Origin of the sequence: Enterococcus sp. DIV1096b (assembly GCF_050498765.1) — a bacterium.
In the GTDB taxonomy this organism is placed as follows: domain Bacteria; phylum Bacillota; class Bacilli; order Lactobacillales; family Enterococcaceae; genus Enterococcus_D; species Enterococcus_D entomosocium.
This window is the reverse complement of the sequence record NZ_JBMHEK010000001.1, coordinates 823,014-879,002: the sequence shown is the minus strand read 5'-3', so window position 1 is coordinate 879,002 and position 55,989 is coordinate 823,014. Positions and strand designations below refer to the sequence as shown.

The 55,989-nt window shown below is 37.0% G+C and carries 65 protein-coding genes, 1 tRNA gene and 4 pseudogenes (1 of these 70 cut by a window edge); 11 read left to right on the top strand and 59 right to left on the bottom strand.

Annotated elements, in window-relative coordinates; genetic code table 11:
• Nucleotides 1-47: 47 nt before the first annotated feature.
• The 17 genes from dcm to IGJ17_RS04065 form a co-directional block, all read right to left on the bottom strand.
• On the bottom strand, nt 48-1,265 hold the full coding sequence (gene dcm / locus IGJ17_RS04145; protein WP_429961116.1) for a DNA (cytosine-5-)-methyltransferase: 1,218 nt from the start codon (nt 1,263-1,265) through the stop codon (nt 48-50).
• A gap of 47 nt (nt 1,266-1,312) precedes the next feature.
• A complete protein-coding gene (locus tag IGJ17_RS04140; protein WP_429961115.1) occupies nt 1,313-1,456 on the bottom strand; it encodes a hypothetical protein in 144 nt (47 codons plus the stop codon).
• A gap of 34 nt (nt 1,457-1,490) precedes the next feature.
• Nucleotides 1,491-1,823, bottom strand: coding sequence for a hypothetical protein (locus tag IGJ17_RS04135; protein ID WP_429961114.1), 333 nt, complete (start codon nt 1,821-1,823; stop codon nt 1,491-1,493).
• Nucleotides 1,824-1,855: 32 nt separating this feature from the next.
• A complete protein-coding gene (locus IGJ17_RS04130; RefSeq protein ID WP_429961113.1) occupies nt 1,856-2,170 on the bottom strand; it encodes a hypothetical protein in 315 nt (104 codons plus the stop codon).
• Between the two features lie 105 nt (nt 2,171-2,275).
• Nucleotides 2,276-2,401 (bottom strand): hypothetical protein, encoded by a 126-nt coding sequence (locus IGJ17_RS04125; protein WP_429961112.1) that lies wholly within the window; start codon nt 2,399-2,401, stop codon nt 2,276-2,278.
• The gene (locus tag IGJ17_RS04120; RefSeq protein ID WP_429961111.1) at nt 2,398-2,910 is read right to left on the bottom strand and encodes a DUF1642 domain-containing protein; all 513 of its coding nucleotides are present in this window, start codon (nt 2,908-2,910) and stop codon (nt 2,398-2,400) included. The genes IGJ17_RS04125 and IGJ17_RS04120 overlap by 4 nt, the downstream gene beginning before the upstream one ends.
• A 150-nt stretch (nt 2,911-3,060) precedes the next feature.
• A complete protein-coding gene (gene ssb / locus IGJ17_RS04115; protein WP_429961110.1) occupies nt 3,061-3,531 on the bottom strand; it encodes a single-stranded DNA-binding protein in 471 nt (156 codons plus the stop codon).
• The gene (locus IGJ17_RS04110) at nt 3,528-3,710 is read right to left on the bottom strand and encodes a hypothetical protein (RefSeq protein WP_103299961.1); all 183 of its coding nucleotides are present in this window, start codon (nt 3,708-3,710) and stop codon (nt 3,528-3,530) included. Before IGJ17_RS04110 ends, ssb begins: the two co-directional genes overlap by 4 nt.
• The gene (locus IGJ17_RS04105) at nt 3,707-4,093 is read right to left on the bottom strand and encodes a RusA family crossover junction endodeoxyribonuclease (protein WP_429961109.1); all 387 of its coding nucleotides are present in this window, start codon (nt 4,091-4,093) and stop codon (nt 3,707-3,709) included. The genes IGJ17_RS04110 and IGJ17_RS04105 overlap by 4 nt, the downstream gene beginning before the upstream one ends.
• Complete coding sequence (locus tag IGJ17_RS04100; RefSeq protein WP_270286842.1) at nt 4,083-4,265, bottom strand: hypothetical protein; 183 nt, start codon at nt 4,263-4,265, stop codon at nt 4,083-4,085. Before IGJ17_RS04100 ends, IGJ17_RS04105 begins: the two co-directional genes overlap by 11 nt.
• A gap of 1 nt (nt 4,266) precedes the next feature.
• On the bottom strand, nt 4,267-4,578 hold the full coding sequence (locus IGJ17_RS04095; RefSeq protein ID WP_429961108.1) for a hypothetical protein: 312 nt from the start codon (nt 4,576-4,578) through the stop codon (nt 4,267-4,269).
• On the bottom strand, nt 4,553-5,359 hold the full coding sequence (locus tag IGJ17_RS04090; protein WP_429961107.1) for a hypothetical protein: 807 nt from the start codon (nt 5,357-5,359) through the stop codon (nt 4,553-4,555). Before IGJ17_RS04090 ends, IGJ17_RS04095 begins: the two co-directional genes overlap by 26 nt.
• 4 nt (nt 5,360-5,363) lie before the next feature.
• Nucleotides 5,364-6,041: a putative HNHc nuclease gene (locus IGJ17_RS04085; RefSeq protein ID WP_429961106.1), complete on the bottom strand. Its 678-nt coding sequence runs from the start codon at nt 6,039-6,041 to the stop codon at nt 5,364-5,366.
• On the bottom strand, nt 6,042-6,977 hold the full coding sequence (locus tag IGJ17_RS04080; protein ID WP_429961105.1) for a DUF1351 domain-containing protein: 936 nt from the start codon (nt 6,975-6,977) through the stop codon (nt 6,042-6,044).
• Nucleotides 6,974-7,702 (bottom strand): ERF family protein, encoded by a 729-nt coding sequence (locus IGJ17_RS04075; RefSeq protein ID WP_429961104.1) that lies wholly within the window; start codon nt 7,700-7,702, stop codon nt 6,974-6,976. The genes IGJ17_RS04080 and IGJ17_RS04075 overlap by 4 nt, the downstream gene beginning before the upstream one ends.
• Entirely contained in the window at nt 7,703-7,939 is a 237-nt protein-coding gene (locus tag IGJ17_RS04070) for a hypothetical protein (RefSeq protein ID WP_194199767.1), read from the bottom strand.
• Between the two features lie 145 nt (nt 7,940-8,084).
• Complete coding sequence (locus tag IGJ17_RS04065; protein WP_194199766.1) at nt 8,085-8,267, bottom strand: hypothetical protein; 183 nt, start codon at nt 8,265-8,267, stop codon at nt 8,085-8,087.
• Between the two features lie 163 nt (nt 8,268-8,430).
• Between IGJ17_RS04065 and IGJ17_RS04060 the strand changes: the two genes are divergently transcribed.
• Complete coding sequence (locus IGJ17_RS04060) at nt 8,431-8,979, top strand: hypothetical protein (protein ID WP_429961103.1); 549 nt, start codon at nt 8,431-8,433, stop codon at nt 8,977-8,979.
• Between the two features lie 136 nt (nt 8,980-9,115).
• On the opposite strand, the gene IGJ17_RS04055 is transcribed toward IGJ17_RS04060, so the two are convergent.
• The 3 genes from IGJ17_RS04055 to IGJ17_RS04045 are packed head-to-tail and all read right to left on the bottom strand — an operon-like array spanning nt 9,116 to nt 10,395.
• The gene (locus IGJ17_RS04055; protein ID WP_413127019.1) at nt 9,116-9,880 is read right to left on the bottom strand and encodes a phage antirepressor KilAC domain-containing protein; all 765 of its coding nucleotides are present in this window, start codon (nt 9,878-9,880) and stop codon (nt 9,116-9,118) included.
• A gap of 15 nt (nt 9,881-9,895) precedes the next feature.
• Nucleotides 9,896-10,183: a hypothetical protein gene (locus tag IGJ17_RS04050; RefSeq protein ID WP_271814913.1), complete on the bottom strand. Its 288-nt coding sequence runs from the start codon at nt 10,181-10,183 to the stop codon at nt 9,896-9,898.
• A gap of 14 nt (nt 10,184-10,197) precedes the next feature.
• Nucleotides 10,198-10,395 carry a helix-turn-helix domain-containing protein gene (locus IGJ17_RS04045; protein WP_081131779.1) on the bottom strand — a complete coding sequence of 66 codons (198 nt, stop codon included), beginning with the start codon at nt 10,393-10,395 and terminating at the stop codon, nt 10,198-10,200.
• A 228-nt stretch (nt 10,396-10,623) separates the two neighbouring features.
• Between IGJ17_RS04045 and IGJ17_RS04040 the strand changes: the two genes are divergently transcribed.
• From IGJ17_RS04040 to IGJ17_RS04025, 4 genes are all read left to right on the top strand, one after another.
• On the top strand, nt 10,624-10,968 hold the full coding sequence (locus IGJ17_RS04040) for a helix-turn-helix domain-containing protein (protein WP_195971956.1): 345 nt from the start codon (nt 10,624-10,626) through the stop codon (nt 10,966-10,968).
• 12 nt (nt 10,969-10,980) lie between these two features.
• Complete coding sequence (locus tag IGJ17_RS04035; RefSeq protein WP_123834873.1) at nt 10,981-11,337, top strand: ImmA/IrrE family metallo-endopeptidase; 357 nt, start codon at nt 10,981-10,983, stop codon at nt 11,335-11,337.
• A gap of 90 nt (nt 11,338-11,427) precedes the next feature.
• Entirely contained in the window at nt 11,428-12,369 is a 942-nt protein-coding gene (locus tag IGJ17_RS04030) for a DUF5067 domain-containing protein (protein WP_429961102.1), read from the top strand.
• A gap of 103 nt (nt 12,370-12,472) precedes the next feature.
• Nucleotides 12,473-13,612, top strand: a complete 1,140-nt coding sequence (locus IGJ17_RS04025) for a tyrosine-type recombinase/integrase (protein ID WP_429961101.1) — start codon at nt 12,473-12,475, stop codon at nt 13,610-13,612.
• Between the two features lie 84 nt (nt 13,613-13,696).
• On the opposite strand, the gene groL is transcribed toward IGJ17_RS04025, so the two are convergent.
• Nucleotides 13,697-15,325, bottom strand: a complete 1,629-nt coding sequence (groL, locus tag IGJ17_RS04020; protein WP_005237384.1) for a chaperonin GroEL — start codon at nt 15,323-15,325, stop codon at nt 13,697-13,699.
• Nucleotides 15,326-15,357: 32 nt separating this feature from the next.
• Nucleotides 15,358-15,642: a co-chaperone GroES gene (gene groES / locus IGJ17_RS04015; protein ID WP_005225291.1), complete on the bottom strand. Its 285-nt coding sequence runs from the start codon at nt 15,640-15,642 to the stop codon at nt 15,358-15,360.
• 217 nt (nt 15,643-15,859) lie between these two features.
• Here groES and IGJ17_RS04010 point away from each other — a divergent pair, with 217 nt between their 5' ends.
• Nucleotides 15,860-16,504: a CPBP family intramembrane glutamic endopeptidase gene (locus tag IGJ17_RS04010; RefSeq protein WP_008377239.1), complete on the top strand. Its 645-nt coding sequence runs from the start codon at nt 15,860-15,862 to the stop codon at nt 16,502-16,504.
• A 43-nt stretch (nt 16,505-16,547) separates the two neighbouring features.
• Here IGJ17_RS04010 and IGJ17_RS04005 read toward each other — a convergent pair whose 3' ends face one another.
• The 12 genes from IGJ17_RS04005 to IGJ17_RS03950 form a co-directional block, all read right to left on the bottom strand.
• Nucleotides 16,548-17,978 (bottom strand): 6-phospho-beta-glucosidase, encoded by a 1,431-nt coding sequence (locus IGJ17_RS04005; RefSeq protein WP_008377237.1) that lies wholly within the window; start codon nt 17,976-17,978, stop codon nt 16,548-16,550.
• A 25-nt stretch (nt 17,979-18,003) separates the two neighbouring features.
• Nucleotides 18,004-19,296, bottom strand: coding sequence for a PTS sugar transporter subunit IIC (locus IGJ17_RS04000; protein ID WP_005237388.1), 1,293 nt, complete (start codon nt 19,294-19,296; stop codon nt 18,004-18,006).
• 155 nt (nt 19,297-19,451) lie between these two features.
• Nucleotides 19,452-20,189, bottom strand: coding sequence for a MurR/RpiR family transcriptional regulator (locus tag IGJ17_RS03995; protein WP_008377233.1), 738 nt, complete (start codon nt 20,187-20,189; stop codon nt 19,452-19,454).
• A 42-nt stretch (nt 20,190-20,231) separates the two neighbouring features.
• Nucleotides 20,232-21,038 carry an MBL fold metallo-hydrolase gene (locus tag IGJ17_RS03990; RefSeq protein WP_005231151.1) on the bottom strand — a complete coding sequence of 269 codons (807 nt, stop codon included), beginning with the start codon at nt 21,036-21,038 and terminating at the stop codon, nt 20,232-20,234.
• Between the two features lie 55 nt (nt 21,039-21,093).
• A complete protein-coding gene (locus tag IGJ17_RS03985; protein ID WP_005237391.1) occupies nt 21,094-21,948 on the bottom strand; it encodes a two-component system regulatory protein YycI in 855 nt (284 codons plus the stop codon).
• A complete protein-coding gene (locus IGJ17_RS03980; protein ID WP_005237392.1) occupies nt 21,949-23,259 on the bottom strand; it encodes a YycH family regulatory protein in 1,311 nt (436 codons plus the stop codon).
• On the bottom strand, nt 23,256-25,097 hold the full coding sequence (walK, locus tag IGJ17_RS03975; protein ID WP_008377228.1) for a cell wall metabolism sensor histidine kinase WalK: 1,842 nt from the start codon (nt 25,095-25,097) through the stop codon (nt 23,256-23,258). Before walK ends, IGJ17_RS03980 begins: the two co-directional genes overlap by 4 nt.
• 3 nt (nt 25,098-25,100) lie before the next feature.
• Nucleotides 25,101-25,805, bottom strand: a complete 705-nt coding sequence (gene yycF / locus IGJ17_RS03970; protein ID WP_010747607.1) for a response regulator YycF — start codon at nt 25,803-25,805, stop codon at nt 25,101-25,103.
• A gap of 132 nt (nt 25,806-25,937) precedes the next feature.
• A complete protein-coding gene (locus tag IGJ17_RS03965; RefSeq protein ID WP_005225280.1) occupies nt 25,938-26,798 on the bottom strand; it encodes a DegV family protein in 861 nt (286 codons plus the stop codon).
• On the bottom strand, nt 26,791-27,357 hold the full coding sequence (locus IGJ17_RS03960) for a DUF1836 domain-containing protein (protein ID WP_034872437.1): 567 nt from the start codon (nt 27,355-27,357) through the stop codon (nt 26,791-26,793). The genes IGJ17_RS03965 and IGJ17_RS03960 overlap by 8 nt, the downstream gene beginning before the upstream one ends.
• A 494-nt stretch (nt 27,358-27,851) precedes the next feature.
• Nucleotides 27,852-29,039, bottom strand: a complete 1,188-nt coding sequence (locus IGJ17_RS03955; RefSeq protein ID WP_223347065.1) for a tyrosine-type recombinase/integrase — start codon at nt 29,037-29,039, stop codon at nt 27,852-27,854.
• Nucleotides 29,040-29,099: 60 nt separating this feature from the next.
• Nucleotides 29,100-29,336 (bottom strand): helix-turn-helix domain-containing protein, encoded by a 237-nt coding sequence (locus IGJ17_RS03950; RefSeq protein WP_010747603.1) that lies wholly within the window; start codon nt 29,334-29,336, stop codon nt 29,100-29,102.
• Nucleotides 29,337-29,414: 78 nt separating this feature from the next.
• On the opposite strand from IGJ17_RS03950, the gene IGJ17_RS03945 reads away from it, so the two are divergent.
• A tRNA-Lys gene (locus IGJ17_RS03945) sits at nt 29,415-29,487 on the top strand.
• Nucleotides 29,488-30,012: 525 nt separating this feature from the next.
• On the opposite strand, the gene IGJ17_RS03940 is transcribed toward IGJ17_RS03945, so the two are convergent.
• The 16 genes and pseudogenes from IGJ17_RS03940 to IGJ17_RS03865 form a co-directional block, all read right to left on the bottom strand.
• The gene (locus IGJ17_RS03940) at nt 30,013-30,408 is read right to left on the bottom strand and encodes a hypothetical protein (RefSeq protein ID WP_422705370.1); all 396 of its coding nucleotides are present in this window, start codon (nt 30,406-30,408) and stop codon (nt 30,013-30,015) included.
• A gap of 13 nt (nt 30,409-30,421) precedes the next feature.
• Nucleotides 30,422-31,162: a helix-turn-helix domain-containing protein gene (locus IGJ17_RS03935; protein WP_422705371.1), complete on the bottom strand. Its 741-nt coding sequence runs from the start codon at nt 31,160-31,162 to the stop codon at nt 30,422-30,424.
• 1,050 nt (nt 31,163-32,212) lie between these two features.
• The gene (locus IGJ17_RS03930) at nt 32,213-32,560 is read right to left on the bottom strand and encodes a DUF7006 family protein (RefSeq protein ID WP_016620699.1); all 348 of its coding nucleotides are present in this window, start codon (nt 32,558-32,560) and stop codon (nt 32,213-32,215) included.
• Nucleotides 32,561-32,898: 338 nt separating this feature from the next.
• The gene (locus tag IGJ17_RS03925) at nt 32,899-33,909 is read right to left on the bottom strand and encodes a DUF916 and DUF3324 domain-containing protein (protein WP_429961100.1); all 1,011 of its coding nucleotides are present in this window, start codon (nt 33,907-33,909) and stop codon (nt 32,899-32,901) included.
• A 298-nt stretch (nt 33,910-34,207) separates the two neighbouring features.
• Nucleotides 34,208-36,748 (bottom strand): WxL domain-containing protein, encoded by a 2,541-nt coding sequence (locus tag IGJ17_RS03920; protein WP_429961099.1) that lies wholly within the window; start codon nt 36,746-36,748, stop codon nt 34,208-34,210.
• Between the two features lie 104 nt (nt 36,749-36,852).
• Nucleotides 36,853-37,593 carry a WxL domain-containing protein gene (locus IGJ17_RS03915; RefSeq protein ID WP_429961098.1) on the bottom strand — a complete coding sequence of 247 codons (741 nt, stop codon included), beginning with the start codon at nt 37,591-37,593 and terminating at the stop codon, nt 36,853-36,855.
• Nucleotides 37,559-37,897, bottom strand: coding sequence for a hypothetical protein (locus tag IGJ17_RS03910; RefSeq protein WP_429961097.1), 339 nt, complete (start codon nt 37,895-37,897; stop codon nt 37,559-37,561). The genes IGJ17_RS03915 and IGJ17_RS03910 overlap by 35 nt, the downstream gene beginning before the upstream one ends.
• 462 nt (nt 37,898-38,359) lie before the next feature.
• Complete coding sequence (locus IGJ17_RS03905; RefSeq protein ID WP_429961096.1) at nt 38,360-38,587, bottom strand: hypothetical protein; 228 nt, start codon at nt 38,585-38,587, stop codon at nt 38,360-38,362.
• Between the two features lie 501 nt (nt 38,588-39,088).
• A pseudogene (locus tag IGJ17_RS03900) lies at nt 39,089-39,305 on the bottom strand (hypothetical protein).
• Between the two features lie 70 nt (nt 39,306-39,375).
• Complete coding sequence (locus tag IGJ17_RS03895) at nt 39,376-39,576, bottom strand: cold-shock protein (RefSeq protein ID WP_042890051.1); 201 nt, start codon at nt 39,574-39,576, stop codon at nt 39,376-39,378.
• A gap of 238 nt (nt 39,577-39,814) precedes the next feature.
• Nucleotides 39,815-40,111: pseudogene (locus IGJ17_RS03890) on the bottom strand (aldo/keto reductase); the annotation flags it as partial.
• Nucleotides 40,112-41,107: 996 nt separating this feature from the next.
• Nucleotides 41,108-41,413 (bottom strand): hypothetical protein, encoded by a 306-nt coding sequence (locus IGJ17_RS03885; RefSeq protein ID WP_016620690.1) that lies wholly within the window; start codon nt 41,411-41,413, stop codon nt 41,108-41,110.
• An 85-nt stretch (nt 41,414-41,498) separates the two neighbouring features.
• A complete protein-coding gene (locus IGJ17_RS03880) occupies nt 41,499-41,714 on the bottom strand; it encodes a hypothetical protein (RefSeq protein ID WP_429961095.1) in 216 nt (71 codons plus the stop codon).
• Nucleotides 41,715-41,782: 68 nt separating this feature from the next.
• Nucleotides 41,783-41,983, bottom strand: a complete 201-nt coding sequence (locus tag IGJ17_RS03875) for a cold-shock protein (protein WP_005237682.1) — start codon at nt 41,981-41,983, stop codon at nt 41,783-41,785.
• A gap of 343 nt (nt 41,984-42,326) precedes the next feature.
• Nucleotides 42,327-42,740, bottom strand: a complete 414-nt coding sequence (locus tag IGJ17_RS03870) for a type II toxin-antitoxin system death-on-curing family toxin (RefSeq protein ID WP_086339272.1) — start codon at nt 42,738-42,740, stop codon at nt 42,327-42,329.
• The gene (locus IGJ17_RS03865) at nt 42,737-42,973 is read right to left on the bottom strand and encodes an AbrB/MazE/SpoVT family DNA-binding domain-containing protein (protein ID WP_429961094.1); all 237 of its coding nucleotides are present in this window, start codon (nt 42,971-42,973) and stop codon (nt 42,737-42,739) included. The genes IGJ17_RS03870 and IGJ17_RS03865 overlap by 4 nt, the downstream gene beginning before the upstream one ends.
• A gap of 172 nt (nt 42,974-43,145) precedes the next feature.
• Here IGJ17_RS03865 and IGJ17_RS03860 point away from each other — a divergent pair, with 172 nt between their 5' ends.
• Nucleotides 43,146-43,313 carry a hypothetical protein gene (locus tag IGJ17_RS03860; protein ID WP_176324029.1) on the top strand — a complete coding sequence of 56 codons (168 nt, stop codon included), beginning with the start codon at nt 43,146-43,148 and terminating at the stop codon, nt 43,311-43,313.
• Between the two features lie 613 nt (nt 43,314-43,926).
• On the opposite strand, the gene IGJ17_RS03855 is transcribed toward IGJ17_RS03860, so the two are convergent.
• The 5 genes and pseudogenes from IGJ17_RS03855 to IGJ17_RS03835 all read right to left on the bottom strand — a co-directional run bounded on the left by IGJ17_RS03855 (nt 43,927) and on the right by IGJ17_RS03835 (nt 47,188).
• Nucleotides 43,927-44,931 carry an NADP-dependent oxidoreductase gene (locus IGJ17_RS03855; RefSeq protein ID WP_429961093.1) on the bottom strand — a complete coding sequence of 335 codons (1,005 nt, stop codon included), beginning with the start codon at nt 44,929-44,931 and terminating at the stop codon, nt 43,927-43,929.
• Nucleotides 44,932-44,995: 64 nt separating this feature from the next.
• Nucleotides 44,996-45,118, bottom strand: a complete 123-nt coding sequence (locus IGJ17_RS03850; RefSeq protein WP_254907905.1) for a hypothetical protein — start codon at nt 45,116-45,118, stop codon at nt 44,996-44,998.
• 140 nt (nt 45,119-45,258) lie between these two features.
• Nucleotides 45,259-45,737, bottom strand: a pseudogene (locus IGJ17_RS03845) (hypothetical protein).
• Nucleotides 45,738-45,827: 90 nt separating this feature from the next.
• Nucleotides 45,828-46,562 (bottom strand): annotated as a pseudogene (locus IGJ17_RS03840) (SDR family NAD(P)-dependent oxidoreductase).
• A gap of 14 nt (nt 46,563-46,576) precedes the next feature.
• Complete coding sequence (locus tag IGJ17_RS03835; protein ID WP_254907904.1) at nt 46,577-47,188, bottom strand: TetR/AcrR family transcriptional regulator; 612 nt, start codon at nt 47,186-47,188, stop codon at nt 46,577-46,579.
• A 570-nt stretch (nt 47,189-47,758) separates the two neighbouring features.
• Here IGJ17_RS03835 and IGJ17_RS03830 point away from each other — a divergent pair.
• From IGJ17_RS03830 to IGJ17_RS03820, 3 genes are all read left to right on the top strand, one after another.
• On the top strand, nt 47,759-48,004 hold the full coding sequence (locus IGJ17_RS03830; protein ID WP_042890047.1) for a hypothetical protein: 246 nt from the start codon (nt 47,759-47,761) through the stop codon (nt 48,002-48,004).
• Nucleotides 48,005-48,233: 229 nt separating this feature from the next.
• Entirely contained in the window at nt 48,234-48,380 is a 147-nt protein-coding gene (locus IGJ17_RS03825) for a hypothetical protein (protein ID WP_086339269.1), read from the top strand.
• A gap of 424 nt (nt 48,381-48,804) precedes the next feature.
• A complete protein-coding gene (locus IGJ17_RS03820; protein WP_086339268.1) occupies nt 48,805-49,059 on the top strand; it encodes a toxin-antitoxin system, toxin component in 255 nt (84 codons plus the stop codon).
• Nucleotides 49,060-50,443: 1,384 nt separating this feature from the next.
• Here the strand turns inward: IGJ17_RS03820 and IGJ17_RS03815 are convergent.
• The 4 genes from IGJ17_RS03815 to IGJ17_RS03800 form a co-directional block, all read right to left on the bottom strand.
• A complete protein-coding gene (locus IGJ17_RS03815; protein ID WP_429961092.1) occupies nt 50,444-51,808 on the bottom strand; it encodes a peptidoglycan DD-metalloendopeptidase family protein in 1,365 nt (454 codons plus the stop codon).
• Between the two features lie 910 nt (nt 51,809-52,718).
• The gene (locus IGJ17_RS03810) at nt 52,719-54,272 is read right to left on the bottom strand and encodes a helix-turn-helix domain-containing protein (protein WP_429961091.1); all 1,554 of its coding nucleotides are present in this window, start codon (nt 54,270-54,272) and stop codon (nt 52,719-52,721) included.
• Between the two features lie 122 nt (nt 54,273-54,394).
• Nucleotides 54,395-55,054: a hypothetical protein gene (locus IGJ17_RS03805; protein ID WP_429961090.1), complete on the bottom strand. Its 660-nt coding sequence runs from the start codon at nt 55,052-55,054 to the stop codon at nt 54,395-54,397.
• A 41-nt stretch (nt 55,055-55,095) separates the two neighbouring features.
• Nucleotides 55,096-55,989, bottom strand: partial view of a glutamate decarboxylase gene (locus IGJ17_RS03800; RefSeq protein WP_429961089.1) — the 3' portion only. The gene runs 477 nt beyond the window's last position; only the last 894 of its 1,371 coding nucleotides appear in the window; its start codon lies off the right edge, out of view — the gene reads right to left on this strand; the stop codon is at nt 55,096-55,098.

Genomic DNA, 55,989 nt, shown 5'->3' with positions numbered 1-55,989 from the left:
AAAATTAAATTCTAATTTTTTACTACTCTTCCCTTAGAGTAGTTTTTTTATTTCGTCGGATAGATGACTAATCTTCTAGCAATATCATGTATCACTGGCACAGTAACCGAGTTGCCTGCTTGCTTATATAGTTGGCTATCGGAGTTAACTTCTTTTGCACGATCGAATGCCCAATCTGGGAATCCTTGCAGCCGCCAACATTCTCTAGGTGTTAGTTTTCGAATCTGAAATTCTTCTGTAACTACAGCTTGCTCTTTTCCTGTTAGTAAAGTATTGGCAATCCCCTTACCAACTCGCCCCCGTCTTGTTTCAGAATTTGGATGGCTGATATTGATTGAATCTCCTGGCAGGGCTTGTGCGTAACCTTGTGCAGTTGCTTCTTTTATTAAAATTGCGGCATCATGGTTCTGCGACTTAAGTGTTCTGCTTAGTCCAGGCAGCACACCACGACTAAACTTTTCGGAATCATTCGTATAAAGACCTCCGACAATCATGACGCCATGACGATCCTGGGCAGTGAGAGTAAACATTTCTTCACCATCACTTTTGAAGCGTCTACCTTTTTGTCGTTTTTCCAATCTGTTTGGTGTCAAAACAGGTATGGCTATTTTTTCTTCATGCTGTTTACGTTCAGCAACATACGTTCCTGTTCCTTGCGCTTCGATTCTCGTTGTGAGTGTATTGGCGTAAGCCTGTTGTCCTTGTAACTCAACAATCGTTCTGTCGATTCTTTCGAAAGGAAATACTTGCTCGGTACGTTCTCCTCTAAGATGTCCGATAATGAATACTCGCTCTCTGTTTTGTGGAACGTAGTCTTTAGAGTTATGCACTTCCCATTCCGCATCATACCCAAGTTCATCCAAGGCTCTGAGGATCGTCTCGAACGTAGCCCCTCCTTCGTGATTAAGCAGTCCTTTGACGTTCTCAAGGAATAAAAACCGTGGTCTGAGAATAGATGCGAACCTTGCAATCTCAAAGAAGAGAGTTCCTCTAGTATCCTCGAAACCTTGCCGCTTTCCAGCGATTGAGAAAGCCTGACACGGAAATCCTCCACAGATAATGTCGATATCTCCGATTCCTCGAATAAACTCATCTGAAATTGATGTGATGTCATGCATCTCCACCTCTCCTTCTGTATTATGAATAGCTTTATAACTTGCTCGAGCAAACTTATCTATTTCACAAAAGCCGACACATTCATGACCGGCTTGTTCCATTCCAAGACGGAAACCACCGATACCTGCGAACAGATCTAAAAATTTCATTTTCCGTCTCCTTTCTAGTTGGTTATTTTGGTGGATAGCTGACTTAATCAAGTAGTACCTATATCGACAATGTTGTATTCTTCGTTATATTCTAACCAAGGTTCTTCGCATACTTCCCCAACAACTGTTGTGGTAACTTTTGCATCAGATGGATAGTTTTTTAGTTCCTCAATTAGTTCAGCAACTGTCATTTCTTTCACTCCTATTCCGCTATTTCTGTCGTTACTAGAACTTCTTTCCGCCGTGTTTATATGGTCTGCTTTTGTTAAATTCATGCTTTTGCTCGATGATATCTTGCAAATCAATGCCGTACCTTTCGCACATGTCCATGATACGAATAACCACATCGGCAAGTTCAGAAGGCACGCCTTCAAGTTTGCTGTTTTCGCCTAGATAAGTTTCGTTAAGCTCGTGACCGTTCCGAGATTCTTCTAGCGCTTCTGACAATTCGGAATGGCAAAGAGCTATTAGCGTACCGAACTCTCTTTCTTCATCCCACCATCCATGCTTTACTGCATTCTCATGTACTTCGTTTTGTAATTGTTTAATTGTTTTCAAATTAATTCCTCCTAGTTGTGTATTTCTTCCGATTACTGACTCAATATCTCAACCGTTGCACCTGCGAAATTGCCTTTCTTCAAAGGTATCTGCAATCTGCATGCTCGATCCAATGTCCATTTGTTCAGCCCTGAAATCTCTGCGGCTTCACGCTGTGTGCTGAATTCTTTAACTTCTCCATCTGGAAAAGTAAACCTGACTGGCGTTGAGTTGTATCTATTCTGCTTTGGTCGATCGTAACTCTTTCCCCACAAAGCCTTTCTCAAAACTCTGATTTCGTCTTCATCAGCACCTGGCGTATTAACTAACCTTTCCAACCGATACAAATCTTCTTTGTTAACCATCATTCCACCCTCTTCATATCTCGCAATCTAACAACTGTCCGATCGCTGCCAAACGTCACAATAGCTGAGTTCTCAAGAACTTTGACACACACTGCTTTGAAAGGTGTTTTAAAAACGTTCGGTCACGCACCAATACTCGATGCCTGCTTTTACTCTACGTTGCTTTCTGACTACACGTGGCGGCGGGCTATACTTACCGTCTTTTACGCCTGTTACTGTGTCTGCTAGTTTCATTTGACTTCCTCCACTTCTCCTCCGAATTTATTTGCATGCGTTTGAGCTATATCGTAACTAGTAAATTCATATGCATTTTTATGGTTCCAAGTTGTCCTAATAGTGGAATCAGATGTGTCTCCTAGTGGCTCAATTAGATAAAGATTTCCAACTTTCACAATAAAATTTGGTTCTTTCTCTACTTCATATCCAAACATCCACGCTTTAGCAGTCAGCTCGTCATTTTCGTTGTCTACAACCCAATTTTGAAAATCTTCCGAGCTAACAACTTCACCATTTGAGATTTCATAACATCCATCCAGGCAATCAGCAAGTGTAGCTTTTTCTTTACATTGTTTGAGCCATATAGCTACAAAATTAGGCACCGTCACTTTTTGTTTTTCGTCTAACTGCTCAATCAACTCTCTAACCTTATCAATTTTTACGTATCGATCTTTTTCACCAGTGTTATGGTCGGTACACCACGCACCCCAAGCTTTTACACTATTAATCAATTCTTGTTTGTTCATCTTTACTTCTCCGTTCCATTTCCTCGGCTAGCCATTCTTGTTGCTTAAGCAATCTCTCGACATGGCTGTCGATCACTTTCTTTCTCCATACTAGGTCCTTATCCGACATGTTTCTGATTTGAATTTGAGTTGGTGTCATCTGCTCACCTCTCAAAATGGTAAATCATCATCGCTGATATCAATCGACGAGTTGCCAAATGGGTCTGCCGTTGCGCTGTTTGTATTTTGTTGGTTGCGAGTGTAATTATTCGTTTGACTATTTGAAACGCCGCTACCTTGTGTATTTTGGCTAGAATCGACTTTCTTGCTTTCTAGCAACTGGAAATTGTCTGCAATCACTTCGGTGACATAGACTTTTTGTCCTTGTTGGTTATCATAGGAACGTGTTTGAATCCGCCCTGTTACTCCGATCAATACGCCTTTTTTCGCATAGTTTGCTAATGTTTCAGCTGGCTTTCTCCAAATCACGCAGTTTATGAAATCCGCTTCCCGAGTCCCATCAGCACTTGTGAAGTTTCGGTTAACTGCTAGGGTAAAGGTTGCAACTCCTGTGCCACTAGTCGTGTATCTCAAATCTGGATCTTTCGTTAGTCTTCCGACTAGTACAATGTTGTTTATCATTTTTCTTCCTCCAACCATTTTTCTAAATCTTTTATGAGTTCTTTTACTTTTGGTTTGCTAAGTGGTGCAGCGATATATCCATAACCTACGGTAAACGTGAGTGTTTTATAGTGTTCACCTTGATCATCGTCATTGATTCTCAATGGATTCCTACCACGTATTTCATACGTCTTTCTCATTCTGCTTCCTCCAATTCAATTTCAATTCTCGGGCAATCCTTATCTACTTCAAATCGATGTTCAAAGTTGGCAACCTCGCCCCATCCATCATTTGCGATCACTCTTGCTTCAATCATTCCGTCCAAGATAAACTTGATCCCGAATGCCACGTTGTCTTTATCCTTGCGCTTGTTTTTGCAGTACCAAGTGATTTTCAAGTTGATCGGCGTTGTCACTCTCAGGCCTGCCGCTTTCGCCATCAAGAATGCATAGCAACATTTTTCCGTGTTCTCCTTTTTTAACTTGGCTCCTGCATATCGGTTTGTCCGTTGGCTATTGATGAATTTGTTTAAGTCTGTTAGTTCTCCTGGTATCGTAATCAACATGTTTTTGTTAAATTGCATCTCGTTTATCCAACAGGTCTAACGTTATGACCGCTATATCCCTTTCTGTTAGCTTTAGCTCATGCGCAACCTCTGTCGGTTTCATTCCTGAATCTAATAAAGCCGCTGCCTTTGCTAACGTTCTTTTTGGAAAATCAAAGCGCCATCCATCTAAGCAAATAACTTTTTCCATATTACTTACCTCCATTTTTCAAGTTAATGTATAGTTGTTGAGCTTCCGACCAAAGTTCATCTGTAGTGGCTTGGAGAAAGTTTTTGCCGAAATGGTTATTCTTAACAAGCCTTTCACTTATTAGGTAATGGCGGTATACAAGCATAAACGTTCTAAATTTTGCTTCTGCACCTTTCGCTTCGGTATCTCCTGTTTCTTTGACGTAACCAGTCATCGACTCAAGAGGAAATCTCATAAGTTCCTGTTGATCAGGGGGGAGCAGACTGTAAATAAGTTTTACTGGCTTACTAAAATCCTTCTTCGTCTCCGACATCTTCTAAAAACCCCCTTAGATCCTCTTCTGTGACATTCGGTTTATTCCTTGTGTAATTAGTTGGTTTCTTTGCCCAATCTGGCAAAGTTTCGCGTCTAGCCTTTTGAGGAGAAGGAGTTTTCGGCGCTAAATCATATTGATCCTTATAGCGCTCATCTCTAATCCATCTAAAAAACTCTTGGGGATGATACCAATCATTCAAATTTATATAAGCCAAGTAATTTGAAAAACCAGTCTCAAATTGGTCAAGTAAACTCTGATTTGTTATCTTCTTCTTGAACTGTTCTTTGGCTTTTTTCTTTTGGGTCTTTTTCGGATACCTTGCCCAAAATTGTTCGAAACTGTCTATATACAATTCAGTACTTGGTATCTGTAAGTCATTAGTAAAAGAATAAGTACTTAGTAGCTTCCGATTTTCTACTTCTTGGTTTTCTACTTCTTGAAAATCGGTAAGTGGTGAACTTGTTGTTAAATCAACGTTTTCTCTAATCTCAGTTCGCCATTCGATGATTTTTCCAGATTCATTCCTAACAGGAAACCTGCGCACATATCCTTTTTCAGTTAATTCAGTCCATCCACTTCTAAAACTGGCTTTCTTATCGGTAGCATGTTCAATCAATTCTTCTAAATAAATTACCCAATCATCTGGAAGGCTAAGGACATAACACATGATTCCTTTTGCTTTCCAACTAATGTCATTACGTCTGAGTATTTCGTTATGAATAATTGAGTAGTTATTTGTCTTTGATTGTCGAAATATTTGAGTTCTTGTTTCTGCCAACTCCTTATCCTCCAATCCTAAATTTTTTTATTTCTTCCTGTTTCAATTTGATCCCGATAACGTGATACTTATTCTTAAACTCTGAAATCCCCATTTGGTGCTTCTCGGTATGATGGATTCTGCAAAGTGCTGCAAAAGTAAATTTTGTGTGATCTACTTCTTTCCGCTTTCGTCTTCCCAAAGCTTTGTCAAAGTGATCGATGTCAGCGTTCTTTTTACCGCAAATGCAGCAAGTCCTGTTTGTCACACACTTATAGAAAAAGTACTGCTCATTTTGTGGCGGAATCTCATAGCCTTCACGAAACGGAATGTCATTTGCGAAGATAAAGTCTAGTATCAATTCATCTAATGTTGAGACTTCATCGACTGTGTTCTCCGAATGATTCGACAAGCTGATGTTCTTCCCTGTGAAGTACCGAAATTGCCAATAGAACACGTCTTTAAGGCTCTCTAATGGTTCGCCAGTGTAAATGTATATATCTTGCATTAAAGCGAATGTAAAGCGTCTCTGTTCGACTGTGAACCCTCGTGGGTCTTTGATGAATATTTCCGCTTGTCGCTCACCGTCATATCCATCAAATATTGTTTTGAGTCGTTCGATGTTTAGTTCATCTTTAAGTTCTAGCATCAGGTGATTACCTTCTACTTTTGTTATTTTCGCTAGATACGAAAGGTTATTCATTTACATCACTTCCACTTTTATTCCTTCACCAGTGATAAATTTGTTTAATGCAGTTAGTTGTTCATGCGTTCCTGTTAGTCGCAATTCAACTATTTCAAACTCTTCAATTTCTTGATGTTGTATATTTGGTGAATCTTCTAAAATCTCGCCCGTTTCTTGGTCAATGACGTTATTGTCAATTTGTCGCTCCTTGAGTTCTTTCATGGCTTGCTCATATTCAGCTTGGGCTTGCTGTTCTTTGATTTCACGCTCTTCTCGTTCCCGTTTAGCGACCACAGTCGCATCAATTTGCTTCATCAAGTCGGATGCGAATAATCCATTCTCGATCTGCGCTACCCACGATTCTGGCTCAAGTCCTACTGCTTTAGCATAGTTGCCAATGATAGCTTTATCATTTTCAATTCGTTTGTTAGCATCAGCAATTTGTTTCATTTGGAAAGTAACTTCTTCTAACGTTTTTTTGTTCAACTCGCCCTTAGTAGTGAAGTTCCCCTTATTTAGCCATGATGGATTAATAGTTAATTCCGATGAATCGATTCCGTAGTTAGGAGAAATTTCTTCAATAGTCGAAACCAACTTATCAAGCCGTTTAGCTTTTTCCAACTCTTCAAAAGTAGAAATGCTCTCATTGATTCCCTCGCTGACTAACTTAATTTGATTCGTGTAACCATTGATTTTCGTTTCAAACTCTTTCAATGGTTTACTGTATTCCTTCTTAACAGCCTTGCGTTGATCGTCTAGCAACCTAGCAACTTTGTTTAGATCGGCTTTTGCTTGCTTCGCTTCTGGAATATTGTCGTCAGTGAAAACCAAAGTTCCATAACGAGCGATAGTCGCATCCACCAACTCTTTCAGCTTGGCTTCATTGTTGATCGTGATTTGGCTTGGCGTGAAATCTACGTTAAATTCAAGTTGAGTAGTTAAATCGGTCGTCATTGCGCATTCCCCCAATTGATATCATTTTGCTTTTGTTCAACGGACTTGCTTTCTTGTGCGTTCTTTTCATAGCTCTGCTTCCACTTAATGAGTTGAGCCATAGCGCTACTGAATAGATTTACTGGCAATTGATCAAGAGCAGTAACCTTTGCTGCTTCAGCCAATTTATTTTGGATTATTGATAGCTCAGCACCAGCCAATTCAGCGACTTTTCTAGCTTCGTCATTCAAAGCAGCCAGCTGTTTTCCGTCAATCAGCTTAGGCGGCTGGATAGATTCTTGTTTTCTTTGGAATGAATCTGGATCGTCTTTGTCTGTCGCAATGTTGAAAAACTTCAGTAAGAAATACTTTTCGCCGTAGGTTAAGGCTTTACCTACTCCTTTTTCCCCAGCAATATCAACACCTTGTGCATACCAAGCGCTATCGACAAAGTCATTTTTGTCATCAATATTCTGCCAGCGCATATTCATTTCTAATTCAGTAAAATAAGTAGCTCGTTCTTTCTGGTTTTCTTTACTTCCGATTAGCTCAACTCGTTCATTGAGTTTGTGATTAGTAATGGAAGGAATTAATAAAAGCCCAGCATCGTTGATAGCACTGTGCAACGCCCCTAACACATCACTAGACCCCACATATTGGAACTGATTACCAGATTTCTCTTTCTTCAAATAAGAAATCGATTTTCTGACTTCTGCTAAACGCTGATAAACATTTTTCTCACTCAACTACAACGCCTCCTTCAATTTCTCGATTACTTGCTCTAACCCTTGAATCAGTTCTTCTCGACCAAATTCAGCTGATTCTTCGATAGTTTCAAATTGTTTACGGACAACCTCGTTGTCACTGTCCTGATAAACACCTACTCGATCGTTCTTCTTATCAATATCGAAAACGATTGATCCATAAGGTTTGAATGCGTCAATTAGATGAATACACCCGATTGTGTCGATTGCTATTCTCATGGTATAATCTCCTTAGATGAATTTTTGTTAAGACTCTATGCTTGCCGGCCGGAGTCTTTTTTTGCGTCCATTTTCGCTTGGGCTTCGTAGTAGATTTCTTTCCAATCAAGTGTGCGATAGTATAGGTCAAGCACTTCTACTCTAGTCATTTCTTCACCGTCTTTGATCGTAATTCAAATACTGCTTCGTCATAAATCATTAGCAGCAACATTGCGACACAAGGGAATCCGATGACTAGCCACGTTGGTGGTTCTGATGAAAGCAATGCTCCCAATGCGAAGATCACAAGAATAAATGTTGTGCGTCTGATCCAGTAGATTTTCTTCATGCTGACTCCTCCTTGAAGTATCGATCGATTAAAGCAATCGCTTCTTCTCTTGTCGAGACGGTGTGTTGCATTGTCGATCCGTTTGTTTCTACTGAGATAGTGATTTCTGTTACCATGTGGTTCCTCCTTTGGTATAATTGTTAAAAAAATGGTGGTGCTTACTTTGTCAATAGAATTGATACTTGCATTAATAGGTTCTATCACTGGAATGTCCAGCCTTTTGATACAGCTGTTTGAATACTTGAGAAACAAACCAAACATGTCTGTACATTTAGATGAGGATTCACCTTCGTTTTATATAAAAACTGCAGTACAACCTTCTGAAATTTCTGATTTCTATAAAAACTCAACTAAATATGTTGGTAAAGTAAACTTTGTAATCGAAAATAGTAAACCATCTGCTTTTACTATTTATAAAATCAAATTAAGATCAACGAACGCTTCATTAGATGTTTCTGACGATATATTTAAAGTTCAGACTTTTGTTGTAAAAAAAACAGAAGGGTTAATAACAACCAATAAGATGTATCGGTCAAATGAATTGTTCAGAGAACCATGTCGAATCGATTCATATGATTTAAATTCATTTTGTTTGGAATTCGCTATTTATGAGCCAATGAACGTAAACGGTAATTTAAAAGTTATAATTGACATTTTCACTGCTGGAAAAAAACTTTCCTTCCCTGTTTATCTAAACGAAATTCATAGGTAATACCCTTTTCACACTCGACTATCAAAGTTATATTTATTGGTGATTCTTTTATGTTTTTAGCTTTATCAACTAATTCTTTTAGAAAATCTTCGTAACTAACATTCATCCTAGCCCCTCCTTCCGTGTGGGGTTATTTTTAATCCAAAAGATCCATTTGAGGATAGTAACCCTCTGCAGTTAATAAGTTGTAAATGAAGACACGACCTTTTTGCGTCCATTTAGTATTCATCACAACTTTTACGCCGCCATCAGCTTTTGGAATCTCGCTTGTGTGCGATTTTGTGTATCCTTGGTTCATGTGTTTGCGGTACAGAATCCATTGACCACTGACTTTATGCTGAACACCTAACTCATTAAGCAATTTATTCAGTGCGATTGCCGACATTCCGTAATCTGCTGCGATTTGAGAAGTTGCTACTGTATCAGTTGATGACAGGATCATATCTAGGTAACTGATTTTCGGTTCATATTCAGCGATTTGCTGTTCAAGCAGTTGGTTCTTTTCTTCTAGGTCAGCTGCTAGTCGCAATGCCTGAGCGAAACTTTGAGGAACGTTTGTGTAGCTACCTGTTTTTCTGATTGTTGGAAGGACTTCGCTTGTTACCCAACGTTTGAATTTTTTTGCTGATGGCAAATTGCTACCAAAAATCAAATCATAAACTCCACTTTCGTTTATTAAAGTTGGATACTGGTTCCTTCCCAATTTATCTTTAAAAGATGGGGTGGTGTTTTGGCGCCCTATGATTTTGTCTTCGTTTTCAACGTGTTGTTTTAAAGCGTTGTTCGAATCTTTGAACCCTAACGTTGTTGCAACATCTTTGCCTACAAAATATGGCTCGTCATTTACTAAGATTGTCCGAACTTCATTTTGTTCGAAATTAAAAATTTGTGGTGTGCTCATCTTGCTTCCTCCTCTTTATGCAACCTCTGAAGGTTTCAATTTTTTTGATCTATAACGGTTAGCTTCTTTCCATTTCAAATACCAAAGGAATGTTCCAAGATGAATCCAAGTTACGCTATGGGTTGGTTTTAAAACTCCTTCTTTGAATTCAGGAATACTCTCCATCTCTTTTTGATACGTATTTAAAGTAGTACGAGATAACCCATTGAAACGAATCATTAAATCCTCACGCCTATCCCATTCAGAAATCGAAGTCTTATCCTTAGCCATTTTGATTAATTCCGGAATAGTTGGTTTTTTCATTTTTTTCATCCTTCCTATTCTTGATTTTCTTTTTCTAATAGCATCTCAATCGAAACGTTCAAGTAATTAGATACTTTCAACAACTTTTCAGCCGAAGGCATCGATTTATTCCACTTAGAAATATATGAGGAGCTAAATCCTAAATCCTTCTCCATTTTGTTAATAGAAACATCCTTTTGTAATGCAAGTTTTTTTATTTTTTCATACAACAATCCAAACCCTCCCTTCTATTAGAATATTTTCTAAAAACCTATTGACATAACTCGGAAAATATTCCATAATAAAGGCACAACGAAATAAGCGTATGCCACCAAACATTATCGCTATTTCATCCACTGTTACGTGGGTTATTTTGTGTACCTTTGTCTCACACACATAATATATCACGGAATATTTTCCACGTCAACAGAAAAATACGAAAAATTTTCCGAGGTGTAAAAATGGACGTTTTGGGTAAAATAAAAGAGCTGGCTAAACAGAGGAATATTAGCCTTGCTGAGTTGGAAAGGCGCACCGGGTTATCAAGCGGTTCAATTACTAAATGGGGAAAAAGCGCTCCATCTGTAGACAAATTAGCGAAAATCGCTGAATATTTCCATGTGTCAACTGATTATCTTTTAGGAAGAACAGATAACCCACACATGGGTATGTCCGAAAAACAAAAAGAATTGACCATAGAAGAAGCATTAAAATCTGTTATGAGTTATAACGGGAAAGAAGTTTCGGAAAATGACCGTCAAGTTTTAGAGAGGATTGCAAAAGCATACTTGGACGGAAAAATATAAGAGGGTGTTTGTTTGGATGCTCAGATTTTAGAAATTGTTGAAAAGTTGAACATAACAATAGTTTATGATGAATTTTTGGAAGATCATGGGAAATATCTACCAATTGTAAATATAATTGTATTGAATAGTAAGTTAAATGATTTTGATACGAAGAAGGCTTTACTTCATGAATTAGGGCATGCTTGTGAAGATCAAGATAATTATGAGCTTTATAAACTCTCATTTGTCTTAAAGTCGAAAATGGAATATGCTGCAGATAGATTTATGATAAGCTACTTCACCAGCGAATACGATGACATTTATAATTATAGTCAATTAATAGAAGAATTTAGTATTGGGATGGGCTACGATGTTAAATATGCTAGATAAAAATACCCCTATCAAAGGACCAGCTTCGATAAGGGTTACTCATTTCTGAGATAGTACAAATATATTATATCAGAGAAATGAGGAAAGAAGATGAAAAAAGTCGTACCGTGCTTATTGTTTGTTGGTTTAATAATGACCGGATGTTCTAATAATGAAGAAAGTACAACTCCCCCAACTGATACAACTTCTCAAACGACTTCTGTTTCTGAAGAACAGAAAGCTGACTTCGAATATGGGAAAATCATTACTGACGAGTTTGAACTTACTTATAAAAATTCTGAAATAGTTAAAAGTCCATCTGAAGATGGCTATGGGTTATATATAACGTATTCATTAAAGAATACTTCAGATAACAATATCACACCTATTGATATTATTAATGATTACGTTTTATTTAAACAAGAGAATGAAACTTCTGAGGTTGATCTCGATAATACCTACTATAGCTTAGATGCATTTGGATCAACAGATGATGTCGAATCATATAATGAGCAAGTTGATAAAGAAAACTCTCGTTCTAATGAACTGTTACCCGATAAAACCGTGGACATAATAGAGACTTACTCTCTGGATAACTTAGATTTCCCAGTTAAAATGATAGCTATGTATGAAGATAAAGAAATAGGTATTTATGAAATTGATTTGACTGAATTAGAAAAGCCTGAAGAAACAAAATCTTTAGCCAATACAAATAATCCCAATGAAGATAGTTCCTATAACGAAAGCTTTTCCGATATGCCAGCAAGCTGGCAAGAAGGTGAAGCTGAGTGGGAAAAAGCAAAGGCTGAAGGCTGGACAGCAGAGGATTGGGAAGAAGCAGTCAGAGCTAGTGAAAACGAAACTTATGTAGTAGGTTCCGGTCAATATGAAGATTCATTTAATGGTAGTCAAGCTGAGCAAACAACATTGCCTGAAGGAACTTCTGAAAATGCAAGACGTATATATAATGAAATAAAAAGTATTCAAGATAGAGAATTAACATCTGGTGAAATTCAAACATTAGAAGCTATCGAACAAGGCTATTACGAGTAAAGAAAAAAACACGCCCCTCCGACCAAAGACAGGCGTGCAAAACAAAATAAACGATAGGCTTATTTAGTCATGCCTATTGTAACAAAGAATTGAGGTACACACAATGTGGAGCGAATCTTTAGGCAACGGAAGATATAAGTTTATAGAAAGATACAAAGATCCCTATACCGAAAAATGGAAAAAGACAAGTACTATTCTAACAAGTGATTCTTCCAGAGCCTGGAAGAATGCACAGAAAATATTAGACAAAAAAATAGAGGAAGCTTTGAGTAATTATGATAAATCTGACATCACTTTCAAGGAGCTTTACGAAGAGTGGTTTGTTTATTATCAACAACATGTAAAAAGAACAAGCTGGACCAAAGTTCCAAAGATGATGAAACATATTCAAAAAGTTATATCTGACGATGTTCTTGTTCGAAATATAGACGAGAATATGATTCGTAATATTACAGAAAAAATGTATACTTTCGGTGACCTATCCTTGAATTATACGAAACAGACCAAGACGACCCTTTCAATCATGTTGAATTATGCAGTTGAGAAAAAGTATATTAAACAAAATCTAGCGCTGAATGTCAAAATTCAAAGAAAAAAAGCTGAAGAAGAAAAAAGAAAAAAAAACATGGATGAAAAATACCTTGATCAAAGCGAAATGACAGAGTTGCTTGTATATATGAGAAAATCTACTAAAAGATTATTGCACGCTAACATTGCAGAATTGTTATATTTAACAGGCCTAAGATACGGAGAGTTACAGGCATTACAAGTAAAGGACTTTGACGGGAGTACTTTGGATATTAACGGCACATTGGACTATTCTTTCTTAAAAATGGCAGATGCTATAAAAACTTCACCTAAAAATATCTATTCTAAAAGAATAGTTTCTTTGCCTAATAGAGCAGTAAAAATTGTTAATGAAATCATAGAACACAACTCTTTAGTATTCGGCTCCCAAAGTAACGAGGATTATATATTTAAATCATCTAGAGGTACTCCGTTGTCTCTCCATAGCTTTAATATGGTATTGCATAGAGTTCAAGACGAACTAAAATGGGATAAAAACTTATCCTCACACATATTCAGACATAGTCATATTTCTTTACTAGCTGAATTGAATCTTCCTTTAAAAACCATAATGGAGAGAGTCGGACATTCCGATGCCAACACGACTTTATCAATTTATAATCACGTGACCAAAAAATCCAAAGAGCAGGTTATCGATCGATTAAACAATTTGTAATTTGCCCCTTTTTTGCCCCTTTTGTATAAAATTGACATTAAACAAACAAAAGAACCCCTATAAATAGAGGTTCTTTTATTATAATTACATCATGCCGCCCATACCCATTGATGGGTCCATTGCAGGAGCTGCTGGCGCTGCTGGTTCTGGTTTGTCGGCAACGACTGCTTCAGTTGTTAACAATAATGCGGCAACAGAAGCTGCGTTTTGTAATGCAGAACGCGTCACTTTCGTTGGGTCAACGATCCCAGCTTCTAGCATGTTTACCCATTCGCCAGTTGCTGCATTGAAACCAACGCCTAAGTCAGCGTTTTTCAATTTGTCGATGATGACTGAACCTTCGTAGCCTGCGTTTTCAGCAATTTGACGAACTGGTTCTTCTAATGCACGTAACACGATTTTGACACCTGTAGCTGCATCGCCATCTGTTTCGATTTCTGCAACTTTGTTGATGACATTGACTAAGGCAGTTCCCCCACCTGAGACCATGCCTTCTTCAACAGCGGCACGTGTTGCATTCAATGCATCTTCAATACGTAATTTCAATTCTTTCAATTCAGTCTCAGTTGGTGCCCCAACTTTGATCACTGCAACTCCACCAGCAAGTTTTGCTAAGCGTTCTTGTAGTTTTTCACGGTCAAAGTCAGAAGTTGTATCAGCGATTTGGTTTTTGATCAATTGAACGCGTGCGTCAATTGCTTCTTTTTCACCAGCACCTTCAACGATCGTTGTGTTGTCTTTATCCACAACCACTTTGCTTGCTTGACCTAAGTTATCGATGGTTGCATCTTTCAACTCAAGACCTAAGTCTTCAGTGATCACTGTACCACCAGTTAAGATCGCAATGTCTTCTAGCATTGCTTTACGACGGTCACCAAATCCTGGTGCTTTCACTGCAACAACGTTGAATGTTCCACGGATTTTGTTCAAGACAAGTGTTGGTAATGCTTCGCCATCAACGTCATCAGCGATGATCAATAATGGTTTTGATTGTTGTAAGATTTGTTCTAACAATGGCAAGATATCTTGGATGTTAGAGATTTTTTTGTCAGTGATCAAGATGTATGGATTTTCTAACGCTGCTTCCATTTTATCGTTGTCAGTTACCATGTATTGTGATAAGTACCCACGATCAAATTGCATTCCTTCCACAACATCTAATTCTGTTTCGATCCCTTTTGATTCTTCAATAGTGATAACACCGTCATTGCCGACTTTTTCCATTGCATCAGCGATGTATTGACCAACTTTTTCACTACCAGAAGAAACAGCACCAACTTGTGCGATTGCTTCTTTTGAATCAACGATTGATGAAATGTTGTGTAGCTCTTCTACAGCCACTTTTGTTGCCATTTCGATCCCACGACGAATACCTAATGGGTTCGCACCAGCGGTGACATTTTTCAATCCTTCACGAACGATTGCTTGTGTCAATAACGTAGCAGTCGTTGTTCCGTCACCAGCGATATCGTTTGTTTTTGAAGCGACTTCAGAAACAAGTTTTGCGCCCATGTTTTCAAAATGATCTTCTAATTCGATTTCTTTAGCGATCGTTACACCGTCATTTGTAATCAATGGTGAACCGTAAGATTTTTCTAAAACCACGTTACGACCTTTAGGACCTAAGGTTACTTTTACTGTATCTGCTAATTTATCTACCCCACGAAGCATTGCTGCGCGTGCGTCTTCTGCAAATTTGATTTCTTTTGCCATGATTTCATCACCTCAAGTATTTTTTATTTTTCTTATTCTACTACTGCAATGATATCTTTTGCAGCAACGATCAAATATTCTGTTCCTTCATATTTCACTTCTGTGCCAGCGTATTTTTCAAACATTACTTGTTCGCCAACGTTGACAGCAACAGGAGCTTTTTCACCGTTTTCGAGCGTGCGTCCTTCGCCGACTGCAATAACGGTACCCGTTTGTGGTTTTTCTTTTGCTGCTGATGCAAGCACGATTCCGCCTACAGTTTTTTCTTCTTCTTTTGCGACTTCGATAATCACACGATCACCTAATGGTCTTAACACGATAAATCCCTCCAATGAATGTTATAGAATTTAGTATTAGCACTCTCTTGTATCGAGTGCTAACTTACAGTTTCAATATTACTCATTTTCCCAAATTTTTGCAAGCCTTTTGCTAAATTTTTTTTGCATTTCTATTTGATTGATAAAAATAGTAGGATTTTTTGTTTCTAGAAGCAACCTAGTCTATAATGAAGCAAAGGAGTGTGAGGAAACAACTATGTCTTTATCAAAATATTCTTTGTCCACGATTCTTACTTACGGCATCGTCTTTTTTCTACCGATCGCCTTCATCCCTAGCGGACATCAAGTGGCCGCAACAACGATTGGTTATTTAGTTGGTGCTGCGATCATGTTTTTCTTGTATTTCAAACAAACGGAACCGTTATCGTTTGAACACAAAAGATCAAAAATTTCATCGATTCTTATTTATGGACTGACAGGTATTATTGCAGCGATCTTGTTGCAAAATCTAGCCATTTTTATCGAATCGCTTTTCGGTGAAGTCAGTGCTTCGCAAAATACCGAAAATATCATTGCTATTGTGCTGCAAAACCCACTGTTCGCCCTCGCGGCAATGGTTGGTGGACCAATTATGGAAGAATTTGTCTTCCGCAGAGCCTTAGTTGGCATCATTGGGAAATACAGCAATGTTTGGGTCGGTGTAGTGGTCAGCGCTGTAGCCTTTGCCTTTGCCCATAATGACAATCATCTCTTAGTCTATATTTTCTTAGGACTGTTCTTTTCTGGGCTTTATGCCTTGACCGGCAGCATTTGGACTTCCATGATTACCCATGTGGGAATGAACACTTTAGTTATTATTATTCAGTTGTTGCTTCATTACGGCTATATCCAAATGCCCTAAAGAAAAAAACGCTACGCAGAAATTTTGCGTAACGTTTTTTTCTTTATACCTTCATGCCATTGGACGCAATCACTTGCTGATACCATGCAAATGAATCTTTCTTCCGACGATCAAGGGTCCCATTTCCTTCATTGTCTTTGTCCACATAGATCACACCATAGCGTTTCTTCATTTCCCCTGTACCAGCAGAAACCAAGTCAATGATGCCCCACGGTGTATAACCCAATAAGTCGACGCCATCATAAGCTACTGCTTCTTTCATCATTTCGATATGGGCTTTCAGGTAATCAATACGGTAGTCATCATGGATCTGTCCATCCTCTTCCACTGTATCTACGGCACCAAAGCCATTTTCTACAATGAAGAGCGGCAATTCGTAGCGTTCGTTGAACCAATTCATGGCGTAGCGTAAGCCCACGGGATCAATCTGCCAGCCCCATTCGGAAGCATCAACATAGGGATTATCCACCAGATCTTGGCTCTCATCATAGTCATAGGTTGGATCATTTTCCTTACCTTTGATCGCAAAAGACATATAGTAACTAAAGCCGATGTAGTCAACACAGCCGTTTGCCAAAATTGCTTCATCTTCAGGGGTGATATCTAAATCAAATTGTTTTCTCTCAAAATAGCTGCGCATATATCTCGGATAGTGTCCACGGGCATGCACATCTGAAAAACAATAGCGGCGCTGCATGGCCACCGTGGCTGCCATCATGTCTTTGGGATTGCAAGAATACGGATAGATTGGACACATCGCGATCATCGATCCGATTTGAAACGCAGGATTGATTGCATGCCCTAGCGCCACCACTTTCGCACTAGCAACGAGTTCGTAATGGGCTGCTTGGTACATGATTTTTTCTCGGTCTTCTCCTTCGGTAAAGAACAGACCGGAATTGGTAAACGGCGCAAAATCTTCTTTGTAGTTTGCTTGATTGTTGATTTCATTGAAAGTCATCCAATACTTCACTTTCTTTTGATAGCGCGTAAAACAAACTTCTGCAAAGCGGACAAACAAATCGATCAACTTACGGTTACGCCAACCTCCGTATTCGGTAACTAAATGATAGGGCATTTCAAAGTGAGAAAGGGTAATAACCGGCTCAATGCCATAGCGTAAACACTCATCGAATAATTGATCATAAAAGGCCAAGCCTTCCTCATTTGGCTCGCGTTCATCACCTTTTGGAAAAATACGGGTCCAGGCAATCGATGTTCGGAAGCACTTCAACCCTAATTCGGCAAAAAGCTTGATGTCTTCAGGATACCGATGATAAAAATCGATCGCTTCATGATTGGGATAACTTTCGCCCGGTTGGATACCTTCCGTGATTCGGCGAGGAATTCCGTTGCCTCCTACAGTCATGACATCAGCGACACTCACGCCTTTTCCGCCCGAACGATAGCCGCCTTCCAATTGATGAGCAGCGACTGCGCCACCCCATAAAAAATCGTTTCTAAGTTTATTCATTTCTTTTCAACCTGCTTCCTTGGTATTAAACGATCTCTGTTTCTTGTTTATAGTTCAAACTATCGACCTTACGAATGAAAGGATAGTAAATAAAGAAGCCGATTGCTAAAACAACAAATTGTAAAATAGCGGTCCGGATGCCCCCTACTAGAAATCCTGAAATGATCGGTGGGGTCGTCCACGGAACTTGCACAGCAGTAAATAACGGTACGATACCGGTATAAAGTGCAAAATACGTGATCACGCCTGAAACCATCGGTGTCAAAATAAATGGTAATACCATGATCGGATTCATGACGATCGGTGTCGCAAAAATAATTGGTTCATTGATATTAAAGAATGCTGGGATCAAGGAGAGACGTCCTAATTGTTTGAACTGCGCTGAACGGGCAAAAGCCACCATATATAGCACGATGCCAATCGTCATTCCTGCGCCAGTTACCGTCATAAATTGATCTAAAAACTGTTGGGTCACGATGTGTCCCCCATTTTCCAATGTCAATGCTTTACCAGATTCAAGAATAGCCGTATTTGCTAATGAATTGGCTTGTAAAATCGGCCCCATGATGCCGCCCACGATCGTCGAACCATGAACCCCGAAGAACCACAAGAATGGTACTAAGAAGCCTAGCATCATTGCACCGCCAAGAGAATCCGTCACACCTTGCATCGGACTTTGAATCACGGTGTAGATCCATTCGACCACGGTTGTCTGAAAGACTTTATCAAAGAAAACATAAATGCCTAATGCGATGGTCGTCAAAACAGCTGCCGGAATCAACGCTGTAAATGAGTTTGCAACATTGGTCGGTACTTGTTCTGGCAGTTTGATCCGGATGTCGCGTTTTAAGAACCAAGTATAGCCCCAACCCACAAAAAGCCCTACTAAGATGGCACTGATCATGCCTTGTCCACCAGTCCATGTTTTATCAATGACATTTGCGATGGTCACATTTGCTTCAGCATCCGTTACACTTGACTCCATAGTTAATAAGAAAATAACTAAACCAATCATTCCTGCAGGGAGTCCTTCGTAACCTTCTGCTTTTACATACGAATAGGCGATACCCATTACGGCGAAAAAAGCCATAATTGCAAAAGAGGCGCCATAGGCTTGGTTGAAGTATTCACCTAAGCCACTATTCGTTACCCAATCCGCAATCGACTGGACGGGAAAGTTTGCTAATAGCAGGAAAATCGATCCTACGATTGAAAAGGGCATCGTATAAAGCATACCGTTTCTTAATGCAGTGATTGCTTTCGTATTAACAAATTTTAATATTGGGGGTAATAATTTCTCATTGATCCATTCGTTCATCTCACATCACTCCTAAAATAAAATTCCATCCACCGGCCAGTGAATTCGCTTACAAATAAATCTTAATGGATAATATTCCCCTTGCCTATAGCTTTTCTAAGTTATGAAACATGTTCCAACAAAAAAAACAGCCGAAGCTGTTTTTTTACGATCGCTTAGATTTGCTTGTAGACTTGATGGGCTAAAAGTTCGATCAGTGTAATCACCGGGACTTGCGTTGTCAGGTTCAAATCGACTTCTTTTCCGCCACTTACGACGGGCATATAATACGATATATTGTAGTCTGCCATTTGGGCGATCGTCGATTTTTCATCATTGGTGATGCTGAGTACTTTTGCTCCATAGCGTTTGAAGTCTTCCGTTTGCTTGATCATTTGAATGGTTTCACCCGACACCGATAAAATGATTGCTAACGTATTTTCCATTCCACGAGACGGTACTGGCAAAAAGGGATCAACGATGCTATAAGCATTAATGCCTAAGTTGGCAAAATAGCGACTGCCATAGGTGCCCAGAATGCCGCTTGTGCCGATACCGGAAAACGCCACATGGCGTGCGGAAAGAATCAATTCTACTGCCGGCTGGATAAACTTACGGTAATCTTCATTATTGACTTTTTTTAAGAATGTATTGACTTGAATCGTTGCATCATAGAAAAGATCAAACGCTCGTGCGTCTTGTTCCTTTTTTTGACAGATTGCATACTTTAACTCTGAATATCCTCGATAGCCCAATTTCGTGATACATCGTAAAATCGTCGACGTTGAGACGTGGCATGCAGCTGACAATTCGCGAATCGTCAGCTGATCGATCTCTTCAAAATGCTGGACAATGTATTTATAAACTGCCATTTCAAGCTCGTTCAAAGTCTTGATTTTTTCTTCATCAAACATCCCACTGCCTCCACCCAACAAATTCATCGCTCTGATGATCGATTAGATCGCAAATAATTCCGTCGCTTTGTCAGGATCGGTATCATAGACTTCAAACGTTTCTCCAACACCTAGATCATGTTCTTTCATGGTGTTGACCATCGTTAAGTGCGCCAACTCTTTCAGGTTGTTTTCTTTACTTAAATGACCAAGATAGACCCGTTTGGTGTTGTCGGTCAAGATATCCGTCATGACAAGTGCGCCATCTTCATTCGATAAGTGACCGCGATCTCCAAGAATCCGCTGCTTGAGACTCCATGGATAAGGACCCATTCGCAACATTTCTAGGTCATGGTTGCTTTCTACAAGGTATGCATCGGCGCCTTTGATGATGCCTCGCACATGATCGCTGCAATAACCGGTATCCGTCAACATCACGAATGATTTGCCGTCTTTATGGAAACGATAAAATTGCGGCGCTGCAGCATCGTGAGAGACGCCAAAGCTTTCAATGTCCAAGTCACCCAAGGTCAGCACTTTTCCCATTTCAAAGATATGTTTTTGCTCGACAGCGACGTTACCGATCATTGGATCCATCGCTTGCCATGTTTTTGTATTCGCATAGACATCAAGTTTGTATTTTCGTGCCAGTACTCCAACACCGTGGATGTGGTCCCGATGTTCGTGGGTCACAAGAATGGCATCCAAGTCTTCTGGTTTGCGCCCTACTTCATCCAATAATGAAGTGATCTTCTTGCCGCTCAAACCGGCATCCACTAAGATCCGCTTTTTATTGCTTTCGATATAGAGCGAATTCCCTGAGCTTCCGCTGGCTAGAATACTTACTTGAAAGGCATTTTCCTTCATCATGGTTTACGTGACTTCCTCTCTGGTTGTTTCAACGAGTTCCATTATACCCGCTTTTTTATGGATTTTCTACCTTTTGAACGGCATTATTCGTGATGATCCGATTGCTAAAGGCATTGACCGTTTCGATTTGGATGGTGTCATCGCCATCTAATTGGAAAGCAATAAACCATGCAGGAATATACACATTTTTTTCCCTAACCTTCAAAATCATCGTATAGGCTAATTCCGTCCAGAGAATTTTCGAGTGACTTGGCAGCTTGTTGTTCAGATAAAGCGTATTTACTGCTTCTTTTTCTGAATAGACCGTCATCTTTTCCCTTAGAGGCGTAATATTGGAGATATGTGTTTGCGTATAACGGGCAATCTGCAGTAGATCATCCGTTTGTTCTAAGGTGATATCGATCCGACTTGAGCTGTCATTGAAAGGAATGCCTTCATACGACTGGACCGCCACCACCGTCGGATGATTGGCGTTCAAGACAGAGAGGTTTTCCAAATAGTCATATTCATCCCCAAACAGGACTTGGTCTTTACGTTGCAAGAAACCATTGACGGTTTCTTCCGTTTGAGAATCATCACTGATATAAAAGCCATTGGTTGAGACATGGATCAACTGCTGCCCTTTGACCGTCGACCCTCTTTTGAACTGAGTATTGAGTTGCGGATTTCGTAGTTCTGCCTCAAAATCCGTCTGTTCACCGCTCAAATAATAGCCACTCAAGACCTCGTCTGATAATTCACCAGAATACCGAATGTCCTCAGAATCGAGTCGTTGTTCGATAGGAATCGTTTGGTTTGATTGTGAAACCATCTGATGCTCGCTGCGAGCCTCACTATAAACATTGAATAAAAAGACATTCAGACCAAGAAAAGCGAGGAAAAAAATCCATTCGATTCGTTTAAAATCCAATTAATTCTCCTCCGTTTCTGCTAATTTTGTCATTAATGCATCATAGCTAATCCAAGACGAGTCATAATTGACATACCAAGCAGGTGTCAAATCAACCAGTGGTGCATCTTTGATCTCCCCCCATTGATAGCCGACGATGATCTGTTGCAACAACGCTGGGTCAGCCCCTGCCGCAATCAAATCATTTTTGACTGACAAACTAGAAGGCAATTCAATCTCCGTTTCAGAAGGAATCGGCACTTGGATCGCATTCAAGCTGGCAGAAATCGTCATTTCACGACTGCCGGTCTGACCACTTTCTGAAAAAGCGACACTGATCACCCCCTGGCCGCCAGTACTAAAGACTGGATAGCCTTCGACGAAAACCCGATAATCCAAGTGTTTGTCTTGTTGATCAAAATAGCGGATCGTCCCAAAGTTATTGCCTAGACGAATAATGTAATCCGCACTCAACATTGCCAGATCCATTTCATCGGAACCGTCTGTGGTGGTTTCAAACTTGACTTGCTGCTGATCTTGCAAGACAGTCATGTTTTGCCCACCTTCATAATAGTAGGTATCGACACTTTCGTCGTTGATCTTGACATTTTTAGGATTGCTGAAAAAGGCTTCTCGGAACAAACTCTGAGACTGTGTCGAAGAATAGTAGCTGTATTTTTTTAGCTTGATCGAATCCTGCGTATAGTATTGATTGCTGGATCGTTCTTGATCAGTCCTCATTGCCGTCCATTCCCGAGGATTGTCTGCTAGTAAGTGTTTTACTTGGCTTTTATCCCAGTCGATCTTGCCTCGAACTACTCGTTGATGGGTAAAGTCAACAAATTGGATCGTATTTTCTTCAAGATCAAACTGGATGCGAGAAAACGGAAAATCCTCTGTTTCACTTTCGTCCTCTAAGGACAGTTCTTTATCAAAGGTTTTCTCGTAATCTTTCAAGTAAAACGTCGTATAGTAGTTTAAGGATATTCCTTGATCGACCTCTTGGGCTTTCGAAAAAGCCTGTTCTTCACCATAGGTTCGCAGGGTCAAATCACTGATCGTTGCCTCGTTGATCACCTCTTGGATCTCTCGAATCACCGCTTCAGAGTTGGTTTCTTTGATATCCTCTTCGTCATTCCATGTCAGATATAGGGGCAAAAACAAATCACTTTTTTGTTTGTAGGTTTGAACCGAAGGATTGACGCCAGTATCTGTTTCGGTGCTGGCATTGTTGAACCCGGTCGGATTTAGCCAAATCATATAGGAGAAATAAAAACTCAAGGCGATCATCACGATCAAACCTGCTCGAATGATTTTTTCTGAGATTCTCATACCCACCAATCCTCCTCATACGGTTCATAAGGCAACATGATGTAAAATGTTGACCCGCGATTTTCTCGACTTTCCGCCCAAATCGCACCGCCATGAGCTTTGATGACTTCACGTGAGATCGCCAACCCTAAGCCGGTGCCTCCTTGTTGGCGGGCTCGAGCTTTATCGACTCGATAAAAACGATCAAAGATCTTCGTGAGATCTTTTTTCGGAATTCCTAGTCCTTGGTCATTGATGCTAAGGACGATGTTGTTATGAGTCTCCATCAATTTCACCGTAATAATCCCACCATCTGGCGAATATTTGATGGCATTATTCATGATGTTGTCGATCACTTGGATCATTTTGTCCGTATCGACTTCCACCCACAATTCTCGTTTGGTGAACTCCCGACGAATCAAATATTTTTTGCTTTCATTCGTCACCATCATGTCAAAACGATCCAACACGAAATTAACCATTTCATTGAAATTGATGTATTCCAACTGCAGTTGCGAATTGCCGCTATCCATCCGCGACAGACTCAACAGGTCATTGATCATGCGAATCATTCGATCCGTTTCATCCAAAGTCACTTTCAAAAAGTTCGGCGCAATTTCTGGATCTTTCCAAGCACCCTCACTCAGCGCTTCGATGTAACTACGCATACTCGTTAGAGGTGTTCGCAACTCATGGGAAACGTTGGAGACAAATTCTCGCCGTTCCTGCTCATTTTTTTCTTGTTCCGTGACATCGTGCATTACCGCAACTAGACCGGAAATGAACCCGGACTCTCGACGGATCATGGAGAAATCAATGCGCAAGATCAGATTTGTTCCCGTCAAATCATTGCTAGGACGTTCCAAAAGCATGTCTTCAGGATTTTCCAAAAGCTTTCGTAACGTGTATTCTTCATCGATTTCCAATAACGTCAAAATCGACTGCCCGATCGCTTCTTCGTTTGTGACATTCAACAAGGACATCGCCATCTCATTGATGGTAATGACTTTGCCTCGTCGGTCGGTGGCAACAACGCCGTCTGTCATGTGGGATAAGACACTATCCAAGCGATTTCGCTCGGACTCCATCGCCTCTTGAGTCTCTTCGATTCGTTCTCCTAGTTGATTGAAGGTTTCCGCCAATTGTCCCAATTCATCTTTTCCATGAATCGCGACCTTGCGGCTATAATCTCCTTTAGCGATGCGAATCGCTTGTTCCCGCATCTCTCCAATTGGTTGGGTAATCGAACGAGAGACCAATAGTGCCACAATGATCGAAATCACTGCCGCAATCAGCGAGGCGGTAACAAAAATGACCGCCGTCGTACTGACTTCATTGTACTTTGACTCTAGATTGCTCCGTAAATAAAGGGTTCCTAAAACGGTATCCCCAGTCGGTGATTGGATCGACTGGACGATATTGAACACCCGCTGACCGCTGGATTCATCATAAAGGACTTCACTGCGGTTCGTATCGTAATCACGGTAATCATTTTTTTCACCCACCGAGCCACGATCATTGATATTGGTGGTTGCACGAATAATCCCTTGCTCATCCACCACCCGCATCTCCAAAATTTCTGAAGAGTTGGTACTCGTTAAGATTCGATTCAAGGAAGCATTCATGGAATCCCAATCCAATCCGTCATCATTATCCATGCGACTCAATTCAGAGCCTAATGTCACCACTAACGTGCTGGCCCGTGCCTCCATGTCGCGTTTGAAGGCATCGACCGTTGTTCTTTCCAATTCGCGAATAAAATACGCCCCGATAATCTGGATCGCAATCAATAAGATCAAGATAAAAGTCAGGGCGATTTTGAAGTTCACCGATTGAAAAAAGCGAACCTTATTTTTCATAGCTTATTCCTGTTCTGGGTTCCGCAAGTAATAGCCCACTCCGCGACGAGTAACCAAATAGTTTGGATGGCTCGGGCTGTCTTCGATTTTTTCACGCAAACGGCGCACCGTCACGTCAACGGTTCGGACATCACCAAAGTAGTCATAGCCCCAGACAGTTTGCAATAAATGTTCTCGGGTCATCACTTGACCAAGATGTTTTGCCAAGTAGTGCATCAATTCAAACTCCCGGTGCGTCAATTCGATGGCTGCACCATTTTTAGTGACCATGTAGGCATCGGGATGAATCGTTAAATCACCAATCGTTAATTCGCTGTTGGCATTGTCGTCTGCTTCCTTCGCAGCTGCCGAGCCGCGACGCAGATTGGCTTTGACGCGGGCCACCAATTCCCGGTTTGAAAATGGTTTGGTTACATAATCGTCCGCACCAAGCTCAAGGCCTAGTACTTTATCGATTTCAGAATCTTTGGCTGTGACCATGATGATCGGCATGTCATGGGTTTTGCGCACTTCCCGTGCAACTTCCAATCCATCCATTTTTGGTAGCATCAAATCAAGCAAAATCAGATCAGGATCGACCTCGGCTACTTTTTCTAATGCCTCTTCTCCATCATAGGCGGTATATACTTCATATCCTTCTTTGGTTAAATTAAATTTGACGATATCAGAAATTGGTTTCTCATCGTCCACGACTAGGATCTTTTTCAAAAATGTCACCTCAATTTTTTTTGGTTTCTTACTTATTATACATTATTTAAACGGGCTTTTCATCTTTCCCAAAAACCGCGGCCTTATTCTTAAGGAAAGCACAAAAAAAGAAAGGCACGGGGCCTTTCTTTTTTACTCTTCTAAAAGCTGGATACCGATCCCTAACAACCCAGGACCCGTGTGGACGACTAATGCGGGAGAAATTTGTCCAAATAAGATTTCTTTGACCTTAGGAAATTCGGCTTCTAATCGTGCTTTCATTTCTTTGGCTTCTTGCAGTGCATCACCTTGCGCCACAGCTAAACGCACATGGCGATGATCACCGATGAATTGCTTGATCAAGTCAACGGTTTTGTCCAAGCTTTTCTTCCGTCCACGAGATTTTGCGACCGTATAGTAGATCCCTTCTTCATTACAAGAGATAATTGGATTCAATTTCAAGGCATTGCCTAAGATGGATGCGACCAGACCGATGCGGCCGCCTTTTTGTAAATACTCTAAGGTAGCTACGTTGAAAAAGACTTTGTTTTTCGGCACTTCATTCGTTAATTGTGCCCGCAGTTCTTCCCAAGTCACGCCTTTTTCTAACAGTTCTGCTGCACGAATCGCTTGCAGCCCTGCACCGATTCCGATATTTTTCGTATCAAGCACGAAAACCTCAAGATCCGTCCGTTGTTCACCTAACAGGCGAACAACATTAAACGTTCCACTCAATCCGCTGGAGATGGTTACAGCAAAGACTTTTTCATACCCATCGGCTTTGATCCGATCAAAGATTTCCCCGATCGCCGCGCCATCAGGTAATGAAGTACTAGGAATCTCTTGCGGCAAACGTTCGTAAATTTCTTCGGCAGTAATATCAACTTTATCGGTATAGGTCCGATCCTTGTAAATAATTTGCAATGGCAGCATATACATGCCGTATTGCTCCATGATCTGTGCGGGAACATCGGTACCTGAATCAACTAATAGGGCAATTTTCTCTTTATTCATGGGCTTCTCCTTTATGTGTTTCTAAATAAATGACTTCTAATTCGATGGTTTTTTCTGCCAACAATTTATTAGCAAAGGAACGCGTTGCACCTTTCATGGCCACTAATTCAATCGGGATTGGTTCCGATGCCATTTGCTCGGGCTCTCCCATTGCTTCTTTGCCAACAAGATGAATTGCTTTTTCTTGTTCTTCACAAAATACATTATAGGCATTTCTGATTCCGACAGCTTTCCCTTGAAAAAGGATGCCTGTCTTTATTTCTGGAATTGTCAACACTTGCTTCAGCATCGTGATCGCGATCAAAAATGCGAGATGCTTTTGGTTGTAACGTTTTTTTTCTGGTGCGGGGATCATCCCTTTTTTGACATAATTATTGACCATAGAAGAGGTCAATAGCGGATGTTTTTCTGTTTGGATCACAGGTGATAAATATTGGTCAATCAAAGTGATTACCTGATCCATATACAGTTCCAGGGTTGGCAACTCTTCCCACCTAGGCAGATGGAATTCCAGCAGCGATTCACCCCATGTTTTCATGTCCGATTGTAATTTTTCCATGTCATCCTCCATTTTGACTAACAGAAGGTTAGATTATCACAAACTAATCATCTAGTTTCGATAACTAGATACATTTTATCACGGTTTTCTGAGTTTTTAAAGCAATCTGATCAATCTTTTAAGAATTTCCTATCATTTGAAATTGGGGAACGAATGGTGTTTTTTTAAGATAACCCCTGTTTTCCAACTGAAAAAAGCGCACATTTTTTTCAAAAGAATGATTGATTTTTAAACACCGGAGTGCTAAGATAATGAAGTACTTTTGGTACGGGCCGTTAGCTCAGTTGGTAGAGCAGCTGACTCTTAATCACCTGCCCTCTTGTGTAGAGGTATGTTTATAAAAGTTGATATGTAGAGGTTTTAATGAGATTTACTTAGTTGATAATCTTCAAGCCATTTTATTGCCAACAATTTGCCAACAAAATGACAGATTTTTTTTAATAGTAATCGTTCAAAGACTTGCCATTCAATTTTGATCAAGTCTTTTTTGTTATTTATTTTTTGAATCCAAATGTATTAGCTAAATTTTCTGCAGAAGCATATTTAAAGCTTGGATCAAGGTGTGCGTAAAGGTTAGCAGTTGTCGTATAAGAGGCGTGACCAAGCCACTCTTGAACCTTCTTCATGTGCTCACCATTTCCAATCATTATAGAAGCGGTTGTGTGTCTCAAATCGTGGAATCGTATCCTTTTTATATTGTTTCTCTTGATTACCTTCGCAAATCGTTTGGAAACGAAATCTGGTCTTATGATATTGCCATTTTCCATGGTAAAGAGGTAATCGTCGTCTTCGTAATTATATTCAGCTCCGAAAAGCTTTTTATTTTTTTCCTTCCACCTAGCTAATTTCACCAACTCCTCTTCAACTGTTTCTATTAAAGGAACAGAACGATAGCTGGAAGCATTTTTAGTTCTGTCTTCTTTAAGAACAGTTGTTAAGTCTTCTTTATTTTCCAAAACTACATGTTTAATGGTAATCGTCTTATTCACAAAATCAATCGCATCCCATTTAAGCCCTAAAACTTCACTTCTCCTAAATCCATAAAATACTGTTAATAGAATTATTGGATAGAGCTTCTCACCTTTGAATATTTGAAGTAGTTTTAGCACATCATCCTTTGTGTAAAAGTTTGGCACGAAGGAGTCCTTTTTTGGTCTACGTACACGGTCAGCAATATTTTTATCTATCTGTTCTGTCATAAAAGCTTCCTGTAAAGCTTTTCTAATAAAGGCGTGATAGTGTAGAGCAGTATTTCCAGTGCACCCATCGTCTAATATTTTTTGATAGAACCTTTGCAAGTGGACCGGTTTTAAATCAGATAACATAATTCCACTTGGTCCAAAATAATCCTTTATCCTGATATCGATGTAACGTTTATAACTAAAGTAAGACGTTTTAGACAGTTGTGGTTTAGCAGTTTCAAGATAACTATATAGGTAATCGACAAAAGGTGTTTCGGTTCTTTCCTGTTTTAAAACAAGATAATCCTCTTGTTTCATAGCAATTTCTTGCTCAATCTCAGATATAAATTGGTCTTTTATTCTTTCAGCTCTTTTCTTATTTCCTTTCTTTTTTAGTTTGGTATCTCTCCATCGTTGAGAAGTTTTTCCAAAATCATCTTTTATTGTTACAACAACTTGGAGAGTTCCTCTTTTTTCTACAATATTCGCTCGTAATTTCAATTCAAATCCTCCTAAAACTGAAAAAAGCAAGCTATGGAAAACGCAATTCTAACACCTGTATTATACCATAGCCTGCGTATGCTCATCTGCCACATTTTGGGCATCTTGTAAGTATTCGATCACACACTTTTTAGGAATCTTGTAGTTGCTGCCTATCTTGACATGTTTTATCTTGTTCGCTTTTAGTAACCCATAAGCTTTATTTCTACCTATCCCTCCTAACATTTCTCTCAATTCATTTATTCCAACCAGATCTTTATAGTTCTCAAACATGACGTCATAAATGTTTCGATCCATTTTTACCTCCTAAAAAAACCATAGATTATTGTTGCCAACATTTTAAAATAGTGATACTATATCAAAGTAATAAATTTTGGGCCATTAGCTTAGTTGGTAGAGCACTTGACTCTTAATCAAGGTGTCGAAGGTTCGAGTCCTTCATGGCCCATTGGGTGCCAAACCCACGGAACAGGTAAATGTTGGTGCGAAAGCATTTCGAAAACATTTATGCTGTTCCTTTTTTTATTTAAAACATTTTCTAAACCACCTTGGAAAAGGTACACAGGAGTCTCCTCCTCCCCCTGTTCATCAGCGGGACGCTTACGTGAGTATCATTATCTTCAACAATTATCTCTTTGCCTAAAGTTTCCATGCTTTAGTCACAACTTTTGATCTATCGCTCCTTCAAATCTAAGAGATCTTGGCGCCAAAAGTTGCCTGCTACTTAATCACTGAAAAGAATTTAGAAAATGGGCTATTCTGTTATCAATGAGCAATAAAAGAACGAAAGCGTTCCTTTCTAAAATAGTTTTACCAAATTTTTTTCAGAAGATATATAAGTACAGGCTAGAATGACACATATTGAAAAGTAGATGATCCAAAACACAAAGACTAGTGATTCTAAAAGAATAGTATGCCCCCTATCTTCAATTAATTGTTAGTGACTAAAGACACCACTAGATAAATTTATCGTTCATTTTGATTTTCTTCTATATTGATAATATCCCCTATATGCTCGCTCAACATTAATCTGAGCATCATCGTGCATCCTCTTAAGATAGTTGCTTTGCAAATTACTATAAGATATAGATACTAGCTTTTCTTTCACCAAGTATTCATAAATAGTTTTAGATCTAGTTGGAATACCTTTTTCTTTTAAAAAAGAAGCTATATATAACGAAATAATGTCATAATTATTCTTATATTTTTGGTAATCATTCTCTCTTAAATATTCTTCATAAACTCTCTCCTGCGAAACTTTCTTGTCGTAGTCAAATCTATGATTCTTTAACAAAACATATTCTTTTGATAAAGTAACAATCTCATCCATGATTTCTATTATACGAGCTTCTATTTCTCTACTTCCCATATCACTTTCACCTCTAAATAGTTAAGCTATGCTCTTTCCAAGAATTAAAATAATTTTGTCTATATTCTTTTGGAGATACCCCAGTTTCCCTTTTAAAAAAAATAGTAAATGCACTAGCGTTAAAGAAACCAGTTTTCTCGCCAATCTCAAAAATTTTTTCATCTGTCGATTCCAACAAATTTTTCGCCAACGTAATTTTGATATCATTAATTAAATCCTGAGGCACTTTATTTATTTTATTCATACAAAATCGATTTAAAGTTGGTTTAGACATATGCATAAACTCCGCCAAGTCACTAACGGTCAAATTTCCAGATAAATTCTCTTGTATAAATGCTATTAATTTAAATATTTCAAAGTATTCTTTCAGCGTTGAAAGATTCAATCTAAATGTCTTTCTTATTATCATTTCGATAGCGGGATTCACTACATACGTTCGATCTCTCGTTTCAAACCTTGTAAAAAGTAATTGAATTAAGCTAGATAACTCTTGATTGATTATCAGATCAATCTTTTTAATATAGTTTGAAGAAGGCTCGCAGAACAAATTCAACTCGACAATAATGATTTGATTCAATAGGCTCTGCGAAAGATATTGAAAAATCATATGAGATTCTATCAGAATTATTCCCACCTCAGATTTCTCCATGTACAGTCCTTTCTTCGTCAACAGGATAGCCCAACCATTTTCGCAATGATCATTTGGAGAATAGTTATTACCATTTGTATAATAGATGTTTTTGATTTCTATCATTCTTTTCACCCTCCTACATTATGCTACTCACTTTATTTGTAAAAGTTGACATATTCTGTACGTGTTCATCAACTTCTTAATTCACTTTTATCATAAAAAATAAATTAATAAAACGCTTTCAAATAATGATGATTAAAAACGCAAAATTATTGATTCAAATTACAAATTATTATTATCACTTCTAAATATTTCAATCCATCAATGCTAAATTATCAGCATATAATTTTTCTTTTTAATCGATTCAATATACAATCCAATTTTCAGTAAAATATATCACTTATTAAGAAATAACACCGATAAAAAACTCTATAAACGAATTAAAAATAACTATTTAATATAAATAACAAAACTTCATATCTTCTCACGAAGTCCTGCCAAAATACTTTTTAATAATCAAAATGTCACCTAATTTTTTCGAACGCCTAACCTCCACTTTATAAGTGTTAATTGATGCCTTTGGAGACACAGATCCTAATTTTTTCTTTTTACTTATTTATTGAACTTCTTTAAACTTTATATGGCGGTTTTCGAGTAAACCTTCAAAATTTTTTAACCTAATAAGAAAAAGTCATCACTAATGCGATGATTTATCCTTATTCCAATAGAAAAATAATAGATAAGAATACCCATACAAAGGAAATATTACTAGTTTCCTACGGATTTGAATCATATGAGTAATTGAGAACCAGGCCCTTTTTTGATCATCAATTGTTCAATGTGGGAAAGCAAAAAATCTGGGCCAGATTGATGTTCAATCTGACACAGATTTTATTTTGCACAACTAATCAATCTTTACTGACTAAGTTTTTTTAAATCATGTATTAAAATTAAATCTACTCATTATTACATATCTAGGAAAATCTTTCCCTTACTGAAAAAGCTATTCCTGCATTAATTGTAAAGTCCTTGTTTATGCTTTATGAAATCAAGAAATATAAAATTTTGAGTCCACGCTAAGCAAAGTCCCATTTTATAATGTTCTTAGTCTACATTTCATATTCTTCCACCACTAACTTTCAAGAAAATAATTATTTCCTCTTTCTACTGATATCAAGAGATATTAAATATCATTGAATTTTCCGTTTTCATGCTTAAATTATGGCCACATAACTCTTTGAAATAGGTTCGATAATCATTCTCGGTGATTCGAATGATTTCATTACTTGAAAATTCTTGAATTTTACACAATTCCACTAAAAGATTCAACTTTGCATCAATCCCCAGTATTTCTGGAAGATCTTGCCAAAATGTTGTTTTTGATATATTATCAGTCAGCTCTATCAGTCTAACTATCTGTTTATTGATATACTCTCGAATTTCTTCTGTATCTCTGCGAGACTCATCCAATTCTTGCCAGAAATAGTTAGTATAATCTTTTTCTGTTGTGAATAGAAGCATGTTTATTTTCCTTTCCAAACATTTAAATGTTATATTTGGTACATTCTAGCTACGCATTATTTTAATTCTTTTCACTGCCATCCTTATGGTCTGTATCCTTTTAAAGAAACTATACAAGACTAAAAATATTTTTTTCGTACAGTAATCAGGTGGATATCATATACCCTTAGACATGTAAAATAACACTGAAACTTAGTCAGAACCTCTCACCTATCATCTTAGTTGACTTAAAGTAGCTTAAGCAACTGTAACGATTGTTTACTGTATGCTTATGGATTAATTTTTTTTGTTAAAGAATTTACTTATTTGGTCTCCTATCACTATGCAATCTTCTTAAGTTACCTTCTTATTCTTATAAAAAACACTAAGAGTAAGAGTATAACAAGAAAAATAGAGATAAATAACCAGTAATTATTTGGACTAGAAATAGTTATATCTTGTCGATTAAATTCCTTAGACGTCTGATCATCTACCACAAATGACCTCGTCCACTCCCACTCTAATTCTCCTGAATTTGCTTGTAGATGAAGAACATAAGTTCCTGGGACAAATGACTCACCATTCAAAGGAATTGGAAAGGCAAAATTGGAGTGCGGCGCCATTTGCATTCCTGATGCCTCTGTAGAATAGAGGCGTTCTGTTTGATCTTCATTATAAATTGAGGCAATAACCTCTATCTGATTAACAAACGTCCCCGATTGATTCTGGATCTGAGCACTGAACACATTTCTAAAGTTTAATTGATCCGCATAGACAGCTAAGAGATCTAGCTCGGGAGAAAGTTGCTCCCGCCTATTCGATACAACGAGGCCCATGACATAAGACAGTGTGTTCTCAATAGCCATTGATTCTTCTGACAAGTACTCGCTATCTTTGATTTCTTCCACGCGAATTCCTGCTGCTAGAACACCTTCAAATGGTTTATCTTCTGGTAAGGTCAATAAGAGATCTACTTGTTTCGTCTCCCCTTCACTAAGAGTAATCTTGCCATCTCCTTGAATATAATCAGCCAAAAAAAATGGTAGGGTGTCATCTGGGACATCGGCATCGCTACCATATTCCACTACACCACTCACATTTGTAAAAGCTGTATGTACGGATATTGATAAGTTGATCGCTTCATCAGACATATTTCGTAACTCCAAAGATAACGTCTGGCTTTCTGCAGGCTCAAGATTCAGATCAAAATAGCCTACCTCAGAATTCACTTGATTTTCACCCAGAATCGGTCTAACTGAAAAACCAGCAGATTGATCAGCAAAAGCAACTGGGCAAAAAAACAGGGTCAATATAAAAATTACCACTATGTACATCATAGTTTTCTTACTGTCAAATAGTATTTTATTCATAACGATCTTCCTCTCTATATTCCACGGGGATTGCCTTCATTTCTTTTGCTACTACCATTAGTGCCTAATTCCTACCCAGCATAGCAAAATTCATGAATCATATACGCTCGATTTGTGCATGGGACGATGCACAAATTGACCATCATGATTACTAATGAGGAGCAGTACCGCCAGATTCCTCTCGCTTGTAATCCTCGCAAATGGCCAAACAGAAAAATAGCCTAACAACCAAAATGATTTCCTATTGGATGTTAGGCTGTTTGAACATCTGATGAAGTACGCATCCAGTTGATTTCTATCATTGAATGACATTATCAGGGACCGATTGAAGAATCCACTCCAAGGTGGTTTCATATGTTCCAGTTTGACGTTCCTGTTCGGACGCTAAGTGCAGTACAACACTCTCAGCCGCTTGGTCTGTTGTACCAAAGGCAAATAGCCAAGTTTCTAATCCCGATCCTGCTTGTGCCTGAGCGACAGTAGATGAAACACCCGGAAGGAGCGAGAGTTGTTCTGAATGGGTAGGCTGATTTTCTTGACCGGATGCTGCTATTGCTTGAATATGATGAAACTGCAAAGAAGCGCCAGCTAAAACATGCCCTGTTTCGCTATTCTTAAACTGTTCTCGTTGTTTCACAGATAAGCGCCACCCATCACTTTGATTTCTTCCACGTCTATCAGAAACCTGCACAAAATTTGCACGTGTTTCATTTGCTGTTGTTCTTAATGGTTCGGCGTATAGTGTTTCCGGTGCAAAATACGATATTTCTTGATCCCCAAACTGAATCGCAGGAACAAAATCAATGCTTAAAAATCCTTGATTTTCTGGCAGTTCTGGCATCACCTCTGGATGCAATTCTTCTTGAGGATTCTCTGGATCTTTAGGTGAGACTTGTAACGGCCTTATTGTTACTGGAACGGTGTAATCCATTTGAGCGTATTGCCCAGAGGATAACTTTTCTTGCACTCGAACAACCATGGATGAATCTCCTGGCTGATTCGTATCAGGCATTTCAATGATCTCCGCTATGGAAACGTACCCTTCAGCAATGTCAAAATCAAAAAAACTTTCTGCTACTACCAATAACTCCTCTTCAGAAATATATTGCCAAACCTCATTGTTCAGCAATGGCTTCAACTGATTGATCACTAACGGTCTTAGGTTAGTTGCTGTCACTTCATAAAATGCACTATTTTTATGATTCGTGTGATCTGTGCCTACATTTTCTTCTGCTTCATCTTGCATAAGTACATTCCATTCTAGATTAGAGAAGCCAGCTAAGGCGCCATCAAATTCCTCTCCTGATGAAAACAAGTGCGTCGCGCTGACGATATCACCAACCGATAACTGCAGACGTCCATTTTCTCCCACCGCATTTTCAAAATCTTGTTGTGCTTCGGCAGGTGTTTGCTGAGTAGACAACGTAAAGTCAAAAAAATGTTGGCCTTGGTTTACAAGAATAGTGGCGGAGCCTGAGTATGCATGAAGTGAAGCAAACTCTTGATTTGGCAACTGTTGGATCATTGGTGTAGTTGGATTTGTCCCACCGAGTCCTGGCGATAGGGACAGTTCAGGGCCCGATTCTCCAACGTGATGTGTAAAAGCGGCTATTGTTCGCCACTCCTCGAAGTTATTCGCCCATGTTCCACGTAAACGTATTGTGTTGCCCCAACGAACGGAAATGGGAATACGGACAGATAACGTATGCACCGTTCGATATGTAATGGTCACATCTTTAAATCGATCACCTATATAAAGATAGGAGGATGAGTCAACGTAAGTAACATCGTACTCCCCTGAAGACAACAAGACACCATCTGCCGTTACCGTATGAATCGCACTGCCTAAATCTATGTCTTGGGTTCCCTCTCCTAGAAGGATTGTCTGGGGTCTTACTTGTGCTTCAAGATCAATTGTTTCTTCCCAAACATATACGCCAGGATTCGCACCATTATATCCAGACATAAATGCAGTTGAACTAGCAAATGAAACAAAATTAGTTGAACTAGCCAAACTATCTTGAAGTACCCAACGCCCCGTATAGGTTTCCGTTGCCGGTATATTGGATAACCAGGTACCGTTAATTCTTGTTCCGATACCTAAAGTGAGTTGAGAAAGTGACTCTGCTCGACGAAACATATTGACTACCAGTATGGAAGTACGCCATGAACTGATGTCTAATTTTTGAAGACTAGTAGCTTCCGCAACTATCGCTACAGTACTAGTAACATTGGACATATCCCATTGACTCAAATCTAATTCTGTTATACTACTTGCTCCTTGAAACATTGAGTTCATATTTGTTACCTTAGCAGTATCAAACTTTTCAATCCCTTGTATATTTTTCAATTGAGTTAATCCACTGAACAAGCTTACAGCAGTACTATCCAGGATGACTCGATCTTCAAGAACTATCTGTTCAACATCAGTATAGGTTTTCCAAGGCGCTAGTCCGGTCACCCCAACCTCTCCGCCCCTGAGAACGATTGTTGACGATACTAAATCATAGCTCCATGGAACTGTCCCCCATACGCCAGTGATCAACTGACCTTCGGAAGAACGGGTTTCAGAAGAAACCACATTCTCTTCTTGCTTGTTTTCTGAAGTATTCCTACCACTATCACTGGGAGAAACCGCGTCATCTCTTGCCACTTTATCACTTGATTGAATCTCATCTTCCTCATTATGATCACTGCTTTCCTCAACGCTATCTTCCACGAAAGAATCGCTAGTTTCCTCATAGACTTCGTCTATAGATACTGTTTGAGCAAAAGTTAGCATTGGGGATGAATGACTGATTAAAGAAAATATCGCTATCAAAACTATGAATTTCTTCATTTTCTTCTCCTCATATTTCAACGAAATAATCTTCTTACAAATATTGTTGATCTCATTCATATAAAAGAGACCAACAATATTCTACCAATACGTTTTTGTTGTTCTTAAATAACAGGGGCCAGCGAAGAAGGGACATTGCTTAGACTCCAGTTCAATTCACTTGTGAATTGGCCGTTTGCTCGTTCCCCTGGAATTTCTAAAACAATATTCGGATTCACCTCACCATTTAACGTTCCCCAGGTAATCGAATTCCATCCACGCCCGTTAAGCACTTCTGCACCCATAAGAATTTGGCTGCCATGTTCCGCCGAAATAGTGACAGGATTTGAGTGAATAGCAACCTCGGAATCCCAGGCTTGAGAAAGTCTTGGGTTACTAAACGTAATGGATGCACCATTCAATTGCACATTATTATCATTGGTAAATGGTGTTGCTTGTTCAACTCTCAATGTCCATCCTGTTGATACATCACGGGTATCACGAATCTGAGCAAAATGTGGACGCAAAACTTCTTCCCCAGACTCATCATTCACTTCAAAGGACTCTGCCAGGGCCTCAAATTTTAACAAACCTGTTGAATGAACGTTATCATGCATCCCAAAATTTAAAGTAGGCACGTATGTTATGGAAAACTCCCCGATTTGTACTGGGGGAATGATAATTCCAGGACCTGGGTCTGGACCTGGGTCTGGATCTGGATCGACCGTGTCAACATCATCAACTATCGAAAGAGTTACTTCTCCTTCTGTTTCTGCATTTCTTGTAATTTGTTCGGCTGAAGCTGTAACAACATTTCCAAACAACAGGCTGCTAAGTAATCCAAGTGCTAAATACTTCTTTTTCACTTCTTTTTCCTTCTTTCCTTTTCTTTAATAGGACAAAAACGATCAACAAGATGCTTCCTAGAAACACAATATGTGTTTCTGTTATAGCCATTAACTGGGGAAGCCTTTCTGGCTTTTTGTATGCGGGGATTTCTTGAATGTCTGCCTGATCTCCTTTTGGTGGCTCCGGCTGTATTTCGTCTTGAATGATATTTTGAAAGGTAATCGAACTATTCGATTGAACCGTTTGGGCAGAAACAGTTGGGACAAAAATCCACAATGCTAACAAACAAAACCAAATACATTTCCTCTTTAATAATTGCACATATAATCACCCCTTTTTGAACTTGTGAAAATAGTATCAACCGCTTTAAAATTCTACGTTTCCCCATATTTCGTTGGTGTTGGATCAGGTTTTTCTTTAGAGACATACACACTCGTTAAACTAATTATTCGACCTGTTTCAACTTTTTAATTTTCTTGTATAACAACTGATTTGTCTCATAATTCTTCGATTTTGAGAGAGGAACAAAAAAGACATCCGATCCGATCGAATGTCTTAGAAAAGTTATCAGATTAGGTTTTCTATTTTAGAGAATACATAACATATGTTTATTCTAAAAAACGAAGGTTTTTGATACTTTTGTCTGTAAGTTTGTATGCATACCTTTTTCTTACATGATTAAGGTTACATGATTTTTTGGTCAAATTGGAATCAATATTTTCATATGAAGATGAAATAAATGAAAAAAAACACTTGTTAATACCTTTAACGAGTGTACGGAGATTAGAGAAATGCTTTTCGATACGGATCAATTTTTCTTTCCAGATTCCGCCAGTCATGCTCATCTGGGACAGTTTTTAATAACAAGTAATCAATTTCAATAATATAGTCTAAGAAGTACCGATTATAGTTTGTGACAATCAAATCAATATGATCGGCATTTAACATTTCTTGTATCAGATGTTGTAACGGCAAAAAGGTCAACGTGTGCTTTGCGCCAAACTGCTGCATTGCACGAGTTCGAGTCTGTTGGCAGATGAAATAATCACCTTCTAAAAGAAAGTAAATTCTTTTAGAAGGTGATTAAAATCAAAAATAAAACGCTGTATATCCTTAAACTCACACAAATATCTACAAAATTAGTTAATAGAAATGGGTTTGAAGAATCAGTTCTGATCCAACAGTTTCATAAATTATAAAGCCAATAATTCTTATGTAAACTAAAAAAGGGAATTACAATCGTTTGTAACACATTAAACATGCATACACAAACTTTCAAAAGGTCCCATTTTCAGTTGTGAATTTATTAAAAACCTAAACTCTATATTGCTACTACTCTATCTTTATGATAAAGTCTGAAATATTTCCCCGAGTAGTCATTCTAGAATCTCTTCAAACATTTATGCACGTTATCTAACACTTTATTCTATAAAATGCATTTATGCAAGTGATTCATGTAGAAAACAATACTAATTTATCGTGACTAAGGTATTAAAAATCTATAGAATCAGTTTAAATGCTTAGCAATTGTTTATAATTTATGACTGTTTTTTTCTGAGGTATCAGTCACTGCTGCAGTCGATAAGGTGACAACTGCAGAGTTTCCTAGTAGCTTTATAATTGTTCCAACTACTTGTTTTTTTCTATATATAAACAAGACATGTTGATCTTTATGAAATTCTCGTCCTTCTACTGAAGGTTCTTGTGGTTTCCATTGTGAAAAACTCATTCTTTGCCCTCCTTTAAAGTATGAAAAAACCCGCCTCAAACATGTTGAGACGGGTTAAAAAGACATTTTTTTATGCTTTGTAGATATTAACGGCTTGCATGCCACGTTGACCTTCTTCAGTATCAAAAGTAACTGCTTGACCTTCATCTAAAGATTTAAATCCATCGGCTTGAATTGCTGAAAAATGAGCAAAGACGTCTTGACCGTCTTCTCCTGTAATGAACCCAAAACCTTTATCTGAATTAAACCATTTTACTGTACCTTTATTCATATTGTTTCCTCCTTGTGCATCTCTACGTATGCGTTTTGTTGCAATAAATGTTTGATTAGCAAAAGGAGAGTATAAATTAAGTATAGCACTCTTAATACGTTTCAAATTATATCACTAAAAGTAGTATACCACATAATTAGATAGGATTGTATTTTTTGGGAAACAAGGTGTTTTTCTATATTAAAACTTAATAATATGAGGTTTAATTCTAAAGATATATTATCACAAATATAACATACTACTCAGTCTCCATCATTCGATTCATAAACCATTCTACTTGTTGGGGTGCATCGTGATCAAAGAACGCAGATTTTTTCCTATCTAAAGCGGCTATTTTTTCAATGTCTTCTTGTGAAAGCTCAAAATCAAAAATCGCTATGTTTTCAGCCATTCGTTCGGGACGAACTGATTTTGCTAAAGCGACAATCCCTCTTTGCATCAACCAGCGAAAGACAACTTGACCAACAGTCTTACCATATTGCTTACCAATTTCTGCTAATACAGGATTGGTAAATAGGTCATGACGTCCTTTACTTTTTTTGATATTCGTCGAATTGTCTCCTCTTTGTTATTCCCATAATAAACCCTGGTCTTAGCTGCAGAGCAAGTGTTCTGTGGAAATTATTTGTCTATCATATTAAAGCTATCACAAGATAAAACGCTTATACTTTAGAATAGATTGTAAGTTTTCGTTTTTGCTCCATCAAAAAGTATGTCGATTCATCGTATTGTTATATGTATCTAATTTAAAGATACGATTTTTTATATTTTAATATTCATTATGCTTAAATAATGCTAAAATAAAAAAACGAAGAGTACTAGGCGCAGTCCAGAAAAACTTCCCCAAGTTTTCTGTGCCAGTACTCTTCTTAGATTAATGCATGTTGCTTACTCAGCCTACGTTATAAAATCTTTTTTTGCAAGCAATATACGCCACTGTACTAATTATGATTATTTGTCTTTTGTATATCTAAAATCAGCAAATCACTGATATATTAACGTGTCAAGGTGTAGAAATAGTATTAATTGATCAAGCAGCGGTGCATAAATAATACTTAGGAATCCCTTACGTTTTTTCTGTTTTTACTTTTGTCTTCTTTAAAGTGCTATACTGGATAAGTACCATGAAAGTAGGTGTTCAAATATGAATACTAATTTTTACCCAGTTGAAGTTTTTAGTTCAGACTATCGTTTATATTCGTCAAAAGCAAAAACAAGTTTGTATGATTTTCAATCCAGACCGCCTTTGATCACCTCATTTGCCGTGTTAAATTTGAAAGAGTTGCGCAATATTCAACTCAAGTTATTTATTTACGATATTGATATCGAAAAATTTTCTACTTTAGAGGAAGCTAAATCTAGATGCAACTCTCTTATGTATAAATAATTTAACTAGCTGATTATAGCTAGTTTTTTTGTTTATCTATTTCTAATAAACTAAAACTAAACCCAAATGTTCATCGTTCATCCGCTTGATAAAAAGAAAAATCTAACGCTATACTTTTGATAATAGACTAAGAAGTTGATAGCTTTATCGAATGATACGAAAATATCTTCCGTCCGCTATTGGAGACTCGGATAAAATATATTTTTGGATGGTTCCTTTAAAGAGTTTTTCTCCTTCACAACAACTTTTTAAGGAAGTATACACCTTTTTCGAACCATCCAGATAATAAACAATGATCCCTTGAATCTGATTATAATTAATCGGTGAACGTCGAGTGCAAGAAAGCTGGTCTCCTAACAATTTCACCTGATTAACTATCACTGGGTCATTAAGCCAATCCTTGTTAAGTGTCAATTTTACAATTAACTGATGAATAGCTTCTTTTTGCATTTTATTCCTCCATTCAAAAAATCGACTATCTATTTACTTATAAATAGTAAATCATCATATACACTAAGAATGTTCTCCATTGATTTCAGTTACTCATTAAATTTTTATAATTTATAACTGTTCTTTCTGTAGTATTCGTCACTTCTGAATGTGATAAGCTTACAACTGCTGAATTACTGAGTAGTTTTATAATTGTTCCTGCTACTTGTTTTTTTCTATATTTAAATAAGACTTGTTGATCTTTATGAAATTCTTGTCCTTCTACTGAAGGTTCTTGTGGTTTCCAATGTGAAAAACTCATTCTCACCCCTCCTTTAAAGTATGAAAAAACCCGCCTCACACACGTTGAGACGAGTTTAAAAGATCCTTTTATGCTTTATATATATTAGCAGCTTGCAAGCCACGTTGACCTTCTTCAGTATCAAAAGTAACTGCTTGACCTTCATCTAAAGATTTAAATCCATCCGCTTGAATCGCTGAAAAATGAGCAAAGACATCTTGACCATCTTCTCCTGTAATGAACCCAAAACCTTTATCTGAATTAAACCATTTCACTGTACCTTTATTCATACTGTTTCCTCCTTGTGCATCTCTACGTATGCGTTTTGTTGCAATAAATGTTTGATTAGCAAAAGGAGAGTATAAGTTTAAGTATAGCACTCTTAATACGTTTCAAAATATATCACTATAAGTAGTATACCACATAATTATATAGGAATGTAGTTTTTTGGAAATAAGGTATTTTTTTAAAGTAAAGCTTAATGACATGGAATTTACGCCTGATGCACATGGCAATTTTTGTCTATCTAAGTATCTCTTAAAAGCTCTTCCTATATCTACATAATAATATTTCTTAACCCCAAAAATAGAAGTAAACTAAATCTCCATACTTAAATGAATCACTAGTTTGCTTCTATTCTTTGGGATCAATCTTCGTTGAATTGTTTTTTAGCATGTCTGTTGTTAAATTCTTTAAGGTATCAAATTCACCCTGATACGTAGCAATTCTAACTACAAATTCTACAACTTCCTGATTTTCCATTTTTAGGGAATGGCCATTTAGCTTAAGAAAAACATATGCAGCTAAAAATGCTGTACGTTTGTTTGCATTATGAAATGGATGTTTTTTGATCAGGTTTATTAACAGGACTGCTGTTTTGCTGAACCCATCATGATATAAATCTTTTTCAAAAATATGTTGTTTGGGTTCATTAACAGCCATACTCAACGCATTTTTATCAATGATACCAATTGTTTCCTGCGGTGAATAATTCTTTATTTGAATGACATTTAATTTTACTATATCTTTTTCACTTAAATAGATCATCCATCAACGAGTTCCTTAAATGCAGCATCACATTCAGATAGAGCTTGGTTCACATACATATCAATTTCAAGATCTAAATTGCTTTCTTCCTTCACGATCGCATCCATCATTTTGTCTTCATCAATAAAAATTGTATCTCCAGACTTCAAACCCTTTTGTAATAAACTTTCTTTTGATAAAGTTACAACTATTGAGTTACCTACTTCTCTAATCTTCCTTTTTTTAATATTCATATTATCAGCTCCCATATTATGTATACACCGTATATCCTAAACGCTCAAAAGTTTTTATTCTGTGTATAGTATCCCTTAGAAAGCACTGTGGCAAAGACGAGTACTACTTTAATGCATATAATAAGTTGGAAAACAAAGTTGTTAAAGCTTAAAAAATTAGGATGGAGACATTATGACAAAAATTGTAGATTTACAAGGTGATTCAAGAATCATGGGATCAATGAAACCGGACAGATTCGTGGCAGGTATTACTAAAATTGCTCAGTACCATTCAGCAACACCAAAAGGTGATGTGTGGGTATTTGAAAACCATTGGCGTAATTTAGGATGGGGGAACTAGAGCCTACCATAAAGTTATTTTGCATAACGGATCAGTTCAATTGTTTTATTGGGATAACGTGATTAAAAAATGGCGTAGGTGGATACGGTTGTTTAGCCATTGGACCGACAATAGACCGAAATCTGACATCTTATTAAAAGCGGACTTACAATTTTAATAAAAAAAACCGCTTGAAAAAAAGCGGATGTGCATAGTTACCAAGAGTAAAATCTATAGTTCGAAATTAAGCTAATATAAATTGACAAAAAATGCTTGCTAATGAATTTTTTTTAATGTAGGGTTATTATGCAAGGTGTATTAAAAAAGAAGAGTACTAGGCTAGAAAGTTTGGGGAAGTTTTGGGGGAAGTCTTTCTAAGCTTACCTAGCACTCTTCTTTTTTATCTTATCATTATTATTACATAATAGATATTATTAATTAAACTATCGTCCAATTTTTTTCTTACGACCAAATCCCTCTTATTCAGATTCGAACAGGAGGGATTTTATATTATCGTGGTTGGCTCTAACAATTAGATCAACAAATTTCTTGATAAGTGCTTTCCCTGCTAAAGATTAATGTGTTGTCCTCAAATAACGAACTATCGGTTGCATTTGTTTCTGTATCTCCTTTCTCAATCCAATTTGACCACTACCTTGCCATTAGGATGACCCTCTTTGACAAATGTTATAGCTTCGTTCACTTGTTCTAATGCGAACTCATGTGAATCAATTTTTGGTACGATATTTTCTTTTTCTACGATTTCTGATATTGCTCGTAATTGCTGCCCATTCGCTTGAACAAAAATAAAACAATACTCAACACCATGTTTCTTCGCTTTTTGATCTATCTTGGCGCCTGCTACTCCGAATACCAATTGTTTCCATTTTGGCATGTTTTGATTGACTGCAAATTGCTTATTTGGCCCTACAATCAAACTAAGTAATTTCCCGCCAGATTTGATGATAGAAAGCTCCCGATCAATTTCTTTCGCGCCTAGCGTATCTATAACAAAATCAACTTTATCTAGAACTTCCCAATAGTTTTCTTTTTTATAATTTAAATATCGATCTGCACCTGCTTGGAGAATTCGTTCTTTTGCAGCTGCATTTCCTGATACAATGACATGTAACCCAAGATGTTTCGCAAGTGGCACTGCCATTTGCCCGAAGCTCCCTGAGCCACCAGAAATAAAAACAGATTGACCAGCTTGAACTTGTAATATTTCTGTCAATCCTTGATAAGCGGTAAGTCCAGTCAAAGGAACACCAGCCCCGGTAACAAAATCTAAATTCGTGGGTAAAAACCAAATTGCTGATTGATCGACTGCGACATATTCCGCAAATGCGCCAATTTTATCCACTGGTAATCTTGTATAGACTTTATCTCCTTTTTTAAAATTGGTTACTTCACTTCCGGCAGCTTCGATTATCCCCGTTAATTCATTTCCAAGTGTCAATGGTTTTGGGTAGTCTTGAATCAACTTTACAGCACCCGTAATATTTAAAGTTTCTAATGGATTGACTGCGGCCACTTTTACTTTAATTAGCACCTCATGCTTTGAAATTTTTGGAATTGGAATATCTGTAATTTTTACATCAATTGATTTGGAATAATGATTGATTTGCGCTGCTTTCATCTAAATTTCACTCTCCTATTAAAGAAACCACCAATATTTTTTTATTGATGGTTTCTTTTGTTGTCTAGTTCATTTCAGGATAATCGGCATAGCCAACTTCTCCTTGGTTGACATAAAACGTATTTGGATTCGGTGCATCTAAGGGATACTCATTTTTTAATCGTTCCACTAGATCAGGATTCGCCAAAGAGATGACTCCTACCGAAACAAGATCAGCTAAATCATTCTCTAAATCACTCGCTAAACTTGATAATGGGCGATATGGTCTGTTTACGATTAAAACACTGTCCCATAAATGGCTAATATCTTGTAAAAACGCTTCTTTTCCTACATGCAGTGGATTAAATAGCCGTTTACTCCATGAATTTCCACACCATCTGCTCCTGCTTCGATTGCTAAAGAGGCAGCATGACGGTACTCATCAATGATAGTAGGAATATCTTTTGTTTGTATGGCTTTCGGAACAGGAATATCTTGCATTCCTGTAAGTGTAAACATTTTTTCTTTAGGTGCGATTGCTTTTTTATGAGAGGGCAAGTTATCCGGGTGTGATATTCTCCCAACATACATTAATTGAATAAAAATTTTCCCACCTTTTGCATGGACTTCATCAATTATTGTCTTCCATGCGTTGGCTTGTTCGATAGTATAAATTCCTGCGTATTAAGATAACCTTGACCTATTTCTGATGGTTGTACGCCTTCAGTAATAATCAATCCCATTAAAGTGCGTTGTCCGTAGTACTTTTCTGCGTATTCTCCAGGAAGACCATCTTCTGTTGCGCGATTACGAGTCATCGGCGCCATAACCAGCCTGTTTTTTAATAGGATCTCCCCTAATTGATTTTCTTCGAATAATTTATCCATTTTGTTTTCTCCCTTATCTTATAATCTTTGTCATATTGGGTGAATTCCATCATTCAATACAAATTCGTTCTTTTCATTTACAATCCCTACGATATGATCACTTTCATATAGCTTGATCAAGAATTGTGCCATTTCCTTTGCTGTATGATACTGTTTCACACCCGTGCTATAGTCAAAACTATCAAGATTATTAGCTTTAGCAATAAATTCTGTTTCCGTGATTGCTGGTGTCAAAACTTTCGCTTTCAGTCGATGTCCTTGCAATTCTTTCGCTAAACCCTCGGTATAAAAGCTAACATAATAATTTGTTGCCGAATAAATGGTATTACCTAATGCAAGTATATAACCCATAGCTGATGAAACATTGATTAATTGTGTATTTTCTTTATCGGCATATTCTTGTGCAAAAAGAGTAGACAAAATAGTTACTGCATCAATGTTTACTCGTAACATAGATTCTATTTTCAGGAGGTCTTCATTAATGATTAAACCCGAATCTCCTAAGCCTGCATTATTAATCCATGTTTCAATATTATAGGATTTCAAGTCTTCATATAATTCATAGACCTGTCCTCGATCAGATAAATCGCTACTTTTGAGAACAATGTTAAGTGTATTATCTTCAAAAAGAATCTTTTCCTACAGTTCCTCTAATTTATCCATTCGTCTGGCTACTAATATCAAATTCTTTCCTTTTGCGGAAAATGCCAGAGCTGCTTCATAGCCAATTCCTGAACTAGCTCCTGTAATCACTGTAAATTCTATGTTTTGTGACTCCTTTAGAATATATTTTTTAGTGTTTGGTCAATAATTATATTTAATTTTTGAGAATCATTCGTTGTTTTTGCCAATACTCGAATACCAACTAATTCATTATGAAGATAGTATGCTAACGCTTGTATATTCGTATTTGGCGTCAATTGATTTTTCTCTTGCGCTTTCTCCAATATCTCAGAAATAATTTGAACTTCACGATCAAAATAATCTTGAACTTCTTTAGCTATACTAGGATCAATGTATGCTAGTTCGGTTGCAGAATTTACAATTAAGCATCCTGCCCTATTTTTCTCCGTCGAAAGAACGATTGAAAAAAGACCCTTTAAACGGTCATATCCTGATATTCTTACAGATAACGTTTTTTCTATTTTACGAGAAATCATTTCTTCATAGCGCTTTAGGGATAGAACAAATAGATTGTGCTTATCGCCAAAAGTATCATAAATGCTACGTCGATGAATCCCCATTGCATCGACTAAATCCTGTATCGAAGTAGCTCCATATCCATTTTCCCAAAAGACATCCATCGCTCGATCTAAAACTTCTTGAGTATCAAACTCCTTTGGTCTCCCCATATTATCAACTCCTTTGTTTGTAATTTTCATTTGGTCCATTATTTAGAACGAGCCTTCTAAAAAATATCTAAAAAAGAAATCCTCTTTTCGAAATTATTAGAACGATCATTCTCGAAATAGCATAATTATTAAATTTTACAAAGTATTTTGTTTAAAACGCTAAATAAGCTTAATTTACTAACCCTTGTAAAGTAAAAAGATTATTTTGCTTCTCATGTAACCTAATAAACTCTTTACACTAACATTATTCCCATACAATCCATTTGCTATTTTCCACCAATAGAGACATAATTCTGAAGGATATATTTCATCCGGATCAGTTAGAATAAGCTCTTCCTAGTCTATTCCTACCCACATTTAATAAAATAGTATAGTATCTTAAGTAATCAACCTACAAACAAATAATACGTTGCGAGAAAAATATCAGGCTTGTCATATAAAGTTTTAACAGTAGCTTTTAAAACCATAAAGAAAATAGTAAAGAACGGAACTAAACTGAATCATACATAAGCAAAAATACTTTTTAATTTCTTTCTATTTAAGCGCTTACTACCAATAAGGAGATATAAAAGGTTGAATATGTTATACTACATAAAAGGAAGTGATCGCATGATTTACAAGACTGTAATATGGTTAGTGCCAGAAAATAATAGTTATGTTGGCTTCCATGAAGAAAGAATCTCATTCGTCAATTTAAATACAGAGGAGCTTTCCAATTTATATATCATCACTCGTAGTTATAAGTATCAAGATGTATTGCGTAGAATTTTTGATGAAAATATGAATCATAACGATAATGATGTTAGGTTTTATTTCTACAAAGATGAATATCTTGCTGTTAGAGTTCTTGATTGATTCTTATTTTCAATTCTCAAAAATTAAAAATACAAAAAAGAAAATGTTATTATAAAGACCAATTTTGCTCATTTATGAACAAAATACTAGCTTTCACTTTTTATTAATTTATTTTCAATAAATTTTGATTATTCTAAACAGCCTCTTCTCGAATACGCTTTTCAAAATCTACTATACCTTGGAATTAATTAATAGTAATCTGAGCACTAATGAAAGGAGACTATATTTAATGTACGTTGTAAAAGTATTGCATGGCTATATAACACCTAACGGGTACCGAACACTTTTTAAAAGCAAAGCAAGATTATTTCAATATAAATCTGAAGCAGAAGAATTTGCATCCAAGATAGGCGGAAGAGTAAATAAAGTAGAATAGTTGATTGGAAGTAGAGAAGTCATTTTTTCGCTAAAAAAATTTATATATTTCACTTGATTCACTCCACTTTATGTTAATATTTGCTTATTTTTACTTTTATGATTAACCTAAACTATATTTACTATGTCTTCAGAACCAAAATTTTATGGAATATCAAACCTTCACCAGAATTAAATGACAGAACTGAAGCTATAGTACTTTCTCTTATATTAACTTTTTCAATAAGTTTAGGCTATTCAAGATTGATAGAGTTAATTTGTATCTCACAGTCAAATTCATGCTTTAATTGAAATTTGTCATAATTTCCTTTAAGCAGTGTTCATTAAAGAGATGTATAATTAATACTCTGGTGCAGTATTCTAATTCTTCGTTAGCTTTATCTGATTTATTATTTTATTTTAAAATTATACAAAGAGGTGACTTTATGTTAAAAACAAAAATTGATATTGTTTCACTAATGAAAAATGTATCCATACAAGCGGCTGATTCTTTCGATAGTACCTCAGTTATTGCAGAGTTCGAAACACCCATTGAAGTACTTGAGTTTTCAGAGAAAAAATTCAATTCCACATCCGAAGAATTCCTACAAACCTTCCATAAAATTTTCCAGGATGCCTATGTTACAGAACTCATTAAACAATTAAAAGATCAAAATGTTAGTTTCAAATATCTCTCTTAAAAATCAATTGAAGTAATACCTATAAAAATGTCTAAAAGAATGACCAGCTTGATATTCACAAGTAATTTTTTAATTATTTGTAATGGATTTTTAAACAATTAAGTTTTCTTAATTGTTTGGCAATTAATCTCTTCTAAGGTTAAGTTGAGTAAGGGGCTGGTTTCAAAAGCTGATTTTTCTCCTTGGATAAATTATTTTCGTCATGCTCTGTCCCATTCCAGCCTTCATCTGGCGAGGAAAGCATCAAATTATTCCTCGCTAGTCAAATATTTATATAAAATTATTTGATATTGCTTCTGATAAGATAAGTCTTTTTCAGAAATTCCAAATATTCTTTGCTAAGTAATAAATTGAAAACAGGTGCGTAATTTATTACTATATTTACTTTTACATTTTTTGTATTTTCGAAATAATTGGTTTCTTGTCAATACACACCAACGCTCTTTTAATCGCTCTTCCCTTAATAAATCCTCCCCATCCTGATTGTTCGTCCATGTTTCTTCCGGTAGCTTCCCGATAAAATGAATTTTTTCATGAAGAATCATATTGATTAACTGATTTTCTGACTCAAGAAGTAATCCCCAATGAATGCTTTATCTAATTCTAACAAAATTTGAATTTATGCATTTAACGCAATATGGTTCCTCCATTTTCAAAAAAATTATCTCGTCATTATAAAAACGTTTAAACTCTCGATATAATTCTTCATAGTACAAGTTAGTTTTTTGATATTTTTAAGAATTATCGTCATGAACAACTCTTAGATCTTTATTTTTGTCGCGAATTGATTCCATGCTCTTCATTTTTAGCCACCTCTCAAATATTACTTAAGATGGATTATAGAAGATGATAAGTCACATTTAAACAAGTTATGGAAAAAAGGCGCTAAAAGAAAAGTGATTTTCTCTTAGAGCCTCTCAGGATTGAGCTGTTTTGACGAATGGTAAAGAATCCGATTGTATCTCTTTCATTTCATTTTTTTACACAAACATCTGATATTTAATACAAACACTTAAAAACATCCTTGTAGTTTTTTATAAAATATAGTAGCTTAATTTTTTGTACACAATCGTGTTGTCGTGATTTTGAAAATTAGAAGAATCTATTTTTATTTGTCAAAGTATCAAAAAATAGTTTTTTTATTTTCGTGGATAGCAAGAACCATTCTTTCCGACCATCTAACAAATTGACATCTTCGTGACCACTTTACAGATTATCTTTTCTACGTATAGAAGAGCATGGATTAAAACTTATTTATTAAATTCCTACTATTTGTGTTCAAATCTCCTGATAATAAGTACAGATTTTTGGGTAACTATTTAGAAACTCTGATCCTTTAAGCCCTTGATTTGAATATATTAGATACCGCCTCTCTTTTCTTCGTTTATCCGTTACTTGGTAAAACGCGTATCGGATCGATCAGCTGATCTTGGGGTAAGCTTGGAGACAAACTTACCGCAAAGTGCAAATGCGGACCCGTGCTATTCCCTGTACTCCCAATCGATGCCAAGATGTCTCCTTGAGACACCGTTTGACCCACAGCCACTAAGTTTTGATTGTTATGAGCATAAAGTGTGGTTAGTCCATTCTCATGCTTGATCGCCACATAGTTCCCCCATGATTCATGGTATCCTGAACTAATCACTGTACCTGCAAGGGTTGCATAAACAGGTGTACCCATCGGTGCCGCAAAATCCACGCCTCGGTGAAAATCATCTCCACGTGGGCCAAATGCTGAAGAGACAATCGGATTCATGACAGGGTAGATCATTTCTTCATTGCCTTCTAACAACGTTGCTTTTTCCGTGTCGTAGCTGGTAAGTGCGTATGCTTCAATAATCGCATTTAACTTCTCGCCATATTGTGTGTCCGCCGCATACCGTCCGTTTAAGAATTCCGTTGCATCTTCATAGGAGCCTGTTTTTGACTTCCATGTGCCTTTATAAAAATCACTATAGTGCGCTAAGCCCTCTTTCAACAGCTTTGCATAATCTCTGAAGCTTGCTTCATAGTCTTCATAGCAACGGAACGTCGCATCAATCGTATACATGTTACCTGCTCCATCGTTTTCTTGCGTCTTGAAGGTAATTCCATTTCCTTCAACCGTCCCTTTGATCCCAAAGAGATTATGGTAAGGCGCTTGGCTTAACTTACTTTGACCACTTGCAGATTCAAGAATCGCTTGAGCGATCATAACCGACCCGTAGAGGTCTTCTTCTAAACCGATTTTCCGTGCATCTTCGCCAATCTCTTTGATAAACTCCCACGTTTCTTTAAGAGGGGTGATTTCAATAGCTTTTGATTGATTGGGTTCAGCCGGAGTGCTCTCCTCAAATTCTGATAATGGCGGACGTTGATTTTCAACAGGCCCAGGGACAAGTGATTCCGACTTTGATTCATCATCCGTTGATTGATTTGGCTTAGGAGTAGGTGATGATTTCACTTCTTCTTTTGGCGAATCAACCGGTGTTGAATCTTCTGCTTGAGGCTGTGGATTAGGTTCTTCTGTTTTTTCTTCGGGAACAACAGGACCTTCTTCAATAGGTGGTTTCGCTGACTCTGTTGGTGTTTCTTCATGGGTTTCACTTGGTCGTGTCTCCTGGTCTTCAAGAGTACTCGATTTTTGTTCTTCGGTTGGTGTTTGCTCTATGGCATCCTCTGGACCAACAAGTGTAGCAGAAACTGGAATAGTCGTTAAAAACTGGCTACAGACTAGTGCAAGTGAGATCCATTTTTTTGATTGTTTCACTAAAAAATCCTCCTTTTTCCTCTTTTAATCATACCGAAGATAAAAGGTATTATGTTATCAAATTTTTCGAACTCGAAAGGTTTCAAGGTTTCAAATTAACATCTTATTCATTGTAAGGCTACACGTAAAGCATTTTACTCGATATAGTCAATTTTCAAATATAAAGTAGAAATTAATTAAATAATTGGAGCAAAACAAGAAAGAAATTCTAAATATGGTAAATTTTTGTAATTTATTGGCTATTTTAATTCTTCGAAAGTACCAAGAACTATAGTTTTTTTAATCCTCTACTAATCAGATATATTTCGACTTCTTTGGGTGACAAATTCATAGGTAATAGATTATCGAGATAATTGGTCAAACGATTCATGAATTATAAAGTGAAAATTTGTTTTGTTTTAATTCAATAGTTTCACTTTCCTAAAATCAGTACTTACGATTTGTATGAGTTTTATGTATTTACTAAAGAGAATTGTTATACATATAAACCCCTTACATCCATATATATCCTCTTGAGCCAACTCTCAATAACATTTTTCTGTTTTTTAATTATAATCAAAACATTCATAGATAAGATCTATCTGCATACTACAAAAGTACTTTTAAAATGGTACTAATGAAAGCTTCTTTTATTTTTAATTAACTATGAAAAGCAGTCAAGGAAAATCTTCACATATTAATTCCAGCTGATAAATCACCTCATTGGCGATTCAAATCAATTTTTTAGCGAACTATCCTTTTGTTGATTCATCAGAATTAATGTCTTTATTTCATTTGCATGAAATATAAGTTTGAAGGAGAATTTAATTAAGCAAAGGTTATCCAATCATTGAAAATAAAAAATTAATCTGGAAAAGAATTTACATTGCTTTATCATAGAATTGTTTTTTAAACCACTTAGCATTTCCTGTTAACTAATAGCCAAAACCTCATTGTTATTTACTTTTATTGATTGATGGTTTGTTCTATTCATTGTATCTTGATAGAGTTGTTGTAATTTATACGTTAATATTTCTTCGATCATTTGATAGTCACGGTAAAACAAAGGGGGGTCAACTACACATATAGTTTCAACCGTATTTTTAAGTGATGGCATTGTGGTAATAACTAGGTAGTTATCTCTATCCTTTGGAATAGTTTCAGACATTTGCAAGTTAAAATATTTATCAAACTGCCCTCTTAATCTTCTTTTCAGATCTTCCTGAACTAGAAAAGGTAAATCTGAATCAATGACTACATTGATTTGTGGTTCATAATCAGTCAAACGACCAAAATAAGAAAAGAGAGCCAAGTATTTTTTAACTAAGAAAGCTTCTTGCGCCAAAATTGTCTCGTTTTCTTCATGTTTCATCTCGCGAATAAACTTTAGAATCTTATTGTTTAAATGTTGTAGTGCATCTGTATTCTCAAACGTTCCATATCCATCTGCATCAAGAGGGACATTCGGAAAAATTTTAGATTGAAGGTGAGTACAGAAACAGTACGTGTAAACTAATTCAAGACTCTCTGGTGGTATTGAGAAAAATTCTTGTTCAAATTTATCTATCATTTGATTGGTTAATCTATAAATATCGGTATCATTTTTTTTATGATATTTTAGCACTCTTTTTTTTATTTTATCAGATTTATACATTCGGTGCTTAGTTTCCATTATCATAAGAATAAACAAAATTTCATTACTGTCAAAAATTTGATAGTGACGCATACCTTTAATGAGTATTTCTTCTTTACTGCTCAAAGATTTAATATTAACGTATTTTTCCCATTCAGGATAATGATCAATATACAATTTCTTACGATTGCGAATCAAACAAATCGCCATGAAATAAGATATTTGTTTTCTTTGAATATTGGAGAAAGTTAAATCTAATTCTTGTTCGATTGTATCAATTGATTGGTACAATCGCTGTTCATCGATATAGTGAAATGGCCAACAATCATTTTTGTAGATTGACCAGAGAATGTTATAAATAAAGATCCTGATAGTTTTTTCTTCACCAACCAACGTTAATTTTTTAGAATCGACCTTAAGATCAAAAGAAGTCAGTAATGGCTCTATTTCTATTAATGCATTTTTTATTGCGTATATACTAATAAAATGCTTCTGAGAATATTTCTTGATTGGTTCGGTTTTTAATAAGCATAGATCCAAAAGCAGTCTCATATTTTGATCATTGCAAAAAATATACAATTTAAATTGTTCTATTGAAGAGTCACTAAAGTCAAATTTAATACCTTTGAACTTTTCATAATGCATTATCAAACTTTTTTGTTTTTCATCATTATATTCATTAACTAACTCTTCTAAATAGTGAATGTAGCGTTGGGCACTTCGGTTGCTAATATCCAATTCAGAACTTATTTTTTTTACCTCGAGCCAACTATTTTCAATTTGAAATAATTCAATTAATTGATAACTGATTTTATTTCTTTTTTCCAGTAATTGAAATAATTCTCTTCTCATACCCAACACTCCATTCAACATTCAAATTGCTTTCTTTATTGTTTAATTTTATTTATATCTTAAAATCCTTTGGGAAATTTTTTTCAAAAAATCAGTAATTATTATTATTGAGTGTATATTTACTAATTTTCAGATTCAATTGGGAACTTAACGGTATACGTATGCTCTATCATATCATTATCCTCATTTCTTGCATGAAAAGTAATCTCAATTGCTGTGATATCAGGAAGATTTTCTTCGTCTTTCACTTTAAAGTGGATATAGCCGTCTTTGTGGTCATTTGATTTAGTAAATTCATCATTCCATGTATTTGTGAAAAAATCAGCTTCAACTTTTGAGCCATCAGCAAGTACAATTTCAGCATGATTTGGTGACACAAAACGATAAGTATTATCTTTAAGATACATTTTATATTTTAATGAGAGGAGAGTTTTATATGTGTCATCCTCCGTATCTTCATAGTGATCAACTGTGACTAGCTTCATATGATCAATATTAAGATTAATCGCATCCCAATCATCATTTTCATAGTTAGTATTATAAGACAATATGTCTTTTATTTTTGGATTAATATTTGTCGACACGATTTGTTTAAAATAGCCATCATCTTTAAGATACCCTTCACCTACAACTGCTTCATCACCAGAATCGTCTGTGTATAAAACCTCTGTTCCTGATACATCAGCAATTTTACTTGTTTCTTCTACTTTCCCACATGCGCCTAATAAGGAAAACATTCCGATGGTCACGGTTGCAATTCCTATTCCTTTACTGTATTTCATTATTTTTTCCTCCAATAATATTTTTATTTTACCTTCTTTAATCAGTGTGTAAAGCCATGAGTGTGGGGACCTTCATTAGCATGCATAGAAACATTTGCTTTGGTCAGTTCAGAAATAGAGGCATTAAAGTCATTGATAAGTTCCTCGGCCATGTTCATTCCAAAATCTCCTCGGCAAACAAAACGTTGAATAACAACTTCATCTAAGTCTTTAGGCAATGGATAAGCTGGAACTTGCCAACCTTTCATTTGCAAGCGATCAGCTAAGTCATACAAAGTCCAAGCCACTTGTTGATCGTCTTTCAATTTGTAGCAAACGAGTGGGATATTCTCGCCATTGTTATAGATATCGAATAAACCTGTCTCTTCTATTGCTTTAGCTACTTTCATTGCTACTTTTTGGGTACGCTTGTGAATATCTCGGTAACCATCAAAGCCATAACGATAAAAATTATAGTATTGACCTAAAATTTGACTCGCTCCACGAGAAAAATTAATCGCCATAGTTGGCATATGCCCACCCAAATAGCTTACATTAAAGATCAATTCTTCCGGTAAATATACTCGATCTCGCCAAACAATCCATCCGACACCTGGATAAACCAGACCATATTTGTGACCAGAAGTATTGATTGACACTACATTTTTTAGTCGGAAATCCCATTCCAAATCTGGAAATACGAAGGGGGCGAACATCGCTCCACTTGCACCATCCACATGAATTCCTAGTGAGCGACCATTTTCTTGGTTATAATCTTCAACCAACTGGTCTAAAGCTTTGATATCATCAAATTTTCCTGTATAAGTGATTCCCAAAATACCAACAATTCCAATGGTATAGTCATCAACATAATTCATAACTTTGTCGATATTAATACTCATATGTTCCTTATCCATCGGTACAGTACGCATTTCAATATCCCAGTAAACACAGAA

What these genes read in the sequence shown, in the direction of transcription:
- dcm (WP_429961116.1), bottom strand. Translation starts at nt 1,265, where the DNA reads ATGAAATTTTTAGATCTGTTCGCAGGTATCGGTGGTTTCCGTCTTGGA.
- IGJ17_RS04140 (WP_429961115.1), bottom strand. Translation starts at nt 1,456, where the DNA reads ATGACAGTTGCTGAACTAATTGAGGAACTAAAAAACTATCCATCTGAT.
- IGJ17_RS04130 (WP_429961113.1), bottom strand. Translation starts at nt 2,170, where the DNA reads ATGATGGTTAACAAAGAAGATTTGTATCGGTTGGAAAGGTTAGTTAAT.
- IGJ17_RS04125 (WP_429961112.1), bottom strand. Translation starts at nt 2,401, where the DNA reads ATGAAACTAGCAGACACAGTAACAGGCGTAAAAGACGGTAAGTATAGC.
- IGJ17_RS04120 (WP_429961111.1), bottom strand. Translation starts at nt 2,910, where the DNA reads ATGAACAAACAAGAATTGATTAATAGTGTAAAAGCTTGGGGTGCGTGG.
- ssb (WP_429961110.1), bottom strand. Translation starts at nt 3,531, where the DNA reads ATGATAAACAACATTGTACTAGTCGGAAGACTAACGAAAGATCCAGAT.
- IGJ17_RS04110 (WP_103299961.1), bottom strand. Translation starts at nt 3,710, where the DNA reads ATGAGAAAGACGTATGAAATACGTGGTAGGAATCCATTGAGAATCAAT.
- IGJ17_RS04105 (WP_429961109.1), bottom strand. Translation starts at nt 4,093, where the DNA reads ATGCAATTTAACAAAAACATGTTGATTACGATACCAGGAGAACTAACA.
- IGJ17_RS04100 (WP_270286842.1), bottom strand. Translation starts at nt 4,265, where the DNA reads ATGGAAAAAGTTATTTGCTTAGATGGATGGCGCTTTGATTTTCCAAAA.
- IGJ17_RS04095 (WP_429961108.1), bottom strand. Translation starts at nt 4,578, where the DNA reads ATGTCGGAGACGAAGAAGGATTTTAGTAAGCCAGTAAAACTTATTTAC.
- IGJ17_RS04085 (WP_429961106.1), bottom strand. Translation starts at nt 6,041, where the DNA reads ATGAATAACCTTTCGTATCTAGCGAAAATAACAAAAGTAGAAGGTAAT.
- IGJ17_RS04080 (WP_429961105.1), bottom strand. Translation starts at nt 6,977, where the DNA reads ATGACGACCGATTTAACTACTCAACTTGAATTTAACGTAGATTTCACG.
- IGJ17_RS04070 (WP_194199767.1), bottom strand. Translation starts at nt 7,939, where the DNA reads ATGAGAATAGCAATCGACACAATCGGGTGTATTCATCTAATTGACGCA.
- IGJ17_RS04065 (WP_194199766.1), bottom strand. Translation starts at nt 8,267, where the DNA reads ATGAAGAAAATCTACTGGATCAGACGCACAACATTTATTCTTGTGATC.
- IGJ17_RS04055 (WP_413127019.1), bottom strand. Translation starts at nt 9,880, where the DNA reads ATGAGCACACCACAAATTTTTAATTTCGAACAAAATGAAGTTCGGACA.
- IGJ17_RS04050 (WP_271814913.1), bottom strand. Translation starts at nt 10,183, where the DNA reads ATGAAAAAACCAACTATTCCGGAATTAATCAAAATGGCTAAGGATAAG.
- IGJ17_RS04040 (WP_195971956.1), top strand. Translation starts at nt 10,624, where the DNA reads ATGGACGTTTTGGGTAAAATAAAAGAGCTGGCTAAACAGAGGAATATT.
- IGJ17_RS04030 (WP_429961102.1), top strand. Translation starts at nt 11,428, where the DNA reads ATGAAAAAAGTCGTACCGTGCTTATTGTTTGTTGGTTTAATAATGACC.
- IGJ17_RS04025 (WP_429961101.1), top strand. Translation starts at nt 12,473, where the DNA reads ATGTGGAGCGAATCTTTAGGCAACGGAAGATATAAGTTTATAGAAAGA.
- groL (WP_005237384.1), bottom strand. Translation starts at nt 15,325, where the DNA reads ATGGCAAAAGAAATCAAATTTGCAGAAGACGCACGCGCAGCAATGCTT.
- IGJ17_RS04010 (WP_008377239.1), top strand. Translation starts at nt 15,860, where the DNA reads ATGTCTTTATCAAAATATTCTTTGTCCACGATTCTTACTTACGGCATC.
- IGJ17_RS04005 (WP_008377237.1), bottom strand. Translation starts at nt 17,978, where the DNA reads ATGAATAAACTTAGAAACGATTTTTTATGGGGTGGCGCAGTCGCTGCT.
- IGJ17_RS04000 (WP_005237388.1), bottom strand. Translation starts at nt 19,296, where the DNA reads ATGAACGAATGGATCAATGAGAAATTATTACCCCCAATATTAAAATTT.
- IGJ17_RS03995 (WP_008377233.1), bottom strand. Translation starts at nt 20,189, where the DNA reads ATGTTTGATGAAGAAAAAATCAAGACTTTGAACGAGCTTGAAATGGCA.
- IGJ17_RS03990 (WP_005231151.1), bottom strand. Translation starts at nt 21,038, where the DNA reads ATGATGAAGGAAAATGCCTTTCAAGTAAGTATTCTAGCCAGCGGAAGC.
- IGJ17_RS03980 (WP_005237392.1), bottom strand. Translation starts at nt 23,259, where the DNA reads ATGAGAATCTCAGAAAAAATCATTCGAGCAGGTTTGATCGTGATGATC.
- walK (WP_008377228.1), bottom strand. Translation starts at nt 25,097, where the DNA reads ATGAAAAATAAGGTTCGCTTTTTTCAATCGGTGAACTTCAAAATCGCC.
- IGJ17_RS03965 (WP_005225280.1), bottom strand. Translation starts at nt 26,798, where the DNA reads ATGAATAAAGAGAAAATTGCCCTATTAGTTGATTCAGGTACCGATGTT.
- IGJ17_RS03960 (WP_034872437.1), bottom strand. Translation starts at nt 27,357, where the DNA reads ATGGAAAAATTACAATCGGACATGAAAACATGGGGTGAATCGCTGCTG.
- IGJ17_RS03950 (WP_010747603.1), bottom strand. Translation starts at nt 29,336, where the DNA reads ATGGATCGAAACATTTATGACGTCATGTTTGAGAACTATAAAGATCTG.
- IGJ17_RS03940 (WP_422705370.1), bottom strand. Translation starts at nt 30,408, where the DNA reads ATGGGAAGTAGAGAAATAGAAGCTCGTATAATAGAAATCATGGATGAG.
- IGJ17_RS03935 (WP_422705371.1), bottom strand. Translation starts at nt 31,162, where the DNA reads ATGATAGAAATCAAAAACATCTATTATACAAATGGTAATAACTATTCT.
- IGJ17_RS03930 (WP_016620699.1), bottom strand. Translation starts at nt 32,560, where the DNA reads ATGCTTCTATTCACAACAGAAAAAGATTATACTAACTATTTCTGGCAA.
- IGJ17_RS03925 (WP_429961100.1), bottom strand. Translation starts at nt 33,909, where the DNA reads ATGAATAAAATACTATTTGACAGTAAGAAAACTATGATGTACATAGTG.
- IGJ17_RS03920 (WP_429961099.1), bottom strand. Translation starts at nt 36,748, where the DNA reads ATGAAGAAATTCATAGTTTTGATAGCGATATTTTCTTTAATCAGTCAT.
- IGJ17_RS03905 (WP_429961096.1), bottom strand. Translation starts at nt 38,587, where the DNA reads ATGCAGCAGTTTGGCGCAAAGCACACGTTGACCTTTTTGCCGTTACAA.
- IGJ17_RS03895 (WP_042890051.1), bottom strand. Translation starts at nt 39,576, where the DNA reads ATGAATAAAGGTACAGTAAAATGGTTTAATTCAGATAAAGGTTTTGGG.
- IGJ17_RS03885 (WP_016620690.1), bottom strand. Translation starts at nt 41,413, where the DNA reads ATGCAAAAAGAAGCTATTCATCAGTTAATTGTAAAATTGACACTTAAC.
- IGJ17_RS03880 (WP_429961095.1), bottom strand. Translation starts at nt 41,714, where the DNA reads ATGAGTTTTTCACATTGGAAACCACAAGAACCTTCAGTAGAAGGACAA.
- IGJ17_RS03875 (WP_005237682.1), bottom strand. Translation starts at nt 41,983, where the DNA reads ATGAATAAAGGTACAGTGAAATGGTTTAATTCAGATAAAGGTTTTGGG.
- IGJ17_RS03870 (WP_086339272.1), bottom strand. Translation starts at nt 42,740, where the DNA reads ATGATCTATTTAAGTGAAAAAGATATAGTAAAATTAAATGTCATTCAA.
- IGJ17_RS03865 (WP_429961094.1), bottom strand. Translation starts at nt 42,973, where the DNA reads ATGAATATTAAAAAAAGGAAGATTAGAGAAGTAGGTAACTCAATAGTT.
- IGJ17_RS03860 (WP_176324029.1), top strand. Translation starts at nt 43,146, where the DNA reads ATGACAAAAATTGTAGATTTACAAGGTGATTCAAGAATCATGGGATCA.
- IGJ17_RS03855 (WP_429961093.1), bottom strand. Translation starts at nt 44,931, where the DNA reads ATGAAAGCAGCGCAAATCAATCATTATTCCAAATCAATTGATGTAAAA.
- IGJ17_RS03835 (WP_254907904.1), bottom strand. Translation starts at nt 47,188, where the DNA reads ATGGACCAAATGAAAATTACAAACAAAGGAGTTGATAATATGGGGAGA.
- IGJ17_RS03830 (WP_042890047.1), top strand. Translation starts at nt 47,759, where the DNA reads ATGATTTACAAGACTGTAATATGGTTAGTGCCAGAAAATAATAGTTAT.
- IGJ17_RS03825 (WP_086339269.1), top strand. Translation starts at nt 48,234, where the DNA reads ATGTACGTTGTAAAAGTATTGCATGGCTATATAACACCTAACGGGTAC.
- IGJ17_RS03820 (WP_086339268.1), top strand. Translation starts at nt 48,805, where the DNA reads ATGTTAAAAACAAAAATTGATATTGTTTCACTAATGAAAAATGTATCC.
- IGJ17_RS03810 (WP_429961091.1), bottom strand. Translation starts at nt 54,272, where the DNA reads ATGAGAAGAGAATTATTTCAATTACTGGAAAAAAGAAATAAAATCAGT.
- IGJ17_RS03805 (WP_429961090.1), bottom strand. Translation starts at nt 55,054, where the DNA reads ATGAAATACAGTAAAGGAATAGGAATTGCAACCGTGACCATCGGAATG.